General features: G+C 58.3%; 53 protein-coding genes and 2 pseudogenes (2 of these 55 running past the window's edge). 20 read left to right on the top strand and 35 right to left on the bottom strand.

The genetic code is table 11. From position 1 onward, the window contains the following. Together nagK and cobB are read left to right on the top strand one after the other, a co-directional pair. Positions 1 to 687 carry the 3' portion of an N-acetylglucosamine kinase gene (gene nagK, locus DW58_RS06275; RefSeq protein ID WP_024548542.1) on the top strand. The gene continues 225 nt to the left of window position 1, outside the view, so only the last 687 of its 912 coding nucleotides appear in the window; its start codon lies off the left edge, out of view; the stop codon is at positions 685 to 687. 13 nt (positions 688 to 700) lie between these two features. Further along, positions 701 to 1,522 (top strand): Sir2 family NAD+-dependent deacetylase, encoded by an 822-nt coding sequence (gene cobB, locus DW58_RS06270; protein WP_024548541.1) that lies wholly within the window; start codon positions 701 to 703, stop codon positions 1,520 to 1,522. Positions 1,523 to 1,661: 139 nt separating this feature from the next. Here cobB and DW58_RS06265 read toward each other — a convergent pair whose 3' ends face one another. Further along, positions 1,662 to 2,741, bottom strand: a complete 1,080-nt coding sequence (locus tag DW58_RS06265; RefSeq protein ID WP_024548540.1) for a mechanosensitive ion channel family protein — start codon at positions 2,739 to 2,741, stop codon at positions 1,662 to 1,664. A 105-nt stretch (positions 2,742 to 2,846) separates the two neighbouring features. Then, positions 2,847 to 3,227, bottom strand: a complete 381-nt coding sequence (locus DW58_RS06260; protein WP_024548539.1) for a winged helix-turn-helix transcriptional regulator — start codon at positions 3,225 to 3,227, stop codon at positions 2,847 to 2,849. Positions 3,228 to 3,326: 99 nt separating this feature from the next. Between DW58_RS06260 and DW58_RS06255 the strand changes: the two genes are divergently transcribed. Then, positions 3,327 to 4,058, top strand: a complete 732-nt coding sequence (locus tag DW58_RS06255) for an SDR family NAD(P)-dependent oxidoreductase (protein ID WP_024548538.1) — start codon at positions 3,327 to 3,329, stop codon at positions 4,056 to 4,058. 95 nt (positions 4,059 to 4,153) lie between these two features. On the opposite strand, the gene DW58_RS06250 is transcribed toward DW58_RS06255, so the two are convergent. The 6 genes from DW58_RS06250 to potA form a co-directional block, all read right to left on the bottom strand. Next, the gene (locus tag DW58_RS06250; protein WP_024548537.1) at positions 4,154 to 4,510 is read right to left on the bottom strand and encodes an MmcQ/YjbR family DNA-binding protein; all 357 of its coding nucleotides are present in this window, start codon (positions 4,508 to 4,510) and stop codon (positions 4,154 to 4,156) included. A gap of 186 nt (positions 4,511 to 4,696) precedes the next feature. Further along, on the bottom strand, positions 4,697 to 5,179 hold the full coding sequence (locus DW58_RS06245; protein WP_024548536.1) for a glutathione peroxidase: 483 nt from the start codon (positions 5,177 to 5,179) through the stop codon (positions 4,697 to 4,699). Positions 5,180 to 5,580: 401 nt separating this feature from the next. Continuing rightward, entirely contained in the window at positions 5,581 to 6,627 is a 1,047-nt protein-coding gene (potD, locus tag DW58_RS06240) for a spermidine/putrescine ABC transporter substrate-binding protein PotD (protein ID WP_024548535.1), read from the bottom strand. Next, the gene (potC, locus tag DW58_RS06235) at positions 6,624 to 7,415 is read right to left on the bottom strand and encodes a spermidine/putrescine ABC transporter permease PotC (protein WP_024548534.1); all 792 of its coding nucleotides are present in this window, start codon (positions 7,413 to 7,415) and stop codon (positions 6,624 to 6,626) included. The genes potD and potC overlap by 4 nt, the downstream gene beginning before the upstream one ends. Continuing rightward, entirely contained in the window at positions 7,412 to 8,269 is an 858-nt protein-coding gene (gene potB, locus DW58_RS06230) for a spermidine/putrescine ABC transporter permease PotB (RefSeq protein WP_024548533.1), read from the bottom strand. The genes potC and potB overlap by 4 nt, the downstream gene beginning before the upstream one ends. Next, on the bottom strand, positions 8,253 to 9,401 hold the full coding sequence (potA, locus tag DW58_RS06225; protein WP_029696415.1) for a spermidine/putrescine ABC transporter ATP-binding protein PotA: 1,149 nt from the start codon (positions 9,399 to 9,401) through the stop codon (positions 8,253 to 8,255). Before potA ends, potB begins: the two co-directional genes overlap by 17 nt. Positions 9,402 to 9,679: 278 nt before the next feature. Here potA and pepT point away from each other — a divergent pair, with 278 nt between their 5' ends. Continuing rightward, entirely contained in the window at positions 9,680 to 10,903 is a 1,224-nt protein-coding gene (gene pepT, locus DW58_RS06220; RefSeq protein ID WP_024548531.1) for a peptidase T, read from the top strand. A 53-nt stretch (positions 10,904 to 10,956) separates the two neighbouring features. On the opposite strand, the gene DW58_RS06215 is transcribed toward pepT, so the two are convergent. Continuing rightward, a complete protein-coding gene (locus DW58_RS06215; RefSeq protein WP_024548530.1) occupies positions 10,957 to 12,084 on the bottom strand; it encodes a ribosomal protein uL16 3-hydroxylase in 1,128 nt (375 codons plus the stop codon). A gap of 235 nt (positions 12,085 to 12,319) precedes the next feature. On the opposite strand from DW58_RS06215, the gene DW58_RS06210 reads away from it, so the two are divergent. After that, positions 12,320 to 13,699 carry a hypothetical protein gene (locus tag DW58_RS06210; RefSeq protein ID WP_024548529.1) on the top strand — a complete coding sequence of 460 codons (1,380 nt, stop codon included), beginning with the start codon at positions 12,320 to 12,322 and terminating at the stop codon, positions 13,697 to 13,699. A gap of 39 nt (positions 13,700 to 13,738) precedes the next feature. Here the strand turns inward: DW58_RS06210 and phoQ are convergent, their stop codons facing one another. The 8 genes from phoQ to rluE form a co-directional block, all read right to left on the bottom strand. Continuing rightward, positions 13,739 to 15,187, bottom strand: a complete 1,449-nt coding sequence (phoQ, locus tag DW58_RS06205; RefSeq protein ID WP_024562434.1) for a two-component system sensor histidine kinase PhoQ — start codon at positions 15,185 to 15,187, stop codon at positions 13,739 to 13,741. Further along, a complete protein-coding gene (gene phoP / locus DW58_RS06200) occupies positions 15,184 to 15,858 on the bottom strand; it encodes a two-component system response regulator PhoP (RefSeq protein WP_024550562.1) in 675 nt (224 codons plus the stop codon). Before phoP ends, phoQ begins: the two co-directional genes overlap by 4 nt. 141 nt (positions 15,859 to 15,999) lie before the next feature. Further along, positions 16,000 to 17,370, bottom strand: coding sequence for an adenylosuccinate lyase (gene purB / locus DW58_RS06195; RefSeq protein ID WP_024550563.1), 1,371 nt, complete (start codon positions 17,368 to 17,370; stop codon positions 16,000 to 16,002). A 19-nt stretch (positions 17,371 to 17,389) separates the two neighbouring features. Continuing rightward, positions 17,390 to 18,019, bottom strand: coding sequence for a high frequency lysogenization protein HflD (gene hflD, locus DW58_RS06190; RefSeq protein WP_024550564.1), 630 nt, complete (start codon positions 18,017 to 18,019; stop codon positions 17,390 to 17,392). Between the two features lie 80 nt (positions 18,020 to 18,099). Further along, positions 18,100 to 19,242, bottom strand: coding sequence for a tRNA 2-thiouridine(34) synthase MnmA (gene mnmA / locus DW58_RS06185; RefSeq protein WP_268873222.1), 1,143 nt, complete (start codon positions 19,240 to 19,242; stop codon positions 18,100 to 18,102). 158 nt (positions 19,243 to 19,400) lie between these two features. After that, complete coding sequence (locus DW58_RS06180; RefSeq protein ID WP_024550566.1) at positions 19,401 to 21,350, bottom strand: methyl-accepting chemotaxis protein; 1,950 nt, start codon at positions 21,348 to 21,350, stop codon at positions 19,401 to 19,403. 271 nt (positions 21,351 to 21,621) lie between these two features. After that, on the bottom strand, positions 21,622 to 22,077 hold the full coding sequence (locus tag DW58_RS06175) for an NUDIX hydrolase (RefSeq protein ID WP_024549167.1): 456 nt from the start codon (positions 22,075 to 22,077) through the stop codon (positions 21,622 to 21,624). A gap of 2 nt (positions 22,078 to 22,079) precedes the next feature. After that, positions 22,080 to 22,742, bottom strand: a complete 663-nt coding sequence (gene rluE / locus DW58_RS06170; protein ID WP_024549168.1) for a 23S rRNA pseudouridine(2457) synthase RluE — start codon at positions 22,740 to 22,742, stop codon at positions 22,080 to 22,082. 229 nt (positions 22,743 to 22,971) lie between these two features. Here rluE and icd point away from each other — a divergent pair, with 229 nt between their 5' ends. Then, entirely contained in the window at positions 22,972 to 24,222 is a 1,251-nt protein-coding gene (icd, locus tag DW58_RS06165) for an NADP-dependent isocitrate dehydrogenase (RefSeq protein ID WP_024549169.1), read from the top strand. A 673-nt stretch (positions 24,223 to 24,895) separates the two neighbouring features. On the opposite strand, the gene DW58_RS19970 is transcribed toward icd, so the two are convergent. Both DW58_RS19970 and DW58_RS06155 read right to left on the bottom strand, forming a co-directional pair. Beyond that, positions 24,896 to 25,948, bottom strand: coding sequence for an acyltransferase family protein (locus DW58_RS19970; protein WP_071789260.1), 1,053 nt, complete (start codon positions 25,946 to 25,948; stop codon positions 24,896 to 24,898). Between the two features lie 498 nt (positions 25,949 to 26,446). Next, positions 26,447 to 28,411: pseudogene (locus DW58_RS06155) on the bottom strand (methyl-accepting chemotaxis protein). A gap of 296 nt (positions 28,412 to 28,707) precedes the next feature. On the opposite strand from DW58_RS06155, the gene DW58_RS06150 reads away from it, so the two are divergent. Together DW58_RS06150 and DW58_RS06145 are read left to right on the top strand one after the other, a co-directional pair. Further along, positions 28,708 to 30,159: a sugar porter family MFS transporter gene (locus DW58_RS06150; RefSeq protein WP_024549171.1), complete on the top strand. Its 1,452-nt coding sequence runs from the start codon at positions 28,708 to 28,710 to the stop codon at positions 30,157 to 30,159. A gap of 112 nt (positions 30,160 to 30,271) precedes the next feature. Beyond that, a complete protein-coding gene (locus tag DW58_RS06145) occupies positions 30,272 to 30,466 on the top strand; it encodes a hypothetical protein (protein WP_024549172.1) in 195 nt (64 codons plus the stop codon). A 26-nt stretch (positions 30,467 to 30,492) separates the two neighbouring features. Here the strand turns inward: DW58_RS06145 and DW58_RS06140 are convergent, their stop codons facing one another. From DW58_RS06140 to DW58_RS06110, 7 genes are all read right to left on the bottom strand, one after another. Continuing rightward, complete coding sequence (locus tag DW58_RS06140) at positions 30,493 to 30,738, bottom strand: DinI family protein (RefSeq protein WP_024549173.1); 246 nt, start codon at positions 30,736 to 30,738, stop codon at positions 30,493 to 30,495. 86 nt (positions 30,739 to 30,824) lie between these two features. Further along, the gene (locus tag DW58_RS06135) at positions 30,825 to 33,029 is read right to left on the bottom strand and encodes a glycoside hydrolase family 2 protein (RefSeq protein ID WP_024549174.1); all 2,205 of its coding nucleotides are present in this window, start codon (positions 33,027 to 33,029) and stop codon (positions 30,825 to 30,827) included. After that, positions 33,026 to 35,737 carry a hybrid sensor histidine kinase/response regulator gene (locus DW58_RS06130; protein WP_024549175.1) on the bottom strand — a complete coding sequence of 904 codons (2,712 nt, stop codon included), beginning with the start codon at positions 35,735 to 35,737 and terminating at the stop codon, positions 33,026 to 33,028. The genes DW58_RS06135 and DW58_RS06130 overlap by 4 nt, the downstream gene beginning before the upstream one ends. After that, positions 35,737 to 37,146 carry a DUF3131 domain-containing protein gene (locus DW58_RS06125; protein WP_024549176.1) on the bottom strand — a complete coding sequence of 470 codons (1,410 nt, stop codon included), beginning with the start codon at positions 37,144 to 37,146 and terminating at the stop codon, positions 35,737 to 35,739. The genes DW58_RS06130 and DW58_RS06125 overlap by 1 nt, the downstream gene beginning before the upstream one ends. Continuing rightward, positions 37,131 to 38,681, bottom strand: a complete 1,551-nt coding sequence (locus DW58_RS06120; RefSeq protein ID WP_024549177.1) for a DUF3131 domain-containing protein — start codon at positions 38,679 to 38,681, stop codon at positions 37,131 to 37,133. The genes DW58_RS06125 and DW58_RS06120 overlap by 16 nt, the downstream gene beginning before the upstream one ends. Next, the gene (locus DW58_RS06115; RefSeq protein ID WP_024549178.1) at positions 38,678 to 40,045 is read right to left on the bottom strand and encodes a DUF3131 domain-containing protein; all 1,368 of its coding nucleotides are present in this window, start codon (positions 40,043 to 40,045) and stop codon (positions 38,678 to 38,680) included. Before DW58_RS06115 ends, DW58_RS06120 begins: the two co-directional genes overlap by 4 nt. Further along, the gene (locus DW58_RS06110; protein ID WP_024549179.1) at positions 40,042 to 41,865 is read right to left on the bottom strand and encodes a glycosyltransferase family 2 protein; all 1,824 of its coding nucleotides are present in this window, start codon (positions 41,863 to 41,865) and stop codon (positions 40,042 to 40,044) included. The genes DW58_RS06115 and DW58_RS06110 overlap by 4 nt, the downstream gene beginning before the upstream one ends. Before the next feature lie 320 nt (positions 41,866 to 42,185). On the opposite strand from DW58_RS06110, the gene opgC reads away from it, so the two are divergent. The 5 genes and pseudogenes from opgC to DW58_RS06085 all read left to right on the top strand — a co-directional run bounded on the left by opgC (position 42,186) and on the right by DW58_RS06085 (position 46,317). Beyond that, positions 42,186 to 43,406, top strand: a complete 1,221-nt coding sequence (gene opgC, locus DW58_RS06105) for an OpgC domain-containing protein (RefSeq protein WP_024549180.1) — start codon at positions 42,186 to 42,188, stop codon at positions 43,404 to 43,406. Positions 43,407 to 43,488: 82 nt separating this feature from the next. Beyond that, positions 43,489 to 44,313: pseudogene (locus DW58_RS06100) on the top strand (hypothetical protein); the annotation flags it as partial. An 8-nt stretch (positions 44,314 to 44,321) separates the two neighbouring features. Next, complete coding sequence (locus DW58_RS06095; RefSeq protein ID WP_024549182.1) at positions 44,322 to 45,545, top strand: PP2C family protein-serine/threonine phosphatase; 1,224 nt, start codon at positions 44,322 to 44,324, stop codon at positions 45,543 to 45,545. Continuing rightward, complete coding sequence (locus tag DW58_RS06090) at positions 45,535 to 45,879, top strand: STAS domain-containing protein (protein WP_029592605.1); 345 nt, start codon at positions 45,535 to 45,537, stop codon at positions 45,877 to 45,879. Before DW58_RS06095 ends, DW58_RS06090 begins: the two co-directional genes overlap by 11 nt. Positions 45,880 to 45,882: 3 nt before the next feature. Continuing rightward, a complete protein-coding gene (locus DW58_RS06085; RefSeq protein WP_024550070.1) occupies positions 45,883 to 46,317 on the top strand; it encodes an ATP-binding protein in 435 nt (144 codons plus the stop codon). 1 nt (position 46,318) lies between these two features. On the opposite strand, the gene DW58_RS06080 is transcribed toward DW58_RS06085, so the two are convergent. Then, positions 46,319 to 47,485 (bottom strand): esterase, encoded by a 1,167-nt coding sequence (locus DW58_RS06080; protein ID WP_024550069.1) that lies wholly within the window; start codon positions 47,483 to 47,485, stop codon positions 46,319 to 46,321. 212 nt (positions 47,486 to 47,697) lie between these two features. On the opposite strand from DW58_RS06080, the gene DW58_RS06075 reads away from it, so the two are divergent. Continuing rightward, complete coding sequence (locus DW58_RS06075; RefSeq protein WP_024550068.1) at positions 47,698 to 48,024, top strand: FxLYD domain-containing protein; 327 nt, start codon at positions 47,698 to 47,700, stop codon at positions 48,022 to 48,024. Positions 48,025 to 48,029: 5 nt separating this feature from the next. Here the strand turns inward: DW58_RS06075 and DW58_RS06070 are convergent, their stop codons facing one another. Further along, positions 48,030 to 48,422 carry a hypothetical protein gene (locus tag DW58_RS06070; protein WP_029696734.1) on the bottom strand — a complete coding sequence of 131 codons (393 nt, stop codon included), beginning with the start codon at positions 48,420 to 48,422 and terminating at the stop codon, positions 48,030 to 48,032. Positions 48,423 to 48,517: 95 nt separating this feature from the next. Here DW58_RS06070 and DW58_RS20860 point away from each other — a divergent pair, with 95 nt between their 5' ends. Then, positions 48,518 to 48,775, top strand: a complete 258-nt coding sequence (locus tag DW58_RS20860) for a hypothetical protein (RefSeq protein WP_152525678.1) — start codon at positions 48,518 to 48,520, stop codon at positions 48,773 to 48,775. 535 nt (positions 48,776 to 49,310) lie between these two features. On the opposite strand, the gene DW58_RS06065 is transcribed toward DW58_RS20860, so the two are convergent. Further along, positions 49,311 to 49,835, bottom strand: a complete 525-nt coding sequence (locus DW58_RS06065) for a VOC family protein (RefSeq protein ID WP_024550066.1) — start codon at positions 49,833 to 49,835, stop codon at positions 49,311 to 49,313. A gap of 407 nt (positions 49,836 to 50,242) precedes the next feature. Between DW58_RS06065 and DW58_RS06060 the strand changes: the two genes are divergently transcribed. Both DW58_RS06060 and DW58_RS06055 read left to right on the top strand, forming a co-directional pair. Beyond that, complete coding sequence (locus tag DW58_RS06060; RefSeq protein WP_024550065.1) at positions 50,243 to 50,476, top strand: putative hemolysin; 234 nt, start codon at positions 50,243 to 50,245, stop codon at positions 50,474 to 50,476. Between the two features lie 75 nt (positions 50,477 to 50,551). Beyond that, positions 50,552 to 50,857 (top strand): hypothetical protein, encoded by a 306-nt coding sequence (locus DW58_RS06055; protein ID WP_024550064.1) that lies wholly within the window; start codon positions 50,552 to 50,554, stop codon positions 50,855 to 50,857. A gap of 4 nt (positions 50,858 to 50,861) precedes the next feature. On the opposite strand, the gene DW58_RS06050 is transcribed toward DW58_RS06055, so the two are convergent. Both DW58_RS06050 and DW58_RS06045 read right to left on the bottom strand, forming a co-directional pair. Next, complete coding sequence (locus DW58_RS06050; RefSeq protein ID WP_024550063.1) at positions 50,862 to 51,200, bottom strand: DUF488 domain-containing protein; 339 nt, start codon at positions 51,198 to 51,200, stop codon at positions 50,862 to 50,864. Continuing rightward, the gene (locus DW58_RS06045; RefSeq protein ID WP_024550062.1) at positions 51,197 to 51,691 is read right to left on the bottom strand and encodes a 2-thiouracil desulfurase family protein; all 495 of its coding nucleotides are present in this window, start codon (positions 51,689 to 51,691) and stop codon (positions 51,197 to 51,199) included. The genes DW58_RS06050 and DW58_RS06045 overlap by 4 nt, the downstream gene beginning before the upstream one ends. Before the next feature lie 147 nt (positions 51,692 to 51,838). Between DW58_RS06045 and DW58_RS06040 the strand changes: the two genes are divergently transcribed. Further along, a complete protein-coding gene (locus DW58_RS06040) occupies positions 51,839 to 52,546 on the top strand; it encodes a CTP synthase C-terminal region-related (seleno)protein (RefSeq protein WP_024550061.1) in 708 nt (235 codons plus the stop codon). A gap of 9 nt (positions 52,547 to 52,555) precedes the next feature. Here DW58_RS06040 and DW58_RS06035 read toward each other — a convergent pair whose 3' ends face one another. Next, positions 52,556 to 53,737: a CynX/NimT family MFS transporter gene (locus DW58_RS06035; protein ID WP_024550060.1), complete on the bottom strand. Its 1,182-nt coding sequence runs from the start codon at positions 53,735 to 53,737 to the stop codon at positions 52,556 to 52,558. 99 nt (positions 53,738 to 53,836) lie between these two features. Between DW58_RS06035 and DW58_RS06030 the strand changes: the two genes are divergently transcribed. After that, positions 53,837 to 54,637: an AraC family transcriptional regulator gene (locus tag DW58_RS06030; protein ID WP_024550059.1), complete on the top strand. Its 801-nt coding sequence runs from the start codon at positions 53,837 to 53,839 to the stop codon at positions 54,635 to 54,637. On the opposite strand, the gene DW58_RS06025 is transcribed toward DW58_RS06030, so the two are convergent. Next, positions 54,634 to 55,080, bottom strand: a complete 447-nt coding sequence (locus DW58_RS06025; RefSeq protein ID WP_024550058.1) for a DUF441 domain-containing protein — start codon at positions 55,078 to 55,080, stop codon at positions 54,634 to 54,636. The two genes, DW58_RS06030 and DW58_RS06025, sit on opposite strands and share 4 nt — an antisense overlap. 112 nt (positions 55,081 to 55,192) lie before the next feature. Between DW58_RS06025 and yoaI the strand changes: the two genes are divergently transcribed. Further along, on the top strand, positions 55,193 to 55,297 hold the full coding sequence (yoaI, locus tag DW58_RS21535; protein WP_276319741.1) for a small membrane protein YoaI: 105 nt from the start codon (positions 55,193 to 55,195) through the stop codon (positions 55,295 to 55,297). Here yoaI and DW58_RS06020 read toward each other — a convergent pair. After that, positions 55,294 to 55,791: a YbaK/prolyl-tRNA synthetase associated domain-containing protein gene (locus DW58_RS06020; protein ID WP_024550057.1), complete on the bottom strand. Its 498-nt coding sequence runs from the start codon at positions 55,789 to 55,791 to the stop codon at positions 55,294 to 55,296. The genes yoaI and DW58_RS06020 overlap by 4 nt on opposite strands. 165 nt (positions 55,792 to 55,956) lie before the next feature. Further along, on the bottom strand, positions 55,957 to 56,133 hold the final stretch of the coding sequence (locus tag DW58_RS06015) for a YeaH/YhbH family protein (protein ID WP_024550056.1). The gene runs 1,110 nt beyond the window's last position; 177 of the gene's 1,287 nt are visible here — the last part of the coding sequence; its start codon lies beyond the right edge, outside the window; its stop codon occupies positions 55,957 to 55,959.

Genomic DNA, 56,133 nt, shown 5'->3' with positions numbered 1-56,133 from the left:
TACGCCGCCAATCTGCCTGCCGCCAGCGGTAAACCCTTCACCGCCGATCTCAGCGACCTGCTCGGGCGCGAGGTGCGGGTCGATAACGACGCCAACTGCTTTACCCTCTCCGAAGCCTGGGATGACGAGTTCCGCCATCTGCCGGTGGTCATGGGGCTGATCCTCGGCACCGGCGTGGGCGGCGGGCTGGTGGTGAACGGTAAATCCGTCACCGGACGCAGCTATATTACCGGTGAGTTCGGCCACACCCGTTTACCGGTGGATGCGCTTGAGGCGCTGGGCCGCGACACCCCCTTACGCCCGTGCGGCTGCGGGCAGCGTGGCTGCATCGAGGGGTATCTCTCCGGGCCGGGCGTTGCCTGGCTGTGGCAGCATTATTACCAGCAGTCCCTGACGGCGCCGCAGATTATTGCCCTGTGGCAGGCCGGCGAGCCGCGCGCCAGGGCATTCATCGAACGCTGGCTCGACGTGCTGGCGATCTGCCTTGGTAACATCCTGACCCTGCTTGACCCGCACCTGGTGGTGATCGGCGGCGGGCTATCGCATTTTGATTTTCTGTTTGAAGCTTTACCCCAGCGTTTGCCACACTCATTACTGCCGGTGGCGAAAGTTCCGCGTATTGCGCGGGCGCGTCACGGTGATGCCGGAGGAATGCGCGGTGCGGCGTTCCTCCATCTGACCGAATAAGACTGAGGTAGATATGCAATCGCGTCGTTCGCACCGTCTGATCCGTTTCAAAAAGAACAAACGCAGGCTTCACGATCGTCTGCGTCAGCGTATTTTTTTCAGAGACACGGTGGTATCAGAAGTGATGGAAAAACCCAGAGTCGTAGTCCTTACCGGCGCGGGGATCTCCGCGGAGTCCGGTATCAGAACCTTTCGCGCTGCGGATGGCCTGTGGGAAGAGCACCGCGTGGAAGACGTGGCAACCCCGGAAGGCTTTTCGCGTAACCCGCAGCTGGTACAGGCGTTTTATAACGCCCGCCGCCGTCAGCTGCAGCAGGCCGAGATCGTGCCTAACGCCGCGCACTACGCGCTGGCGCAGCTGGAGGCCGAACTGGGCGACCGCTTTTTGCTGGTGACCCAGAACATCGACAACCTGCACGAACGCGCCGGCACCAAAAACATCATCCATATGCACGGTGAGCTGCTGAAAGTCCGCTGCGACTGGAGCGGGCAGGTGATTGAGTGGACCGGCGACATCACGCCGGAAGACAAGTGCCACTGTTGCCAGTTCCCGCAGCCGCTACGCCCGCACGTGGTGTGGTTCGGCGAGATGCCGCTTGGGATGGACGAAATCTACAACGCCATTGCCATGGCCGACGTGTTTATCGCCATCGGTACCTCGGGGCATGTCTATCCCGCCGCCGGGTTTGTCCACGAAGCCAAACTGCAGGGCGCGCACACCGTGGAGCTGAACCTTGAGCCGAGCCAGGTCAACAGCGAATTCGATGAAAAGCACTACGGGCTGGCCAGCAGCGTCGTGCCGGAGTATGTCGACCGGGTGCTGAAAGGGCTGTAACTGGCGCACCTCACCGCGGCATGCGAGAGTGCCGCGCGGTGGGACGTAAACAACAGCGCTTTATAAAAAGGGCTGCCGCGAAATGCCGGCGGCCCTTTTTTTTGCGGCGGGCCGCTCGCTTAGCGACCCGGTATAACAATCACTCCTCCGCCCCGGCGACAACGGGGGCGCTCAGGGTCGCCCGTACCTGAGGAAGGCTCTGCGGATAGTTTTGCTGGATAAATTCGATCATGCGTTCCCGCACGTAGCAGCGAAGATCGAAGGCGGTAGGGGAGTTCTGCGCCGTCATCAGCAGCCTGATGGTCATGGTTTTTTCAGTGGTATCGGTCACCTGCAGCACCTGGGTTTCCTGATCCCAGAGTTTGGTTTCACTGAGCACTTTTTCAAAATGCTCGCGAAGGGGCTGCAAGGGCATGGAGTAATCCACGTAGAGAAAAACGGTACCCAGAATTTGCGCATTGTTTCGGGTCCAGTTCTGGAAGGGATTTTCGGTGAAATAGGTAATCGGCAACACCAGCCGGCGCAGGTCCCAGAGTCGCACCACCACATACGTCAGGTTGATCTCCTCAATCCAGCCCCACTCTTTTTCCACCACCACCGCATCATCGATTTTGATGGGTTGGGTAAAGGCGATCTGAATGCCGGCAAACAGATTGACGAGCGACTTCTGAAGCGCAAAACCAATGATGATCCCTGCCACCCCGGCACCGGCCAGGATAGTGGTACCGAATTTTCGAACCGCAGGGAAACTGAGTAAAATCAGCGACAGGCAGAGCATCACCAGTATGACGATAGCCACTTTCCTGACATACATTATCTGCGTGCGAATTTTGCGGGCGCGAAGATTGTTCGAAATATTAATGTCATAGCGTATGAAAAGCATATCCTGCGCGACGTTAATCAACCGCACCAGCACCGAACAGAATGACAGGATAATAAAGATATTGATCGTGGTGGTAATAAAGGTCAGCGACTGAGGCTGGATGTGGACATAGTTAACCCCGATGCGGATCGACAGCAGGGGGATAAAAAGAAACATCGATCCACGAAGGTGTTTCTCTAGCGACTTGAACAGCTTTCTGTCACGGCTCTGCCAGTAACGGATAAATTGCAGAAGGATAAACCTCGCGAGAAAACCCACCGCGAGCGAGAGGGTGACGAGCAATACAGCAGGCACCCATGCCGGAGCGCCAGATAACTCACCAACTAAAAAAGGCATGCTTTCCCCTTATCTTCTGCCAACAACCGGGCATTGGCGGATCGGTTAAAAAATCAGTCATCCTCTCCTGAATGGCTGACAGACGCGCATAAGTATAAGAAAAATTCAGCAAACGTCTTCCATTTGCCGGGCATCGTACTCCTGCTGGGCCTGGACCACTTGCGGCCCGTGTTTCAGCGCCCAGTCGTAGAGCGCGCTGAACGGCTCCTGTAGCGTCTTCGCCAGCGGCGTCAGACTGTACTCCACGCTCACGGGCGAAGTGGGCAGCACTTTTCGGTTCACCAGCCCGTTGCGTTCAAGGCGCTTGAGCGCGTCTGCCAGGGCTTTATGCGTAATTCCATCCAGCCGGCGGCGGAGTTCATTGAAGCGCGCGGGTTCACTGCACAGCACGGTGAGAATCAAAATTGACCACTTGTTGGTGATGTTTTCCAGCACCGGTCGGGTTTTTCCTACTTCTTTCAGGTCGTTACCATTAATCTGGCACATAGCGATATACTCCGTGATACCTGGTATAAACAAAGTGCGTAATTGTTATTAAGTATAAAAATTATATCATCGGTTTTCCATCCAGAGAGGAGTTAACTGATGAACAGGTTAGAGAATAAAGTGGCCCTGGTACTGGGCGGCGCAAAAGGCATTGGCCTTGCGATTAGCCAGCGTTTTGCCCGTGAAGGCGCAACCACCTGGTTCACCTCGCGCCGAAGCGAAGATTTAGACGCAGCCAGCCAGACTATCACCGGCAACGCCAGGCCGCTACGTGCTGACGTCAGCCAGCTAAGCGAACTGACGCGTATTATTGACGTGATTAACGGTGAGTCCGGTCAGATCGATGTCCTGGTGATTAATGCCGGGATGGCGGAATACGCGACGCTTAACGACGTTACGCCCGCGCACTTTGATTCTATTTTCAACCTGAATGTCCGCTCACCGCTATTTGCGCTTCAGGCAGCGCTTCCGCTAATGAAAGCGGGGACGAGCGTTGTCCTGATCGGATCGATTGCCGATGTGATTGGCACCCGCGGCTACGGCGTCTACGGCGCAAGTAAAGCGGCACTGCGATCTTTTGCCCGCACGTGGACCGGTGAACTCGCCGCCCGGGGAATTCGCATAAACGTGGTGGCGCCAGGCCCCGTCGACACAGAAATGATGCAGGCGGCATCCGAAGAGCTGCGTAACGGCATAATCAGCACCATTCCCTTAGCCAGGATGGCCACAACGGAAGAGGTGGCCAACGTGGCCCTGTTCCTTGCGAGTGACGAAAGCAGCTATATCGCCGGCGCAGAAATCTGTGTGGATGGCGGTCTGACCCAGGTTTAATGACGTCTGGCGCTGTCTGGAGGCGGCCGGAATACCGGCCGTCTGTGATTCACGGGTGGGTTGAGCGGGTGAATCTTCTGCCTGAGACTTACCCATCAGCCCGTCGTCAGCGCATGGCTTTCCGACAGCAGATCGTAAATTTCTTCATCCGATAACGGGCCGGCGAGGATTACGCTTATCCAGTGCTCTTTATTCATATGGTATGCGGGCAGGATGCCCTCTTTTTTCCGCAAAGAACCACTGTGCTCCGGCCTGACCTTGACCGCCAGGACATCAATGACGTCATCGGTGTTAAGGCCAAGCTTAGTTCCGGGTACGTTCATGACGACGGCGAACCACTTTTTTCCGTCGTGATGTCGCAGAACGGCATACTCAGGAAACGTGCTCCACAAATATTCGGGTTCTGCGTTAAAGGTATCGCGGGCATAGTTGAACAAGGTTTCACGCTTCATCCTGTCTCCTGGTCATTTATTCACATAAACATTCATGAAGGCTTATGTGAAGGCTGAGAATCAGCGCAGATATCGGTGAGGGATATCCGCCGGAGAAGGGCGATGAAAGCAGATATTAACTTCGCACGGATATAATGAATTCATCAGCACTTCACTAAAAGCGAATGGTTCGAATGACAGAAATACTCAGATTTCAAGTGCAACAACGATTGCGGCTTCCATTTTCTCCGGGGTGGTGAGCGGTGCAAAACGCTTGAGCGGTTTACCGTCGCGTCCGATCAGAAACTTAGTGAAGTTCCACTTGATGCGCCCACCCAGCATGCCGGGCAACTCATCTTTCAGATAACGAAACACAGGGTGCGTAGCGGCACCGTTGACCTCCACTTTCTCGAATATCGGGAAGCTCACACCGTAATTGATGTGACAGGTCTGCGCAATTTCGTCGGTGCCGCCGGGCTCCTGCTTACCAAACTGATTGCAGGGGAAACCAAGCACGACCAGCCCCAGGGCGGCATACTTTTTGTAAAGCATTTCAAGGCCTGCATATTGTGGTGTGAAACCACAATGGCTTGCCGTATTAACCACCAGAACCAGCTTACCCGCATAATCGGCCATAGAGATTAACTGGCCACCCAGGCTGGTAGCAGTAAGTTGATGAAAAGTGGTCATATCGGAAACCTCAAAGCGGAACCTTGTTTAGGCATTCTGAATTATAGAATCTGGTCTTTAATACGGCTCCCGCGAGTACAACGCAAGCATTCGACTCAGACAATGCGGGCAACGGGTCTGACGCTATCACACGTTTACATAATACTGCGGGTGCTTTGCTGAAGGCCTCGCTTTATCCACGGGCTGGGAAGTGCGTATTAACAACAGACGGTACGGGCAGCCTGGGCCAGATTCGTTGCCCTGTGCTGGCCCATTTCCGGGCGTGGCGCATACAGCCTGCGTTAAATGGGCTGCAACGGTTATTTGTTGCAGATGAGAATGGCACATCAAGTGAGGAGGGTAAGGCAGTGGGTAGCGTTGGGTTTGCCCCACTTCCGTGAGAAGTGGGGTCGATGATCACGTCAGCGTCCCGCTTTCAGCTTCTGATAGTACGACTCGTAAAGGGCGCTGGCGTCGCCGACGTCGTTCTGCCATTCGCCTTTCTCGATGGTTGCCGCATCCGGGTAGAGCGACTTATCGTTGGCGACTTCCGGGCTTAGCAGCTTGCGGGCTTCCAGGTTCGGGGTCGGATAGCCAATGGTTTCCGCGACCTGTTTTGCCACGTCCGGGCGCAGCAGGAAGTTGATTAGCTTCAGCGCACCGTCCACGTTCTTCGCGTTCGCCGGGATCGCCAGGCTGTCCATCCAGAAGATGCCGCCTTCTTTCGGCCACACCACCTCAAGCGGCGTACCGGCCTGGCGCGCGACCCACGCCGAACCGTTCCACACCATCCCCAGGTTCACTTCCCCTTCCATATAGGGGTTAGCCGGGTTGTCGGAGTTGAAGGCCGCCACGTTCGGCATCAGCTCTTGCAGTTCGTGATACGCCGCTTCAATCTCTTTCGCATCGGTGGTGTTACCGGAGTAGCCGAGCTTGCGCAGCGCCATCTGGAACACTTCGCGCGCGTCGTCGGTCAGCAGCAGGCTGCTTTTATAATCCGGCTTCCACAGGTCGGCCCAGCTGGTGATGGTTTTCGGGCCGATCTCTTCGCCGTTCACGCCAATGGCGGTAGCGCCCCAGATATAGGGAATGGAGTAGTCGTTATTGGGATCGAACGGCTTGTTGAGCATCGCCGGATCGAGATTGTGGAAGTTGGTCAGCTTGCTCTTGTCGATCTTCTGAATCATCCCTTCCTTGCGCATCTTATCGACAAAGTAGGTGGACGGCACAACCAGATCGTAGGCGCCTTCTTTATAGGTTTTGAGCTTGGCGTACATGGTTTCGTTCGACTCGTAGGTCGAATAGATCACCTTGATACCGGTCTCTTTGGTGAACTGCTCCAGCAGGCCCGGCGGCACGTACTCGGTCCAGTTGTAGAAGTAGAGCGTTTTGCTGTCGTCAGCATGGGCCGCGCTGACGCCAAGCGCGAGCGCGCCGGCAGCAAGCAGGTGGCGTGACCATTTTTTCATTTTAACGTCCCCTGGATTTTAGTGTTATCACGAAGGATGAGCTGGCTGGCAAGCACCAGGCCCAGCGAGAGAAGCAGCAGGATCGTGGCCAGCGCGTTCACCTCAGGCGACACGCCAACTTTTACCATCGAGTAGATTTTCAGCGGCAAAATTTCATAGCTCGGGCCGGTCACGAAGGAGGAGACCACCACGTCATCCATCGACAGGGTGAAGCTCAGCACCCAGCCCGCGGCCACCGCCGGCATGGCGAGCGGCAGAATAATTTTGCGCAGAATGGTGATTTCGCTGGCGCCCAGATCTTTGGCCGCCTCCAGCATCCGTACGTCAAAGCCCTTCAGCCGTGAATAGACGGTGACTACCACGAACGGCAGGCAGAAGGTGATGTGGGAAAACAGCAGCGACCAGAAGCCTAGCTGAATGCCGAGCAGCATAAACAACACCAGCAGCGAAATGGCCATCACGATATCCGGCGACATCATCACCACAAACAGCATACCGCTGACGAACGGCTTGCCGCGAAAGCGATAGCGGTAGAGCGCCACCGCGGTGAGAGAGCCAATCAGCGTCGCGAAGGTGGCGGAAAACACCGCCATGGTCAGGGAGTGGCGCGCCGCCTGCAGCAGGCTGTCGTTGTTCAACAGCAGGCTGTACCATTTGGTGGTGAACCCCTGCCAGTTGATGCCAAAGCGCGAGCCGTTAAACGAGTTCACGATCAGAATGATGATCGGAATATAGAGATACGCATAGATGGCGGTCATAAAGCCGCCGCGCAGAAGCCGTCCGATCATTCCAGCTCCACCTTTTTGTTGAGTAGCCGCGCCGCGCGCCAGTAAATCAGCAGCATCAGCCCCATCACCAGCGTCAGGGTGATGCTGGTTGCCGAGCCGAACGGCCAGTCGCGAATGTTCAGGAACTGACTCTTAATCACGTTGCCGATCAGCAGGTTCTTCGCCCCGCCCATCAGGTCGGAGACAAAGAACAGCCCCATCGCCGGAAGCATCACCAGCAGACAGCCGGCAACAATCCCCGGCATGGTCAGCGGAATGATGATGCGAATAAAGCGCTGCAGCTTGTTGGCTCCGAGATCCCGCGCCGCCTCCAGCAGCGGTTTCTCCAGCTTTTCAATGCTGGAGTAGAGCGGCATCACCATGAACGGCAGCAGGATGTAGACCAGCCCGACGATCACCGCCGACGGGGTGTACATAATGCGTATCGGCGTGTCGATAACCCCAATCCAGAGCAGGAACTCGTTCAGGTAGCCTTTGGTGCTGAGAAAAATTTTCAGCCCGTAGATGCGGATCAGCGAGTTGGTCCAGAAGGGCACAATCAGCAGAAACAGCAGCAGCGGGCGTATTTTCTGCGGCAGGCGCGCCAGAAACCAGGCGAACGGGTAACCGAGCACCAGGCAGGCGAGGGTGGCGATCAGCGCCATATTCAGGGAGTGCAGCAGCACCTGGAAGTAGAGCGGATCCAGCAGACGCGCGTAGTTATCCAGGGTAAACACCAGGCTGACGAAGTTCGTGTCATCGCGCGTGAGGAAACTGGTGCCGACGATCATCAGGTTCGGCAAAAAGACGAACAGCACCAGCCAGCCCACGATGGTGGCGATCACCAGGTTTTGAAATTTACGCGAGCTCTTCATCGGTGAGTACCACCTCCCAGCTTTCAACCCAGGTCACCGCCATTTTCTGGTCCAGCGAGTGGTCGAAGTCCGGGTCGTCCTCGTTAAAGAACTCGCTGACCATCACCATCTTGCCATTTTCCAGCTCTACCACGGATTCCAGCGTCATGCCTTTATAGTTGCGCTCGCGCACGTAGCCGATAAGCCCCTCGACGTCGCAGACGTCGTTGATCTCCTCGACGCGCAGATCCTCCGGGCGCAGCAGCACTTTCAGGCGCTGTCCGGGCGTTACCGGGAAATTCACGTAGATGTTGCACTCGCGGCCCTCGACGTTGGCGCGCACCCGCGCGTCGTCGATCCGCTCGATGACCGTGGCGTCGAAGATATTGATTTCGCCAATAAAGCTGGCGACGAACAGGTTCGCCGGTTCCTCGTAGATCTCACGCGGCGTGCCGTCCTGCTCAATGCGCCCGTCGCGCATCACCACGATGCGATCGGACATGGTCAGCGCCTCTTCCTGATCGTGGGTGACGAACACAAAGGTGATGCCAAGCTTACGCTGTAGCGCTTTGAGTTCATTCTGCATCTGCTTGCGCAGCTTGTAGTCCAGCGCTGACAGGGATTCATCAAGCAGCAGCAGGCGCGGTTTATTCACCACCGCGCGGGCAATGGCCACGCGCTGCTGCTGGCCGCCGGAGAGCTGGTGCGGTTTGCGCTGGGCGAAGGCGTCGAGCTGGACCATTTTCAGCGCGTCGTTGACACGCGGGGCAATCTCCGCCACCGGGGTTTTCTGCATGCGCAGACCGAAAGCGACGTTTTCAAAGACCGTCATGTGCGGAAACAGGGCGTAGCTCTGGAAAACGGTATTAACGTGACGATGCTCGGCGGAAACGTGGGTGATGTCCTGATTATCCAGATGGATGGTGCCGACATCGACATTCTCAAGCCCGGCAATCAGGCGTAATACCGTGGTTTTGCCGCAGCCGGAAGGGCCAAGGAGAGTGAGGAATTCGCCGTTGTTGATGGTCAGGGATAAATCGGCGATAACCGTTTTACCATCAAAACTTTTACCGATCCCCGCCAGTTGCACCAGCGGTGAAAGCGAACGCGGTTGTGTATTCAATTTTTTTACTCTGTCCCGTAACTGACGCATCGGATGGCTTATCGGATGCGGGGTTTGTGATGAACCACCTTTGGGCCTGGCACATTGATTAAGGGCAGGCATTCTACGGCAAACGACCATTATCGCCAATCCTTGTAACCATTTATTGATGCGCTACGGTTATCAATACGGGCGATCGGGCAATATGTTGTGCACAGTCACCTTTTCGGCGGTTTTATTTCAGGACGCGGCGGACTAAAAGTGACCTGACGCAATATTTTATTTAGATAACGTATTGATAATGTTGTTACATAAAAGAGGGTGACTGTATGGATAAATTACTAGAGCGATTCTTACATTATGTCTCGCTGGATACCCAGTCGAGACCTGGCGTGAAACAGGTGCCGAGCACCGACGGGCAGTGGACGCTGCTGCGCCTGCTGCAATCCCAGCTTATTGAACTCGGGCTGGTGGACGTTACCCTTAGCGAGCATGGCACGGTGATGGGCACGCTGCCTGCAAATATCGCCAAAAAAGTGCCGGCCATCGGTTTTATTTCCCATGTCGATACCTCCCCGGACTTCACCGGGAAAAACGTCAACCCGCAGATTGTCGAGAACTACCGCGGCGGCGACATCGCCCTGGGCGTGGGTGACGAAGTGCTCTCGCCGGTGATGTTCCCGGTGCTGCACCAGCTGACCGGCCACACCATTATCACTACCGACGGCAAAACTCTGCTGGGAGCCGACGACAAAGCGGGCGTCGCGGAGATCATGACCGCGCTGGCGGTCATGAAACAGGAAAACATTCCCCACGGTGATATTCGCGTCGCCTTCACCCCGGATGAAGAGGTGGGAAAAGGCGCGCTGAACTTTGACGTTGAGGCGTTTAACGCCGAGTGGGCCTACACCATCGACGGCGGCGGCGTAGGTGAGCTGGAGTATGAGAACTTCAACGCCGCGTCGGTAACCATCAAAATCGTCGGCAACAACGTGCACCCCGGCAGCGCCAAAGGGGTGATGGTTAACGCCCTGTCGCTGGCGGCGCGCATTCATGCTGAAGTGCCGGCCAACGAGTCACCGGAGTGCACCGACGGGTACGACGGCTTCTACCACCTGCACAGCATGAAGGGCAACGTCGACCGCGCCGAGATGCACTACATCATCCGCGATTTCGATCGCGACAACTTTGAGGCCCGCAAGCGTACTATGATGGATATCGCCAAAAAGGTCGGCAAGGGGCTGCACCCGGACTGCTATATCGAACTGGTGATCGAGGACAGCTACTACAACATGCGTGAGCAGGTGGTGCAGCATCCGCACATCATTGATATTGCCCGTCAGGCGATGATCGACTGCGACATCGAACCGCAGATGAAGCCGATTCGCGGCGGCACCGACGGGGCGCAGCTCTCCTTCAAAGGCTTACCCTGCCCGAATATCTTTACCGGCGGTTACAACTACCACGGTAAGCATGAGTTCGTGACGCTGGAGGGGATGGAGAAAGCGGTGCAGGTGATTGTGCGCATCGCGGAGCTGACCGCCGAGCAGTAAGGCTCAGAAACGAAAAACCGCGCCGGAGCGCGGTTTTTTTATGCCTGCATCAATCAGTCCTGGTCGGCGAAATACCAGTAGCCGCAGTTCACCAGCGCCGCGAGCATGGCGAGGAACGACGGGTCGTCCAGCGCATCGCCGAAGCTCTCGCCGTTCAGCGCCATGCTGCTGGCCAGCGCCTCAAGGGCAGGGCGGTGCGGCGACTCAATCTTCTCACCGTTGGCAAACACCGCATCGCCGATGCGCAGCACGCGCAGGCCGCCGAGACGCAGCAGCGAATCGCCCTGCTTCAGCGCGTCATAGATCTCATCCGGCTGATACGGCGGCTCCGGCGGGGCGACGTCCAGCTCGTGCCGCGACTGGCTGATAAACTCACCGAACCACTGGTTGAAGTGCTCCGGATCGTTGATCAGGCCCAGCATCATACCGCGCAGCTTATCCAGCTCCGACGGCAGAATATCTGCCGGGTGCGCGCGCGACGGCACGTCCGGGTCGGCATAGCGGTGGCTGCCCAGCTCGCGCTGCAGCACATAGTCGGCAAAGCCGCTGATAAGCTCCCGACCGCTCGGCGCGCGGAAGCCCACCGAGTAGTTGAGCGAGTTTTCCAGCGAGTAGCCTTCGTGCGGGAAGCCTGGCGGAATATAGAGAATATCGCCCGGCTCCAGCTCTTCATCGATGATGCCCTCAAACGGCTCAACCTGGAGCAGGTCGGGGTGCGGGCAGTGCTGCTTCATCGCCACCTTCTCGCCCACGCGCCAGCGACGACGGCCGGTACCCTGGATGATAAACACATCATACTGATCGAGGTGCGGGCCAACGCCGCCGCCCGGTACCGAGAAGGAGATCATCAGATCGTCGATGCGCCAGTCCGGCAGGGCACGGAACGGACGCATCAGCGCCGCGGTCGGCTCATGCCAGTGGTCAACGGCCTGCACCAGCAGCGACCAGTTGGTTTCACCGAGGTGATCGTAGCTCTCAAAGGGACCGTGGCCGACCTGCCATTTCCCGTCCTGATGGCTCACCAGGCGGCTGTCCACTTCGCTCTCCATCGCCAGACCCGCCAGTTCGTCCGGGGAGATCGGGTCGATAAAATTCTTAAAGCCGCGCTTCAACACAACCGGGCGTTTTTGCCAGTAGCGTTCGATAAAGTCGGGCCAGTTTAAATCCAGGTGGTAATCCATGAGCATTTCCGGAAAAGGGCGTTTAACGGATTATAACTGAATTACTGTCTTTCACACAGCCGATCTAAGACTGACCTCAATCTATAACTGGTTATTACATGAACAAATCAGCGTCACGCATATGTCTATATGTTAACAGTATCAAGTTTTTCTTTAAAATAACGTATTATATTAATCGGATTTAAATGGATTACCCAGAAACACATCTGTTTTCCCATAAAAAGGTGCGTAATTAATGTCCCAGCTTTCAGATCTCGAAGAAAAAATTCTTCAAGTTAAAAATAAACAGCTCGTCCCTAACTTAAATGAAGCAATTAAATGTTACTATGCATCATCCTATCGTGCTTGTATAATTCTGACATTTAATTCACTGGTTGATGATCTTGTCGAGAAGTTGTATCACCTGAAAGATATCAACAGTGATGCCAAGGTGGTATATAATAACATCAAGAAACTTATAGATTCGCAGCAGGCTTTTGAAAACCCCCTTGTTGAGCAGTTAGTTAAATATCAAATTTTTGATGAGTTAGATGGCGAAATATATAAAATGTTTCAGAAGTTGCGGCACAAGTCGGCTCATCCAAGCGGTTTCAATCCTTCTCCTGAATGCGCGCGATTCGTGTTTACTGAGATAGTTAATAGATTCCTTTCCAAAGCATCCCTAAAAACAAGTGAACGTATTGATAAACTTTTGCTGGATATACCTGAAAAGAATTTCTTTACGGGTACAATTATTGCCGAATCTGTAAGGGTTGTTAAGGCTGAAATCAGTGATATCCACCCACAGGCTTATCCTCAGTTAATCTCAAAGCTCTATGACAAATACATGGAAGATAAGTCTTTTTGCTATATAACATTTCTTTGTGCGCTGTCACTGTTGGAGAATCCGCAGATTGAGGGATTACTACTCAGTAAACTGGTTAAAGGACATGCTCATCGAAACAATAACGAAATATTAATGGTATCTTTGATGTCAACAAACCCTGCTATGTTTAATGAAATCGATGAGGTGCAGGCGAAGCGACTGATTGTAAAAATTAAGAGCAGGATGTCTCAAGTAACTACAACTCTTGAAAAGACAAAATTATCTAACCCTTTTTATGCTATTCTCCGCATTTGTAACAATGCTAGTGGGCATCTAAGTTCTGAAATGCCAAACTTAATGCATTATTTTATAAAAAACCAAGACCGTCTTTGTTATTTTCTTTACAAAATCAGTAAAAATAACGGCAGGGGAGCGGAGGCATATTCTAAGTTGTTTTTGCTTATACTAGATGAGTTAAATAGTGAGGACATTGAGCGTGTTTCTGTAATAATAAGAACGATTACCAAAGATGAATCAAATGGTTTTGCTATGATTAGCGACTTAAAATCTTTTGAAATTATCAAAGCAATTGCTCAGCAGCAAATAAAATGCCCAGAAATTGAAGAGTTATACAATAAAGGGTTCATACCTCTCGGTGCTGTTTTCATTAAGGCGAGGAAATATTTTTGGGATACAAAAAATTCAAAAGCGATGTCTACGCTCGACCAATCATTACGAGATAAATTGAAAATTATAATGCCTGAGCCCGAAACGGTTTCTGAAGAAGATATGGAAAACGACGCGTTATAGCTTAAGTATCAGCGTGCATGAAAATTCATGCACGCCGGATCAGTAGTTTTGACGTTTAAACACGATCTCCATGCGCGCCCCGCCTAGCGGGCTGTCGCCGATGGTGATGCGTCCGCCGTACTGGGCGACGATATCGCGCGCCACCGACAGCCCGACGCCCTGGCCGGGACGCAGCGTATCGGCGCGCTGGCCGCGATCGAACATCAGGTCGCGCTTGCTCTCGGGCACGCCGGGACCATCGTCCTCCACCACCAGAATCAGCGCGTCGTTGTCAGGCCGGGCGGTGACCTCAACGAACTCCAGGCAGTACTTGCAGGCGTTATCCAGCACGTTGCCAAGCACTTCCATAAAGTCGTTCTGCTCGCCGACGAAAATAATCTCCGGGGAGATATCCAGCGTGATATCCACGCCTTTGCGCTGATAGACCTTGTTCAGCGCCGACGTCAGGCTGTCCAGCAGCGGCCCCACGGCGTGCACTTCCCGGCTGATCATCATGCTGCCGCTGCGCATGCTGGCGCGGTTAAGGAAGTAGCCAATCTGCTGGGAGATGCGGCTTATCTGCTCAAGCATGACCGGCTCGGCCTGCTCGACGCTGAGCTTGCTGGTGCGCATGGAGCGCAGGGTGCTTTGCAGCACCGCCAGCGGCGTTTTGAGGCTGTGCGTCAGGTCGGTGAGGGTGGTGCGGTACTTGTCGTAGCGCTCGCGCTCGCTCTTCAGCAGCCGGTTGAGGTTACGCACCAGGCTGGTTAACTCGCGGGTAGTGGCGGGGTTAAGCTGCTCACGGTGGTGCTCCTCCAGCTCGCGCACTTCACCGGCCAGGGCGGCAATCGGACGCAGGCTCCACCATGCCGCGAGCCACAGCAGCGGTACCACCAGCATCAGGTTGGCAATCAGCACATAGATAAACCAGTCCCAGACCCGGTAGGAGCGCTTAAGCTCAACCGGAATAGTGTCCACCACCACCACGGTCAGGGCGGGCATGCGCGGCGTCGCAGGGTAGAGGTTGACCGCCACCGAGTGGGTCATCTCGTTATCACGATCGTCTTCGTGGAAATCACTCAGCTGCGCCTGAACCGGAGAGTTATTCCCTACCAGCTCGCGGCTGGTGTTGTATTTCGCCTCCAGCTCGTGGAAACCGTTGGTGTTGAGCCAGTCGCGCTTTATCTCCTTCACCAGCCACGGGACCTTACGCTGGGACCACATCAGCTGACCCTTTTCATCGTAGATAAGCGTGATGGTCGGGCTTTGCAGGTCGATGTTCTCGGGCAGGTCGACCTTAATGCGCCCGTTTTCCCAGCTCGACAGGGTATACCAGAGGTTGCTCTCGCCGCGCAGCAGGCGGAAGGTGGTTTTGTCGAAGCTGACGCTGTAGCCCACCAGCGCCACCAGCCCATAGGCGAGGGAGAGCACCAGCACCACTGCCGCGGTCGCCAGCAGAAAGCGAACCCGCAGGGAGAGGGGGAAGAAGTGGCGCAGCAGGCGCTTCATTTTGGCAGATCGAACCGGTAGCCCTGACCGCGCACGGTGTTGATCACCTCATCCGGGTAGAGCGCCTGAATTTTCTTGCGCAGGCGGCCCATCAGCACATCGATGGTGTGGCTCTCGCGCAGTTCGGCGTCCGGGTAGAGCTGGAGCATCAGCGAATCTTTGCTCACCACTTTACCGGCGTTGCGGATCAGCGTTTCGATAATGGTGTATTCAAACGCGGTCAGCCGGATAAGCTGCTCGTTCACCGAAAACTCGCGGCGGGAGAGGTCCACCTGGAACGGCGGCAGGGAGATCACCTGCGAGGCCAGACCGCTGTTGCGGCGCATCAGGGCCTGCATCCGGGCCATCACCTCTTCGATATGGAACGGCTTGGTAACGTAGTCATCGGCGCCCGCGCTCAGCACTTCAACCTTATCCTGCCACCCTTCGCGGGCGGTGAGCACCAGCACCGGCAGGCCGACGTCATGGCTACGCCAGCGGCGGATCAGCGACAGGCCATCTTCGTCCGGCAGCCCAAGGTCGACAATCGCGATATCCGGGGTGTGCTCATTCAGGAAGTAGTCGGCCTCTTTGGCATCTTCAGCCGCATCGACCTGGTGGCCCAACTCCTGTAGCTGTACCTTAAGATGGTGGCGCAACAGCGCATTATCCTCAACAACCAGTACGCGCATGACCCTTCCTCGCAGTTAATTTATGGCATGAATAGTGTAACGCTAATTATCAGCGCGAGGAGATAAACATCAGGTAAACCAGGGGGAAAAGCGCGGGGGAGGATAATGAACGCCCCTTGCCGGACGGCAAGGGGCGGGACATTACTTCAGGTCATCAACCATCTGGATGGCGCGACCAATGTAGTTTGCCGGGGTCATCGCTTTGAGGCGGGTTTTTTCCTCCTCCGGCAGCGCCAGACCGTCAATAAACTGCTTCATGCCTTCGGCATCCACGCGCTTGCCGCGGGTCAGCTCTTTCAGCTTCTCGTACGGCTTCTCGATGCCGTAGCGGCGCATCACGGTCTGGATCGGCTCCGCCAGCACTTCCCAGTTATGATCCAGCTCGTCCAGCAGACGATCGCGGTTCACTTCCAGCTTGCTCACCCCTTTCAGGGTCGACTGGTAGGCGATCAGCGCATAGCCGATACCCACGCCGAGGTTACGCAGCACGGTAGAGTCGGTGAGGTCGCGCTGCCAGCGGGAGACCGGCAGTTTGCTCGCCAGATGTTGCAGCATCGCGTTGGACAGGCCGAGGTTGCCTTCTGAGTTCTCGAAGTCGATCGGGTTGACCTTGTGCGGCATCGTCGAGGAGCCGATTTCGCCGGCGATGGTTTTCTGCTTGAAGTGGTTCAGCGCAATGTAGCCCCAGACGTCGCGGTCGAAGTCGATGAGGATGGTGTTAAAGCGCGCGATGCAGTCGAACAGTTCGGCGATGTAGTCGTGCGGCTCAATCTGGGTGGTGTACGGGTTCCACTGGATGCCCAGCGAGGTCACAAATTCTTCGCTGAACTGGTGCCAGTCCACTTCCGGGTAAGCGGCAATGTGGGCGTTGTAGTTTCCGACCGCGCCGTTGATTTTGCCGAGGATCTCCACCTGGCCGAGCTGGCGGTACTGACGCTCCATACGGTACGCCACGTTTGCCATCTCTTTACCCATGGTCGATGGGGTAGCCGGCTGACCGTGAGTGCGCGACAGCAGCGGGATATCGCGGTACTGGTGCGCCAGATCCTTCACGCCGTCGATAAGCTTGCGCCAGTAGGGCAGCACCACGTCCTCGCGCGCGGTTTTCAGCATCAGCGCATGGGAGAGGTTATTGATATCTTCGGAGGTACAGGCGAAGTGGATAAACTCGGTGACCGCGTGCAGCGCAGGGATCGACGCCACTTTTTCCTTCAGAAAATACTCAACCGCTTTCACGTCGTGGTTGGTGGTGCGCTCGATGGTTTTAATGCGCGCGGCATCTTCCTCAGTAAACTGCGCCACGATAGCGTCCAGGTAATCGTTTGCTTCTTGAGGCAAAGCAGGAACTTCCTTGATCGCGGCGTGCGCGGCCAGCTTCTGCAGCCAGCGTACTTCAACCTCTACGCGGAATTTCAGCAGGCCGAACTCGCTGAAAATAGCGCGCAGCGCGCTGACTTTATCGCCGTAGCGTCCATCGACAGGGGAAACGGCGGTCAGGGAGGATAATTCCATAGGTCACAACTCCGGGAGGTTAACAGTGAGCGAGAATATTTTTGGCCTGAGTGGTCAGGCGACTACGGGAAAACATAAGCTGTAAACGACCGCCGCCGACCTGATGCCAGAGCACCGCGGCGCGGATGCCGGCCAGCAGCGTGGCGCGGACTTTGGCCTGCACCTGCGGGCTTTGCAGCACCGCCGGCGAGCCGGTAACCTGGATACGCGGGCCGAGTGGGCTAATCACGTCGACATAAATCCCGGCCATGGCGCTCAGCAGGGTGTCGGACTCCAGATCGAAATGGTCGAGCTGGCGGTGCAGCCCGTTGATGCTGTTGCCGAGGGTGTCCATCGCGCCTTTCGCGCCGGCAAGCTTACGCTCCAGCACCATCAGGCTCAGAGTGTAGCGGGTCAGCTCGGCGTTTAAGCCCTGGCGGTTGCCGGCGTTGAGCACGCCGATCAGGGTCTCCAGACCCAGCTTCAGGTTGGCTTCGCGACCGCCGAACACACCGAGGGTGGAGTCGGGGTTCTGGTCAATCACGCTCTGCAGCGAAACGTGCAGCGCATCGGTATCGCAATGGCCCTGATGCGCCAGCTCCTGCACCAGACGGGCCGACTGGCAGATGCCCGCCAGCGCCAGGGTGATGTCGTAATAGTTCTTCGCCACGCAAACTCCTTGTTCTGACCGCGCCCGTTATGCCGCCGCCCTGCGACGGCAAGCCGCGTAAATAAAGTAGAAAACGCTGGTTATACCGGCAGCGGCAGGCGCTGCTCAATGATGCCGCCGCCGAGGCAGACGTCACCGTCATAAAACACCGCGGACTGGCCCGGCGTGACCGCAGAGACCGGCTCGTCGAAGCGCACTTCGATGCGGTCATCACTAAGCGGGATCACGGTGCAGGGGATATCGGCCTGGCGATAGCGGGTTTTCACGGTGCAGCGTCTCTCCGCGGTCCAGCTTTCGCGATCCACCCAGTGCAGCTGCTGGGCGATAAGCCCGACCGACATCAGGCGCGGGTGATCGTGGCCCTGGGCGACAATCAGGATGTTGTTTTCAACGTCTTTGTCCACCACGTACCACGGATCGTCACTGCCCTCTTTAGTGCCGCCAATGCCCAGCCCCTTGCGCTGGCCGAGGGTGTGATACATCAGGCCCTGATGTTCGCCGATGGTTTCACCGTCAACGGTGACAATGCGGCCCGGCTGGGCAGGGAGGTAGCGTCCGAGGAAGTCGCGGAACTTGCGCTCGCCGATAAAGCAGATGCCGGTGGAGTCTTTTTTCTTCGCGGTGACCAGGTCGAGCTGTTCGGCGATGCGGCGCACCTCCGGTTTTTCCAGCTCGCCGACCGGGAACAGGCTCTGGGCGATCTGCTCGTGGCTGAGCGTATAGAGGAAATAGCTCTGATCCTTGTTGTTGTCCACCCCGCGCAGCAGGCGGCTTTTGCCGTCAACGTCGGCGCGGCGCACGTAGTGCCCGGTGGCGATGAAGTCGGCCCCGAGATCTTCGGCGGCGAACTCAAGGAAGGCTTTAAATTTGATCTCTTTGTTGCACAGAATATCCGGGTTCGGCGTGCGGCCAGCCTTGTACTCTTCGAGGAAGTGCTCGAAGACGTTATCCCAGTACTCTGCGGCAAAATTGACGGTGTGCAGTTCAATCCCGAGCTTGTCACAGACCGCCTGCGCATCGGCAAGATCCTCTGCGGAAGTACAATATTCCTCGCCGTCGTCCTCTTCCCAGTTCTTCATGAACAGGCCTTCCACCTTATAGCCCTGCTGTTGCAGCAGGTAAGCGGAAACGGAGGAATCGACACCGCCGGACATGCCGACGATCACTTTTTTTGGGCTTTCAGACATGGAATACTCACGACATTGAACAACAAGGCGGCGTATTCTATCACGCGCTGGCGGCGCAAACACCCCCTGCGCGCGCCGGGTTTGCCCCGAAGCGCCAGGAAATGCCGCGAATGGCAAAAAACAGCGCTGCCCGTCAGCGCATCGCGGCGCGGCGGGCAGGGTGAAGCAGGGCGCGAGTGCGCCCTGTGTGGGGGTTACGCGGCGCGTTCGTCGAGGCTGAACTGCTCGACGGTTTGCGCCAGCTGCTGGGCCTGCTCCTCCAGCGAGGTAGCGGCGGCGGCCATCTGCTGCACCAGCGCGGCGTTCTGCTGGGTGACGCCATCCATCTCGTTAACGGCGATGGTCACCTGGCTGATGCCCTTCGACTGTTCATCCGACGCGCTGACGATTTCGCCGATGATGACCTGCACCGAATTCACCGCCTGCGTCATCTCCTGCATGGTTTTCCCGGCGTCGTTCACCAGCTGAACGCCGTTTTCCACGCGCTGGCTCGACTCTTCAATCAACCCGGCAATCTCTTTCACCGCGTTGGCGCTGCGCTGCGCAAGGCTGCGCACTTCGCTGGCCACCACCGCGAAACCGCGGCCCTGTTCACCGGCACGCGCCGCCTCTACCGCGGCGTTGAGCGCCAGGATATTGGTCTGGAAGGCGATGCTGTTGATCATGGTGGTGATATCCCCGATCTTCTTCGCGCTGTCGTCGATCTGCGCCATGGTCTGCACCACCTGGCCGACCAGCGCCTCGCCGCGGCTGGCAATCTGCGTGGCGTTGGCGGTCAGTTCGGTCGCATGGTGCGCGTTGGCGGCGTTGTGCTTCACGGTGGCGCTGATCTGCTCCATGCTGGCAGCGGTCTGCTCCAGCGCCGCCGCCTGCTGCTCGGTGCGTGACGAGAGGTTGATGTTGCCGCTGACGATCTCCCCGGCGCCCTGGCGCACGGAGTCGCTGGCCTCTTTAATCTGCCCGACAATCCCGCGCAGCTGTGCCTGCATGGTGTGCAGCGCGTAGAACAGGCTGCCGCGATCCCCCGCTTTGACCGGGATACCGTTGTCCAGCTTGCCGTCGGCCACTGCCAGCGCGATGGTTGCCGCTTCCAGCGGTTCACCGCCCAGTGGTTTCAGCACCTTGCGGCTAAAGACCAGCCCCAGCAGCGCGCTCACCAGCAGAATGCTCACTACCATCAGCACAATGGCGTTGATCAGCTGGCGGTTAGCGGCCGCCATGACCTGGCTGACCGGGGCCACGATGCCCAGATACCATTTGTCGGTGCTGTTGCCGATGGTCACCGGCTGCCACGTTACCAGCGCCTCCTCGCCCAAAATGGGATCGCGTTGCTCTACCACAGCGGCGCTGTAGCCGTCGGTCTTGCCGGGGAACGGCTTGCTGGTCAGGGATTTGTCCGGGTATGAGATCACTTTGCCGGTGGTCGAGAGCAGCATGGCGTAGCCGACGCCGTCCCAGGGTTTAATCTGGTTCACTTTCTGCTGCAGCAGGGCCAGCGAGATATCAGACGTCACCACCGCCTGCAGTTTGCCGTCGGTCACAATGGGCGCCGCCACCGAGGTCAGCAGCGTGGGCACGCCGTTATAGCTGTAGCTGTAGGGCTCGATCAGCGTATCTTTCTGGGTTTTCTGCGGGACCAGGTAGTAGTCGCCCTGGCCTGGGGTGGTGTAGGAGAGCAGCGGATGAAGCTGATAGTTGCCCGCCTGATCGCTGTCGACGAAGAAGGCGTAGCGGCCTTTTGGCGCCTGGCCTGGCTGGCCGTCAAACGCCGCATCCTGTCCATCAAAGGCGTTCTCTTCGAAGATAACCGAAACAGAGAGGTAATCCGGATTGTCGCGCAGCGCCCCTTCGAGCACCTTATCGACAACTTTACGGTCGGTCACGCCGGCGCGGGGCAGGGCCGCCAGACTGTGACCAAGGTTATGCGCCACGTCCCGGGCGTAATTTAACTCCTGCTGAATCTTCAGCGCCTCGCTCTGGGCTATCTGCTTCAGATAGCTTTCCGCCAGAGATTTTTGCTCGTTGCTCGACTGCCAGCTCAGCACGCCGATGGTTACCACAAACCCCAGCGTGATGGTTAAGGCGCCGGTCAGCAGCATTTGCGTGCGGGTACTCATCTTTTTAGATACGGATTGTCTGGCCATCACGGCTCCTCAGGATCCACCACAAAAAATCATCACTGTCCCTTCGTATAGAGCCTCCTGGTCAATGCTCTATCGGCGTGGCGGTTTTGTTCTTTAATACCGTGTAGCGCGCCGGGGCTGGCATAAAAACAGGCGCTTTCGCGACCAAACAGCAGGGCGCGCCGGGAAGTGAGGCGGCGGAAGAGGAAGGTGCTTACTGTAGCGGTGAGCGGCAGCATGTTAAGCTGCCGTTAATTATTTCGCGGCGAAACAATTTACTTTCTGAAGGCGGTTACGCCTGGTGCAGCGGCCAGTTGAAGGCGCCAATGACCGAGAGCGGATAGCGGGTTCCCTCCTGCCAGCAGCGGATGCTCTCCGCCACCAGCGGCGAGCGCAGGTGAGTGGCGTTCAGGATCTCATCGGCACTCACCCACAGGCAGCGATCGATGTCGTCGTCATGAGGCGTGGTTTCGCAGGGCGCGTCCAGGTCAAGGGCGAACAGGAAACGCAGAAACGGCGTGCGGTCCGGGGCGATCCACTGGTGCATGCGCACAAAGCTCTGCGGCGCGGCGACAATGCCGGTCTCTTCGTACAGCTCGCGGCTGGCGGCCTCGAGCAGGGTTTCGTCCGCTTCCAGATGGCCCGCGGGCTGGTTCCAGGTCGCTTTACCGTTGACGGTCTCTTCCACCACCAGAAATTTTCCGGCGGCGTGAACCACGCAGGCGACGGTGACATGCGGTTTAAACATCGTTACTCCTTGGTTAGCGGGACGTCGCGCCACTCGCCGCTGGCGAGATTGTCGAGGGTATAGGGTCCCATGGCATAGCGAATCAGACGCAGGGTAGGGAAGCCGACGTGCGCGGTCATACGCCGCACCTGGCGATTGCGCCCTTCATACAGCGTGATTTTCAGCCAGGCGGTGGGAATGGATTTGCGCTCGCGCACCGGCGGCGTGCGCGGCCATAGCCAGTCCGGCTCCTCCACGCGCTCAACCCCGGCGGGCAGGGTTGGCCCGTCGTTTAGCGTCACCCCGGTGCGTAGGGCCGCCATCGCCTCCGGCGTGGGCTCGCCTTCCACCTGCACGAAGTAGATTTTTCCGGTGCGCTTGCCCGGCTGGGTCAGTGCCGCCTGAAGCGCCCCCTCGTTGGTCAACACCAGCAGCCCTTCGCTGTCGCGGTCAAGCCGACCGGCGGCGTAGACCCCGGCCACCGGAATGTAGTCCTTCAGCGTGGCGCGCCCGGCCTCGTCGGTGAACTGCGGCAGCACATCGTAGGGTTTATTAAACAGAACGAGCCGTTTCGGCCCGGTGTCGCGCTGACGACGCGTATCTTGTCGTGAGCTGAATCGCTTAACGCGGTGATTTCTAAAAGAAGTTCCGGACATACTATTTTCAGTCAGTGGGGATTGCCGCATTATAGCTGAATCACGAGTACCTGGCATGGTTGCGAAGTTTAGGGTAGTATCGACAGGCTCATTACAATTCATTAACAAAAATATGCGCTGAACAATTCGCGTTGCAGGACGGCGGCACGAGAGCGATTCCCGGCCGGAATAGCGGGTTACGGGGTAGCCGATGGGGCCAACGCATCTGAGGCGTGAATATGACAGGCAGCATTATCAGAAGCGCTCGAAGGAGAGGTGAATGGAAAGCAAAGTAGTTGTTCCGGCGGAAGGTACTAAGATCACCCTGCAAAACGGCAAGCTCAACGTTCCGAATAATCCGATTATCCCGTTCATTGAAGGCGACGGTATCGGTGTGGACGTCACCCCCGCGATGCTGAAAGTGGTCGATGCCGCCGTTGAGAAAGCCTATAAGGGCGAGCGTAAGATTTCCTGGATGGAAATTTTCACCGGTGAGAAATCCACCCACGTTTACGGCCAGGACGTCTGGCTGCCTGCTGAAACCCTCGATCTGATCCGTGACTACCGCGTTGCCATCAAAGGCCCGCTGACCACCCCGGTCGGTGGCGGTATTCGCTCCCTGAACGTTGCCCTGCGCCAGGAGCTGGACCTTTATGTCTGCCTGCGTCCGGTACGTTACTACCAGGGCACCCCGAGCCCGGTTAAGCACCCGGAACTGACCGACATGGTTATCTTCCGTGAGAACTCCGAAGACATCTACGCCGGTATCGAGTGGAAAGCTGACTCTGCGGAAGCGGAGAAAGTGATCAAATTCCTGCGCGATGAAATGGGCGTGAAGAAAATCCGCTTCCCGGAACATTGCGGCATCGGCATCAAGCCGTGCTCGGAAGAGGGTACCAAACGTCTGGTGCGCGCTGCGATTGAGTATGCGATCACCAACGACCGCGACTCCCTGACCCTGGTGCACAAAGGCAACATCATGAAGTTCACCGAAGGCGCTTTCAAAGACTGGGGCTACCAGCTGGCGAAAGAAGAGTTCGGCGGCGAGCTGATTGACGGCGGCCCGTGGATGAAGATCAAGAACCCGAACACCGGTAAAGAGATCGTGGTGAAAGACGTGATTGCTGACGCCTTCCTGCAGCAGATCCTGCTGCGTCCGGCGGAGTACGACGTTATCGCCTGTATGAACCTCAACGGTGACTACATCTCTGATGCTCTGGCGGCGCAGGTTGGTGGTATCGGTATCGCACCGGGCGCGAACATCGGCGACGAGTGCGCGCTGTTCGAAGCCACCCACGGTACTGCACCGAAATACGCCGGTCAGGACAAAGTTAACCCGGGCTCTATCATCCTCTCTGCCGAGATGATGCTGCGTCACATGGAGTGGTTCGAGGCCGCAGACCTGATCGTTAAAGGTATGGAAGGCGCCATCAACGCGAAAACCGTGACCTATGACTTCGAACGCCTGATGGAAGGCGCTAATCTGCTGAAATGCTCAGAGTTTGGCGACGCGATCATCGCGAACATGTAATCCACTTGCCGGGTTATATGACAACGGGAGCCGAAGGGCTCCCGTTTTTATTATCATTTGAAATGCTCGTGGAAGTTTGATTGGTAAAACTTTTAAAATCTCAGATAAGATATTCAATAGCCTTTTGAACGCACGACTCTCTAAAAAAAGATTCATTATATCTTAGTATTAACTTTTTAAATTAAGCCTGCCTGAAGTAATGTGTAGTGTAGTGCCGTAACTGATACCTGTCGCCAAAATCACTTTTTTTTATGAATTAACTTGCCGCTTCAGTTTTGAACCCTCACGTTTACTGGTTAGAAAAATTCTTACCGGACATCAAATCCTTATGAAAATATTCTCAACGCGAGAGTATTTGTTGAAAAATGTAAAATCAGCATAAAACGGAATACTGTAAAATAAATTTTCCGGGTAAATTTAACATAGCACTTCATATATACTCAGAGAAAAGCATCACCATCAATATCGAGATTATCTTGATTTGAGCCTGTTCCCATTTGTGCTACTTGTAAGGTGTAATCCTACATTGTTTGTAAAATTATCATTTCTTTATTGTATTTAAATCTTTTGCATATTTAGAGTGATGTTTTTTGCGTTAATGCTTATTTTATTCGCAGGTAAAAATTACCAGCGTTTTCAAAAATAAGACGCTGGTTTTGAACAATGCTAAAGGTTACTTTTCGTGAGTGGGACGCATATTCATAAGTGGCGCCTCGACAAGCTTATGTAGTAGAGTAGCGATCACCAGACTTGTAGCTAGTATAAGAGAGAATATCGCAAAATTATGATGACTGTCTTTTATTACAGGGATGTATTTTTCATATGCAAGTTTAACCGGGAAATGCACCAGGTATAACGTATAAGATATATCCCCCAAGAAATTAAATATGCCAAACTGATACCTTGATATTATTGGTTCAAGCATAATGAATCCAATGAAGAGGAATAGAGTATGCCAAAAAAAGCCATGCATACCGAAGCCACAGTCGGGGTTATATATAAAAAGACTTAAGGAGATAATAACGCAAAACATTCCTGTTACCAGAGAGTGTTTGATGTTCATTTGTTTAATGCGCTGATAATTATATGCAATCAGCATTCCCGCTACAAATTCGAATAAGATGGTGGTGCTCATTAATTTAATAAATATTTGCCTTAGATCTTCAACGCGAAGTTTTGCGGAAATATAGGAGTCAAAGTTTATTGTGCCGTTGTATATATATTGAAGTGACAGAACAGCTAAAATGATGAAAAAAGAAGCTATAACTACTCTATACTTATGGCTAATAGCCATCGCTAATGCAAATATACCATAAAATAAAAATTCATAGGTAAGTGTCCATGGCGGTCCTATCATATTCCATCCAAATCCAGGCGCGGAATGCCAGTTATAGTCTTTATGCAGTAAAAAAAGCGATTTTATAATTTGTGTATAAGATTCATTATTATAGATCGTTAAGACTGCAATAAACCATACTATGAAAAAAGATGGATAGATACGGATAAACCTTTTTTTTAAGAATCGAAGGCATGGAGAACTCTTAGTAGTAGTGAGTGTTATAATAAATCCACTGATTATAAAGAATAAGTCTACCCCAAATATGCCATAAAAGAATTTATTATGGATATATGAACCATAATGCATTAGTACAACAAAAAGGCATGCGAATCCCCGCAGGTAATGCACGGAAATGATCTTTTTACTATTTATGTTTTGTGTGCTCATGTTGATTGCTTGGTATTTTTTTTATTAATTTAACATTGTTTTGTACAATTAACAACTATGCACTCAGAAGTTCATATGCAATGAGACATGTTGTTATATTTGGATGGCAGGTTCAGTATAGTCGTTACTCAAATTCGAGTGATGTGACCTGCCGTTCTGAGTTCAACAAGATTTTTACCAACTGAACAGTAAAGTTACGTTCGTTACTCTTAGCGCTAGTATGCCAGATGTAGGTTAAAAAAGTGATCTTGAGAATTGCATGATAAATAAAATCGACTTGCATCATATGGAAAACGATCCCACAAGTTGTCGTTTACGTCATAGGCTTATCATTTATCAGAAAAATATAACTCACCAGTTTGAGCGTCCAGAGAGGGTGCTACGTTGCTATAATATTAAAAAGCTCATTGTGAACGTGTTATTTCTACCTCTGCGCAATACACAAACGGGAACCCGAAGGTTCCCGTTTTTTATTTCACGCTCAGTAAAACCGCAGAACTACCGGCCCGCTGACAGCACCTGCAGCACCTTCAGCTGCGCCACCGCTTCCTGCATGGCGTCCATACCGGCGGTCAGGGTGCGCAGGCTGTCGAGCTGCTTAACGATGTCGGCGCGCTCGTTGCGGGTCTGATTGCTCATCTCCGCTATCGCATCGGCAGAACGGATGCTGCGCTCCGCCATATCCGTGGCGGTGGCGACGGTATCGCTGGCCACGCCGCGAATGCGCGAGATGGTGCTCACCGCATCGTTGATGTTTCCCGCGGTCGCTTCCGCCTGCTCTTTGGACAGATGGGCCAGACGGCGCACTTCACCGGCTACCACGGCAAACCCGCGTCCCGCTTCGCCCGCGCGCGCGGCTTCCACCGCGGCGTTCAGCGCCAGAATATTGGTCTGGAACGCGATGTTGCTGATGCCGTGGGTAATCACGTTGATGCCGTTGGAGATCTTCTCCAGATCGTCCAGCCCCTCACCCAGACGGCCCTGCGCCCGCTGGCTCTCGGTGGCGATATCGCTGATGGCGCGAATGCTGCTTTCGGCCATGCTGAGCGCTTCGCCCTGGCTCTGGGTGGCGGCTTCCAGCGCCGGCAGGGCCTGCACGATAGGCGCCAGCTCCTCCTGATAGGAGACTACGCGATCCAGCACCCGGGTCTGGATGCGGTTCAGCGCCTCCCAGCGGCGCAGCGCGCGCTGGGCGTAGTGCGCCGCATAGCCAGCGTACTCCACCGGGAACTGCGACATCGCCTTCGCGTCATGATTAAAGAACACCAGCGCGGAGAGCGTCTGGTTAATCGGCACGCCAAGGATCTCGCCGAAGCTGGAGAAGCCCGCCGCCGGGATGCCCTTAAAGAAGTGCGCATTATGCAGCTGGTCGGCATTGCCGACGCGGCGCAGAATACAGTCGTTCATCATGATCGCCGCCGGTTTTCCGTAACGGGCGGTAAACCGCTGCCAGTCCTGCTGCGTGGCCTGTTTAAAGTCGGTTTCCTGCATCAGGAACAGCCGGTCGCCAAACTCCAGATCGCAGAAGAAGGTCACGCAGCCGCTGTCGATCTTCGCCACCGAACGAATGAAATACTCCTCCCCGGCCTTCACCGCAAACGTCAGGCCGGTCAGGCCCTTGCTGAGCTGCTGCTCGCTGCAGCCAAGATGCTCCGCCAGCGCCTGGGTAAACCGCTGCTGCTGCCCCTGGGCGTTGAACACGGAGGTAACGGTACGGGTAATGGGATCGGCTTCCGCAATCAGCCAGCTCTTGTTCAGGGCGTTGAAGTTCTGGCTTTTGAAGGGCGCGAAGGATTTGCCGGGCGCCATCTTGCAGAAAACAATCACGGCCTTGCCCTGCAGCACCCGGCCACCCACGCCAATCCATGTGCCGTCAAAGCTTACGCGGCCACCGGCGGAGCCACCGATAGCGAGGCAGGGAAACAGCCCGCTGTTATACCAGGCCTGCATCAGGAAGCCTTCCGACGCCGACAGGCCGTCGCAATAGATCATCGCGAAGGTGCGGTCGGCGGAGAGCGGCATGCGCAGCTTTATCGCTGCCAGCTCGCGCTGGATCGCGGCGACGCGTTCCGTTGCGCTGGTGGTGTCCTGCAGATGCAGATCGATGATGTGGGTTTCATGTTCGGCAATCAGGCTGTCGGGCAGCCACAGCCAGCTTCCCTCCGGACCGTCACCCTTACAGTAGGTGGACTGGCTGCCGCTGGCGCTCAGCGCGCCGTTGGAGGAGAGGGTAATGACGGTAAGATCCGCCGAAGTGAAGCGCTACCATGCCTGGCTGACCTGATAAAAATCGGCCTCGGGCGGGACGAAGGTCAATAAGATGCCGGATGCGCGACGCGGCAGGCCAGCGTCAGTCAGCGACGTCGGCAGTGTGCGACAGTCATAAATGCCATCGGCGGGCTGCGCCTCGCCAGCGAAACGGATACCTGAAAAGCGTTTATTTATTGTCTTAACAAAAGACATATTATTGTTTTCCCTGGGGTTATTTACGTATGGCATGTGCAGGTGATGCATAAAGAGGGCTAAACAGCAGGTCCGTTCGCAGTCAGAACTCGACGTTGAGAATCAGCCTCATCAATGAACCGATCTCCCCAACGCAGAAGCGTTATCGGCCACGCCGACCACAGCTTCAGTAATTAGTGCTATTGGTAAAACTTAATCTGTCTGTGATTAGGATCCCATTTCTGAATTCATGCCTATACTTATACCTTTCTTTACACAGCGATGTGCTGTGTTTGTCGTTAAACATGGATGCCACTATGCAAAACCCTTCTCAGACCCCGTCAGACGACAGCGGGTCGCTGACCTTTACCGTGCAGCAGCGCCTGTTCTTTGTGGTGCTAGTCGCCACCATGGGCGCGCTGGCGTACGGCTACGATACCGGCATCATCTCCGGCGCCCTGCCGTACATGACGCTGCCCGCCTCACAGGGCGGGCTTGGCCTGACGCCGTTCACCGAAGGGCTGGTTACCTCATCCCTGACGTTCGGGTCCGCCATCGGTGCCTTCCTGAGTGGCTATGTCTCTGACCGCTTCGGCCGCCGTATTACCCTGCGCAGCCTGGCGCTGCTGTTTGTCGCCGGTGCGCTCGGCACCACGATTGCCCCCAATATCGAGATCATGGTGGTGATGCGCTTTATTCTCGGCATTGCCGTCGGCGGTGGATCGTCGACCGTGCCGGTGTTTATCGCCGAGATTGCCGGGCCGAAGCGCCGCGCCCCGCTGGTCAGCCGCAACGAGCTGATGATCGTCTCGGGCCAGCTGCTGGCCTATATCGTGAGTGCGTCAATGAGCCTGCTGCTGCACGAACCGCAGATGTGGCGCTATATGCTGGCGCTGGCGATGGTGCCGGGCGTGCTGCTGTTTATCGGCACCTTCTTCGTGCCCGCTTCGCCGCACTGGATGGTGGCAGAAGGGCGCTTCAGCGAGGCGCTGCGCATTCTGCGTAAGCTGCGTGAAAACCCGCGCGAGATTAAAAAAGAGATGGCGGAGATGCGGGAGAACGCCCGCGAAGCGCGGCAGGGCCCGGCGGCGCGTGAACTGCTGAAGGAGAAATGGGTGGTGCGCCTGCTGCTGATGGGCTGCGGTATGGGTATCGTGCTGCAGTTTACCGGGGTGAACGCCTTTATGTACTACACCCCAATCATCCTCAAAAGCACAGGGCTTGGCACCAGCGCCTCCATTGCCGCCACCATCGGTAACGGCGTGGTCTCCGTGCTGGCGACCTTTGCCGGGATCAAAGCCATCAGCCACTTCGGGCGTCGCCCGATGCTGATGACTGGTCTGTCGGTGGTCATCATCATGCAGCTGGCGCTCGGCGCGGTGCTGGTCTTTATGCCGCAGAACCTGACCCAGAGCCTGCTGGCGCTGGCCTGCATTCTGGTCTTCCTGTTCTTTATGCAGATGTGCATCTCACCGGTGTACTGGCTGTTGATGGCCGAACTGTTCCCGATGAAAGTGCGTGGGGTGTTAACCGGCTCGGCGGTGGCGTTCCAGTGGATATGTAACGCGGCGGTCGCGTTTGCCTTCCCGCCGCTGCTGTCGCTGGTGGGCAACAACGCGTTCTTTATCTTTGCCGGCATCAACGTGGCTTCGCTGGTGTTTGTTCTGCTGGTGCTGCCGGAAACCCGCGGCAAATCGCTGGAGCAGATCGAAACCCACATGCGTGAGCGCTTTGGGGAGAAGGGCGAGGACGCTGCGTCCGCGGCATAACGCTCAGGTAGCCGGCCATCCGGCTGCCTTCCTGCGTGACCCACAGGCACACGCCGGGCACGAATGCGAGGCTCGGCTAAACTTACTGGACCACTATCCTGAGGAGGCAGCCATGTTCAACCACGACACAAACGAAGAGCGTAAGAAAGAGGGTGAAGTGCATAAGGGGTTGCCGGAAGCGGCACCGAATCACGGGAATGCCTATGAGGAAGATGACCTGGGCGTAACGGGGAATCCGAATCAGCATGGTGAAGCGCCGGGCCCGGATGACGCGGCCGATGAAAACGCTTCACATCGTAATAAGTAGTGCTTCAGGCGCGGGGCCGCGCCTGTTTACTCTTCCGCCACCAGCCACATATCGGCTTCTTCAAACATCTCCTGAATCGCCTGGCTGATAATCGACTTTTCATTTTTCGTTGCATCGGTATTGATAGCCGGATTGGTCATCATCGGCTTAACCCGTACCTCGGCGTCGGGGAAAATGCGGTGAATACGCTTGGTGAGTTCGGTAAGGATAAGCTCGCGCGCGCCGGGTAAGCCTGCCACGTTGCGCTTATCGTAAATGAGTTCGACGAACATAAGAGTGCCTTTACTGTTTTTTTGTACAGCATTCTTGCCTGCTTTACCCGGCAATGTCAAGGGTGGGGCGGCGTTGCACCGCCCCGTCACTCGTCGGCCGCCACCGGAATGCGCAGCCGGTTGGTCGCCAGGTTTTTCCCTCGGGCGTCGAGGATCCGGCTCTCAACCCGCAGCGGGGCGCTACCCTGCGGTGTCACCTTCAGGGTGACGATCTGCTGCCCGCTGTCGGCCAGAATAGAGACCGGCTGTTCGCCCTGGGCCAGCGGGTTTCCGCCCTGCGTCACGCGCCACGCCAGACGCGCATCGGCGGTCGCCGTGTGACGGTCGTTGACGATCCACAGGTGGATCTCGCCCGGCTGGTTGGCTTTCCACTGCACGTTCACCGGATCGATAGAGGGCAGCAGCGGCTGGTAGGCGCGCTTCAGTGCGTAATAGCCCGCTTTGGGCTGGCGCAGATAGTCCACCACCCCCCAGTTTATCGACGGCCAGGTTTCGACAAACATAAACTGGAACAGGGCGGTAACCGGCTGAAAGCGCTGACGGCGGTAGCTCTCCGCGGCCAGCGCCACCAGATCCGCCTGGTACTGCTGGGTGTTGCGGATAAAGCTCGCCATCGTGTCGCCGCGCGGCACTTTCGCATTCTGGAAAGTCTGGATCGGCTGGAAGTTATGGTACTTCCAGCGCGTCCATTTCGGGTCGCCCGGATCGGTGCTGGCGGGCCACCACGCCTCCCGCGGGATGATGGTTTTCAGCGTGTTCAGGTTCGGCAGCGCCTGGGCGCCAAACTCGGTGATGATGGCGGTTTTTGCCGGCTCCAGCAGGTTTTGCAGCGTGCCGAAGTACCAGCCCGCCCAGTAGTGCTCTTCAACGGCGGAGTAGGGATGCACGATGCGGGTGTTATCCTCCGCCAGCGCATCGGCAACCCGCTGCATCAGCACGCGGTTGAGATCCTTATGCCAGTCCGGGAAACGCTTCTCCATCCACGGGGAGTTAAACGGCGGTTCGTTCTGCCCGCCCCACACCACCACCGACGGCGAGTTGCCGAACTGCTCCACCATCTCACGGCTCTGGCGCGCCGCGTTGTCCGCAAACGCCGCGCTGTCGTCATAGCCCCACTGCAGCGGCACGTCCTGCCAGATCATCAGCCCGCGCTCGTCTGCCTGCTGGTAGAGCGAGCGGTTCGCCACGTGACCGTGAACGCGAATGGCATTGGCGTTCATCTCCTCGACCAGCGCGAAATCCCGGGCGTAGCGGCGTGCGGTCATGGTGCTCAGCCAGGGGGAGCCGATGTAGTTGGTGCCGCGGATAAACACCCGCGTGCCGTTGACGGTCCAGCCTTTATTGTCGGGCTGTTCAATCACCTGGCGCAGGCCGGTACGGCTGCGGCGGCGATCCATTATCCCCGCCTCGTCGCGCAGGGTGGCGGTCACCTGATAGAGATGCGGCGCACCGTAACCCACCGGCCACCACAGCTTTGCGTCCGGCATCGGCAGCGTTACCCTGACGCGCTGAGGCGCGTCGCCGGTGGCGCGCAGGTTCACCGGGAACGGCTGCTGGTAGCGCTGTCCGGCGAAGTTATCCGGTGCCGCCGTCAGGGTCAGGGTAGCCTGCACGTCGGCGGGGGCGCGGTAGATAAGCTCGGCGCTGAGCGCTGGCTTGCCGAGCCCCTGGGACCAGTCAGGGCGCAGGATAAGGTGGTCGATCGCCACGGCGCGGCTTAACCGCAGGCGCACCGGCGCCCAGATGCCGCCGGAGTTGGCGTCCTGCCCCTGGGGCGACCAGGCCCCGCCAGGGCGCGAGTCGTGCTGATTGAGAATGCCCTTCATCTGTTTTTTGTGTAGCGGCCAGACGGTTTTTGGATCTTCAAACGGGCTGTCCACCTTCACCGCCAGCCGGTTGCGGTGGCGTAGCGCGTCGGTGACGTCCACCGCAAAACGCTGGAAATAGCCTTCGTGCTGTTTCAGATGCTGCCCGTTGAGCCAGACGTCCGCGAGGTAGTCGACGCCATCAAACTCCAGCGTCGCCAGGGTGTCATCCGGCCGGGCCGGAAGTGAAAATTCGGTGCGATACCAGAGCGCCCCCTGATGATCCCAGCCCGCGCTGTACCAGTTGGCCGGCACCCGCAGGGTGCGCCAGGCAGCGTCGCTCCCGCGCCACCCTTCGAACGCCGGATCGTTGCCGTCATGGGCGCGCCACTGGCCTGCCAGCGACCAGCTCACCGGCAGCGGCTGGGCGGTTGCCCACAGCGGAAAGGCCAGCAGGGCACTCAACAGCAGGGTGAGGCGCGTCATAGGCTCTCCAGAAGTTCGCGCAGGCGGACGGACACCGCCTCGCAGGCCTGTAACAGCTGCCCGCTGAGATGCGCAGCGTCCAGCGGCTCACCGCGCTTCGCCGCCGCCTCGGTCTGGTGCAGCACCGTCACCAGCTGGTCGAAGCCAAAGGTGCCCGCTTCGCCGCGCAGCTTGTGAGAGAGACGGGCGACAGCAGGGCCATCCCCGGCGTGCAGCGCGGCGTCGAGCGCCTCGACGGTATCGGTGAAATGCGCGTCAAACAGGCTGAGCAGCTCCTGAAGCAGCGGGCGATCCACCCCGATGCGCTGGCAGAGCGCGTCCGCATCGGGCGAGTCCGCCGCCGCGGGGGGAGTAGGTTCCGCTCCGGTGCTCAGCCCCATGACCCGCTCAATCTCGCTGTTCAGCATCTCCAGGGTGACCGGCTTCGCCACATAGCCATCGAACCCGTTGGCGAGGCAAAACTCCTTATCCCCCTTCATGGCGTGGGCGGTCATGGCGATAATGCGCTGCCGTTCCCAGGTCGGCCAGGCCTGCTCGCGTTCGCGAATAATCCGCGTGGCGCGCTCGCCGTCCATCTCCGGCATCTGAAGATCCATCAGAACGACGTCCCAGGGGCCGTGGTCGAGCTGCTCCAGCGCCTCCAGACCGTTGCCCACCACCTGAAAATCATGCCCGAGCCGGGTCAGGAAGTGACCGGCCAGCTTCTGGTTTACCAGATTGTCCTCCGCCAGCAGCACCCGCAGCCCGCCGCTGGTCGGGAGCGCCGGTGCCGGGTCCGGCTGCGGGGTGGCCGGTGGCGCGGCGGCGGGCGACGTCGCGCAGGCCAGGGCGGCCAGCAGCGTCTCTTTCAGTTCGGTGCGATCCACCGGCTTGCTCAGGAAATACTGGATGCCGAGCCGCTTGAGCTGCCCGGCGTCCATGTAGCGGCTCATGGAGCTGAGCATCACGATTTTGCTGCCCGTCAGGCGGGTATCGGCACTGATCTCCCGCGCCAGCGTCATGCCGTCTTTCTCAGGCATCTGGGCATCAAGCAGGATCAGGGCGTAGCGGGACGACTGGCTCAGCAGGGCCAGCGCGTCATCGGCGCTGGCGGCGGTGTCGGCGATCATGCCCATGTTGTGCAGCATGTCGCTCATCAGTCGCCGGTTGGTGGCATTGTCGTCCACCACCAGCACCTTAACCCCCTGCAGTGAGGTTGGCACCACGTCCGGGCTGACCGCCGGCGTCGCCGGCAGCAGCAGGGTAAAGTAAAACAGGCTGCCGCGCCCCGGTTCGCTCTCCACCTTCAGCTCGCCGCCCATCATCTCCACCAGCCTTGCGGAGATAGTCAGCCCGAGGCCGGTACCGCCATAGCGGCGAGTAGTGGAGGTGTCCGCCTGGCTGAAGGATTCAAAGATCAGGCTCTGCTTGTCGGCCGGGATACCGATCCCGGTATCGCGCACCTGAAAGCGCAGGCAGGCGTCGTCCGCCGGGCGTGACACCGTCAGCTCCACCTCGCCACGCGGGGTGAACTTCAGGGCGTTGCTCACCAGATTGGTCAGCACCTGACGCAGGCGGACGTTATCGGCGGTCAGGGTCTCCGGCACCTCGGGGGCGATGTTGAGCAGCAGTTCGATCTCCTTGTCCGAGGCGATGGGCATTAGCGCCCGCATCATCGACTGCAAAAAGGGGCGCAGCGCAAAATGCTCTTCATCCAGCTCAATCTTGCCGGCTTCTATCTTCGAGTAGTCGAGAATGTCGTTGATGATGCGCAGCAGCGACCGTGCAGAGTGCTGCACCAGCGTCATGTATTCGCGCTGTTCGTCGTTCAGTGGCGTCTCCAGGCACAGCTGGGTCATGCCCAGAATGCCGTTCATCGGGGTGCGAATTTCATGACTCATGTTGGCGAGAAACGCGCTTTTGGCCTCGTTAGCCGCCCGCGCCGCGGCGACCGCCTGGAGCGACACCTGCTCGGCCTCTTTGCGTTTGGTGATGTCCTGTAAGGTGCCGATGACGCGCAGCGTTTCCCCCGCAATGCTCAGGCTGATCACCTGACCGGAGAGCAGCATCCAGCGGTAGCTGCCGTTGCGGTGCAACAGGCGAATTTCGCGTTCAAACACCGGCTGTTGCTGATTGCTGGCGCTGACCAGCAGTTCCTTAAGCGCCAGGCGATCATCAGGGTGAATGATGGTATCGAACAGCGAGCCGCCGTAGTGCCAGGTTTCGCGCGGGTAGCCCAGCAGCGTCAGCAGCGCGTCGTTCACCTGCAGCAGATCGCTCTGCTTGTTCCAGTCCCAGATGCCGATCAGGGTCGATTCCGCAGCGAGCAGGAAATCCTGATGAAGCTGCTCGCGTGAGCGGGTGATGAGATCCAGCCCCGACAGGTCGGTGTGCAGGCTGATAATGCCGCCGTCCGACGTGCGGGTGTGCTGAACGAAGAGCGTGCGGCCCGCCATCTCGCGCAGCTCGCTATGGTTATCGAGGCGGCAGCGCGCCAGCAGGCTGTTCATCATCGACTGCTTATTCTGGCTGTCGTCAGACATGTACGCCGAGGCGATAAACCCGGCCGCCAGTTCGCTGAGCGTCATGCCGATGGCAATGCGGTTCGCCATGCCGGGATAGAAGATTTCGACGCGGGCGTTGAAGGCGATCAGCCGCTCCTCGGCGTCGTACACCAGCAGCGCGGCGCGCAGCGCATCGAATTCCTGGGGCATTTTACCTTGCGACATCACTTCTCCTTACGCCGTTCGGCGGACGTCAGCCGGGGTTCCGGCAGGCAGCGTTGCAGCGCGGGCGAGAACGGGTCCGCGATCTGGCGTGAAAAGTAGCCCGGCTGACGCGGGGTTTTCGCCCCCAGCAGCGGGCCATAGTTAACCTTGTAGAACAGCGCCTCCAGCACCATGGCGTTGGTGGAAAGCGTGATCGCCCGGTTGTAATCCCCGGTGCTCTCTACCCGGCCTTCATACCAGCCGCGCTCGCTGTCCTGCTGCAGCCGCGTCATTTTCATCAGCGCATCGGTAAACGGGGTATCCCACAGCACCCACAGACCAAACACCGCACGGGTCGAGACCTGGGCGAGGCGCGGATAGTATTTTCCGTCATCTCCGAGGGTGTTCCAGGCGTAGCCGTTGGCGAAAATGGTGTCATTAACGTGCCACGGGGCTTCGGCAAGGTTGAAGTCGCTGCGCGCGGTCAGCACCTTATCCTGCTGCCAGCGCCGCTCCTGCACCCGGTAAACATCACTGGCCCGGTGGCGCAGGGTGCGAACGGTATCCCGGCTGGCACCGGGCAGCTCCCAGCCGTACTCCATACCGCTCAGCACATAGGGCAGGGTGGTGATGGTGGAGGGGGTCCAGGTGGTGCGCGGATCGCGGGCGTCCACGTCCAGCGAGAGATCGTAGATGATGACCGGCTGCGCCGGCGGAGCCAGCGACAGCTGGTTAGCGAAGCCCCACTCGCCGAATCCGGCCGCGCTGTATTCGCTGTCCCCGAGGCGGCCTTCCGGGCGGGTGATCGTCTGCTGGTTCTGCTGCATCTCGCCGGCAAAGAGCTGCCCCTGTTTATCGACGATGCGACAGAAGTTCCAGCGCAGCAGAATGCGCTCCAGATACTCGGCATACTCCGGATGCCAGGCGGCCACCAGCCGCAGGCCCACCATCAGACGGGCGATCTCTCGTGACGACCAGCCCAGCACCCGCGGCTGGTTGCTGTAGTCGATCATCGCCCCGCTCTGGGTGTTGTAGAGCAGGTTGGGCAGGCTGTCGCCGGTGAGCATCAGGCGGTTCAGCGTGCCGAGCAGCCGGGTAATGCGCTGATCGAAGGTGACGTCATCCACCAGGCCCAGCTGTCTGGCGGCGGTTAAGGCGATGAGCGTATCGCCGAGCTGCCAGACGCTGACCACCGGCCGCTTGTCGCTGCCGTTGACCAGCCCGGTCTGAGGCTGAGTGTTGTTGTCAAAATAGCGCCAGGCGACGCTGGCCCAGCGCTGCTCCTCGGGGCTGAGCGCACCGACGCGGGCCGTGGTGTGCCAGCCACCGTTGACCAGCCAGCGCCATCCCGCGCCGTCCTGGCGCAGCAGGAACCACGCGCCGAAAACCAGTATCGCGACCAGCAGTAGCCGGATTACTGTTTTAAGCATGTCGCGGCTACCGGAGGCAGTTTCACAGGCGCATTGCTGTCGCAGCGCGTGCATTTGCAGGCGCCGCATGCCGGGGCGCTACGCAGGGCGGTGCCGGTCTGCTCGCACCAGTTTTTGATCCCGGGGGTTGGCTCCAGGAACGGGCGGTTGCGGCGGCCATTGTTCTCTTCAAAGGTATCCACCAGCCGCTTCTCCCACATGGAGGGGGCGTAGCTTTTCTTGCGCGGGTCGTTACTGCCGAACTGCAGCAGCTTGCCCTGTTTCTTGAACAGCAGGGCTTCGAGCATGATCCCGTTGTTGTTGGCGGTGAACTCTTTGATCGGCCCGTCGCCGTTCTCATACAGCCCTTCGTAGTAGCCCTTGCCCTGCTCGTCGGCGTTTTCAATGGCATCAAACAGGCGGTCGGTGTAGGGCGACTCCCACAGCGCCCACATGCCGAGCGCCGCTTTAAGGGAGACGGCGGCGACGTTAGGCACGTACTGGCCTTTATCGGTAATGGTGTTCCAGTTAAAGCCGTCGCTGAAAATAGTGTCGTAGACGAAGTAGGGGGCTTTATCGAGCTGGTGCTCGGAGCGCGCGGTCAACATGCCGGTAATGGTGTAGCGGTTCTCCTGGGCCTGATACACCCGGTCGGCAAAGTTTTTCATCCACGGATGGCTGTAGTCTTTCACGCCATCGTCGCGGTCGTCGGCGTTATCCCAGCCCATCTCCAGGCCGTGCAGCAGATACGATTCGGTCACCACATAGTTGTGCTGCTGGGTCAGACGCGGGTCGCGCGAATCATACGGCACCAGTACGCAGTAGATCTCCGCCAGCGCGTAAGGCTCCGGGCGGCTGGCCTGGCAGGTGGTAAAGCCCCACAGCTGGTAGCCCGCGGCGGCGTACTCCTCATAACCGAGGCGCCCCTCCTGCACGTACTGCACCTTCTTCTGGCCGTCCACATAAGCGCCGGTCAGGGTGCCGCAGTCGTCCACCACGTGGGTGAAGTCCCAGCCCAGCACCACGTTATCAATGCTGTTGCTGTATTCCGGGTAGCGCTCTTTGAGAATTTTCAGCCACAGCATCATGCGGCCAATATCAATGGCGGAAAACCCGATCTCGCCGGGTTTGTTCAGGTAGTCCACCTTCTGCCCGGTAATGGTGTTGTAGGCCTTATTCGGCACCTGATTCTGGAACAGCGTCAGCTTGTTGAGCGTCGCCAGAAACTGCAGCAGGCGGCGGTCAAACTCGGCTTTATCGATGATCTTCAGTTCACGCGCGGCGGTAAGCGCCGCCAGATACGAGGCGCTGTCCCACATGGTGGTGGAGGGATATTTATTGACCGCGTTAACGAGGCCGGTAGTGGGCTGGGTGTTGGCCACGAAATACTGCCAGGCGTTTTTCGCCACCGCCATTTCTCGCGGCGTCAGCTCGCCCTGGCGGACCGGGTAGTCGGACGCCGGGAGCGTGGTGGCCGCCCGCGCGCCGGGAAGGGTGAACAGCAGCGAGAAAAGCAGGGCGCTCAGCAGCCCATATGGTCGCAGTAAGCCTCTCATTCTGGTGTTACTCCTTCTGGTTCAGCATCGGCGGCTGCCGCGGCGGGCCGGGAAAGGCAGCCCAGGCAGAGCAGCTGTCCGCTGGCAATGTAGTTCAGGCTTTCGAGAATAACGGCGTTGGTATCCGCTTCGATTTTTGGGTTAACGCTGCCGTCGATGTTGTACCCGGACTTCCAGCCCTGGCCCGGCGTCAGCATCGGCAGCATGTGGTGGCGCATGGCGTCGCTCCAGTCGTTGCGGAACAGCGCGTACCAGCCAAAGGCACCGCGGGTGGAGAGCAGCGCTCTGGCGGCCGGGTTATTGTCCGGGGCGACCGGGCTGTTTGACGCGTTACGGGTCAGCGGCTGGCGATCAGGCTTTCTGGCGGCATAGTCCGGGGCCTGCTCGGCATAATCGGTGTTGATGGTGTCGCTCTGGTCCTCATACTGGCTGCGCTTTTGCAGGATCTGCATGATGCGCCAGGCGATCTCGCCGCTGCGCGCATCAAAGCCCTGCTCCAGCCCGGTAAGCACGTAAGGCAGCGTGACCAGCGACGGCTGTTTACCCCAGGGCGTACGCAGCCCTTCATCCGGCACCATGATGTTGTCGATCTCGATCAGCTTGAGGCCGTCCGGCGGCTGGGTAACGGCGAGGCCCGAGGCGGTATTGATGGCGCGGAGCATGTTGCTGGCGTAGAGCCGGTAGCCGTAGCTGCTTCGGCCATCGTCGGCGCGCAGCACCCAGCGCGTCACCGGCAGGTTAGTGTTCTGCGCAGCGCTGGCGGCGATCAGGTCGTCAAGGTGCCATTTGCTCAGCAGCTGGCGCACCGCCACCGCATGCTCCGGATAGCGCCAGAGCAGGATTTGCAGCGGGATCAACAGCCGCCCCATGTCGATAGCCGAGCCGGTGTTCTCGCCGTTGAGCGCCACCGGGGTCAGGGTTTCCGCATGGTAATAGGTGGCGGGATGACCGCCCTTGAGCAGCGGCAGCGCCCCCAGCGTCTCCAGCGCGCTGAGGATGCGATCGTCAAACTCGCTGCGCGGAATGATATGCAACTGATAGGCCGAGAGGGTGGCCAGCAGGTAGCTGCCAGTGCTCCACAGGCTGAACCACGGCTGTGAGGCCTCGGCGTTCACCAGGCCGTTGGGCTGGGTATTGTTGACGAAATACTGCCACGCCACCCGCGCCCACAGCGCCTCATCCAGCGTCAGGGCGCGCGTCGCCGGGAGCGGCGGGAAATCTTTGCTCAGTACGATGCCTTCGGCGGTCTCAATCCGCTTCGGCATCTGGTGCTCCACCCACAGCACAATAGCAAAGCCAATCATAAAGCCGATTAAAATCGTCAGGTAGCTGCGTGCGCTGCGGATCCCGTGCCGGATACTCATGGGTGTTCCGCCTCCTGCGTCTCAGGCGGCGTCCACATCGCGGCCATGATCATGGGTAGCATGGCGGCAATGTTCACCCCGCCCCAGAAGATGTTGATCACGTAGCCCGACGGGTCGTCCACCTGACCGCGCGCTATCTGAATGCCGCCCCAGATAAGGCCCAGCAGGGTGAGCACCACAATGGCGATCTGCGGCTTAACGAGATAGAGGAAACGCCCGGTCTGCCGCTCTTTGGGCGTAACGTCAAACTTGATCTTCTCGCCGCGCAGCACGGTATTCAGCGCCCGCAGGTTTACCGAGAAGAACGACAGGTAGGAGGCGCGCCCGTCCCAGGCCGAAATACCCCAGGTGCCGAACATAAACGCCAGCTCGGTGACGATAAAGAACGGCAGAAAGTGGAGATAAAACGGCGTGGAGTAGGCCGACACCGGCGGAATACCGGTAAACAGGTAGATCAGCGGTGAAATCAGGAACACCGCGTTCCAGATGCAGGCCAGATAGGACCAGAAGGTGGTGGCGTACATCAGGGTCTGACCGGGGCTGAGGCTGAAGCGACGGCGGCTGAATATCTTGTCGTGAAACAGAATGTCCAGCGAGCCGGCGGCATACTTGAAGCGCTGAATCATCCAGGTCAGCAGATCCTGCGGAGAGAGCATCTTCGATTCTATGGTCGGGTGCATCACCGAGCGCCAGCGGCGTTCGCTGTCGCCGTGTAGCACGATGGAGGTGTAGATATCCTCCGACACGTGAAACTTATAGGGGGTCAGCTCGGTGTCGCTGATGACATGGGGCAGCATGGCGTGGCTCAGGGCTGCGCGGGTTTCCGGATCGCGAATGGTGGCGGTATAGCGGTCGATCTCCTCCTCTACGGTGAAGACATAGCTGCGCAGCGCCGCCTGCATGACCGCCTCGCGACGATGAACGCTCGCCGCGCCGCAGCAGAAGGCCGCGTTGGCCCAGTTGCGGCGGCGCAGGATGACGTCGTAAAACATGCGGGGATCGTTGAAAAACGGGTCGCTGCCGATGGTCAGCCGACCGAAAATGCCTTCGGTGGCGCGCCCAAACAGGTATCCCGGCAGCCCGGCTTTGCGCTTCAGCCAGGCGTGAAGCCGCTCCCCCTCGGGGAGATCGAAAAACCACTGCGGGGTCTGCACCCAGGCGACGTCGGGATCGCGGAAATAGCCCAGCGTATGGGTCAGCAGGGTCGGGAATACGCGGGTATCCGCATCACAGATGATCAGAAAATCGCCGTCGGTGTGCTCCATGCCGTTACGGATATTGCCCGCTTTATAGCCGATGTTGTTATCGCGGGTGATGTAGTTCACGCCTTCTTCCTCGCACACGGCGCGCATTTCCGGGCGCCGCCCGTCGTCGAGCACGTGAACGCGGTAGACGATCTCCGCCGGGTAGGTCATCTTCAGCGCGTCCTGAATCGAGAGCCGCACCAGCTCCACGTCTTCCGAATAGGTGGCAATAAACAGATCGACTTTGGGCGGACGCGAGTCGCCGCGATCCTGAGGGAGCAGACACTGGTTGATGTCGTCCGGCGGCGGCGGGCACTCGGGGTCCTTAACCTGCCAGATGTTGATGGTGAACAGCAGCGTCCCGATCCAGGCGAGGGTCTCCGCCAGCGCCAGCGGGACGGCGTACCACAGCGCGTCCATGTTCAGCGACTCCATCCACCGCCAGCGAATGTAGTTGGCGCCGAGCACCAGACCGGCCACCGCCAGCACCTGCCAGAGGCGCATCATCCACGGCGGAGTATGCAGGGGTTCAGGCGGCGTTCGCTGTTCAAATCGCGAGAAATAATACTTAGGCATCCAGCATCCGCCTTACAAAAAAGGTTAAACAGAGCGCCCGGGTCACCAGAATATATTCTGTATTCAAAAAGGCAGGTGACTGAAAACGTTATTATTGAAAATGATAGATGCAAGCATTGTGTTTGCAAGAAAGCGGGTGCGTATGTCAGTCATTAATTTATTAACTTGTTGATAGCGGTTTGAAAAAACGTTTTACATTACCGGATATATTGCCGCTTTACACCGCGCTCATCTACACTACATTACTATTAACAAACCTGATAAATAAGCGAAGCGCGACACAGACCCTCTGCCAGCGCTCTATTTCTGGAATACGGATTATGGTGGATACGGTTTCGGTGTCGCATCGCCCGTCGATGCGTGAACAGGTGCGCAGCTGGCATTATGCCGTGCCCGGCCGGCGCGATCTCCGTATTGATATGCTGCGCGGCATCGCGCTGGTGATGATGGTGGTGGCGCATACCGAGGTCATGTCGGTATTTAATATATTCACCTGGGAACGCTTTGGATTAACCACAGGCGCTGAAGGGTTTGTTATTTTATCCGGGTTTATGCTTGGCTTTCTTAATCGTCAGCGGTTGGCTAAAGACCTGTTGCTTACCCTTTCGTGGAATCTCTGGCGGCGCGCCTTTAAAATATATCAGGTTAATATCGTTATTATTCTCATTATTCTGTTGCTGTCTCATTTGCCCTGGGTCAACACCTTTGAGGTTACCCACTTTGTCGACCGCTATTCCGGAAATGCCTGGTCGCTTTTTCCCACCACCCCGCAAATAAAAGAGACCTGGTTTAATATCATTCTGTTTTTGGAAATTGGCCCGCACCAGACGCAAATCCTTGGCCTCTATATCTGCTTGCTGCTGGCCAGCCCGCTGTTTCTCTGGTTCCTCTACGCCGGGCGCGTGGCCTGGCTGATTGCCCTGTCGCTGGCATGGTATGTCAGCTATCAGCTGTGGCCTGTTCGGGTGACGGCGGCGGAGTTTGAATTCGCCTTTCCCGTTATGGCCTGGCAGTTCATCTACGTACTCGGGATGTGCTGCGGCTGGTACAAAGAGGAGCTGCTGTCGCTGGCCCGCACCGTACCGGGCAACATTGCGGTCGGAATGCTGGTGGCGTTTGCCCTCGGCATGCTGTTTGTGGCCCAGAATCACACCAATCCCTTTATGCCGCCGACGCTGCTGATGCACGTTATTCCGGCTGCAGATTTTAACTGGTTCTATCACACCCTGGCGGCGAAAAATGGCCTCGGCCCCTTCCGGGTCATCAACGACTTCTCGCTTATCGTCAGCGTCTATCTGCTACTGACGGTGTGCTGGCGACCCATCGAGCGGCTCTGCGGCTGGTTCCTGATCCCGCTGGGCCAGCACTCGCTCTACACCTTTATTATCCATGTCTTCGTCGTGCTGGCGGTCAGCCAGGTGGTGCATTTCGACCTGTGGCAACAGTCATGGATCCGCAACACCCTGGTTCACGCGTTCGCGCTGGGGGTGCTGTGGTGGATGGCCAAAAAAGAGATTGGCGGGCGTTTTATACCCAATTAAGAGGAGCAAGACATGCCGCAGGGCGGGTGCGCAACCAGATTTTCACCTCTGCTACTGATTGGGCTGGGGATGCTCCCCGGCGCAGAGCAACAAGGCGGCAGAGCAGGACGTACCCGTGCAGGTTGGGGTGTTTACCAACCGCTGGGGGCGCCTGTTCGCCGGTAATGACGATAAATTTTCCGGCGCCCTCAGCTTCACCAGCGGGCTGAAAGAGCAGCATCTGACGATCCCTAACGGGTCGGAATCGGCGCGGGAAAAGAAGAAGGTTAACCAGCTGCTCAACCTCAGCCTGCAGTATTCGCCCTACAGCTACTGGTTTGCCAACATCACCAACCGAGTGCCGATCGCCGATGCCAGCCGCTACACCGCCGATTTTCGCTATAGCTTCGGGTATGACGACTGGCACGCCAACACCTTCAGCGCGGTTTACAGCAACTACGGCGACAACCACTTTTTCCCGTCGGGCAACAGCCGCCGCACCTATTTTGAGCAGGGCGCGTTTACCTTCGCCTGGAAATTTTCCCTGCCGAAAGCGGTGGAGTCGCCGCTGCTGATTAACAAAGGGGATTCGATTATCTGTCAGGTCGGCTACAGCTGGGTGCCGCGCTACTACTCGCTGAAGGAGAACGATATCCGTTCGAACAAAAACGTGGTGCTGGGCGGGTGCGGTTACACCCTGAAGCAGCACTTCTTCCTGCGCGCCACCGCGTTCTGGTTCCCGGACAGCAGCCAGCAGCAGCCGTGGAACGGGGATTACAGCTACAGCTTCGGTTACGCCGGGTACACCCCCGGCTCGTTCTCGGTGCAGTACAGCAACTACAGCGGCACCCGGTTTCCCGGCCACCGCGGCGGCAACGCCCGTTTCCGGGAAGGCACCGTCAGTCTGATCTGGTTCTTACCGCTGTAGGAGGATGGATGGATAACGAACAGACCGTACTGGTGGTGGACGATGCGCCCGTCTGGCGACGGCTGCTGGCGGGGCTTCTGACCCAGTGGGGCTACTGCGTCTACGAGGCGCAGGATGGGGAAGCGGCGCTGAGCCTGCTGGCCGCGCACCCGATCAACCTCGTGCTCAGCGACTGGGAGATGCCGGTGATGGATGGCGTAACCCTGTGCCGGGCGATCCGCGAGCAGTTCCACGACCGTTATATCTATCTGATCCTGCTGACCGCCCGGGACAGCGTCGACGATCTGCGGGTCGGATTTGCCGCCGGCGCGGACGACTTTCTGCGCAAGCCGATGAACCAGATTGAGCTGCAGGCCAGGATGCATGCCGGGGGGCGCGTGCTTCAACTGGAGATGACGCTGGCGGCGCGCAATGCCCGCCTGAGCGACGCCCTGAAACAAATTGAGTCGGATCTCCAGGCCGCCGCGCGGTTGCAGAACAGCATGCTGCCGCCGCACGCGCTGCGCCATCGCTGCTGGGAGGCGGACTGGCTGTTTCTGCCTTCGGCCTGGGTTTCCGGCGACGTGTTTAACTTCTTCGCCCTGGACGATCACACCGTCGCGTTTTACAGCGTCGATGTCTCCGGCCACGGGGTCAGCGCGGCCATGATGTCGGTGGCGGTGGCGCGGCAGTTTATGCATGGACGCACCGTGGAGCGTTTCCTGTTTGACGGCGACGCTGCGCGCGCGCCGGGGGACGTAGTGCACATTCTCAACCAGCGTTTCTGCGCAGAGAGCGACGACGTGCTGAGCTACTTCACGCTGGTGTATGGCGTCATCGACTGCGCCTCCGGGGCGGGGCGGCTGTGCCAGGCCGGGCACCCTACGCCCTTTATCGTCAACCGGGAGGGAGCGCTGCGGGAAGTAGGCCTCGGCGGGCCACCGGTCGGGCTGTTCAGCGACTTAAGCTGGGAGGACACCGCCTTTGAACTGTATCAGGGCGAGCGGCTGTTCCTCTACAGCGACGGGATCTCCGAGTGCGAGAGCGCCAGCGGTGAGATGTTTGGCGCGGAGCGCCTCAAACAGTATATGGCCGCTCAGACCGGGCAGGCGTTGCCAGCGCTGTTCGCCGCCTTTGCGCAGCGGCTGGAGGCCTGGCAGGCCAGTGAGGAGATGGACAGGGTAGTAGCGGATGACATTTCGCTGCTGGTGATTCAGCGGGTACGGGACAATGAGGATAACGATGAAAATTGAAACCGACGACTTCGACGGCATTACGGTGGTGACGCCGCTGGCACGGCGGCTTGACGCCTCGGTGGCGCTGGCGTTCAAAAACGAGGTGCTGGCAATTATTCAGCGCGGTGATCCGCGCCTGGTACTCGATTTTTCAAAGGTGGATTTTATCGACAGCAGCTGCCTGGGCGCGCTGATTTCCCTGCTGAAAGCCACCAGCGGCAAGGGGGATCTGGTGTTAAGCGATCTCAACAGCAATATCCGCACCATGTTCACCCTGACGCGAATGGATCGGGTATTTACCCTGTTCCCTGCGCGTCAGGACGCGATTGCCTCACTGCGGGCGAAGGGGTAATCGATGAGCGACACCCTGCATCCTCACCGCATGACGCTGCCGTCCGATCTGAACAGTCTGTCACCGCTCGGCATGGCGCTGCGCGACTATGTAGCGCCGCTCGGCGTGGCGGAGAGCTGGATCTATCCGCTGGATCTGGCGCTGTGCGAAGCGGCAGCCAACGTGATTCTGCACGGCTATCCCACGCGCCGCGACGCCAGCTTTGAGGTGGTGTTCAGCCAGCAGCACAACGCCGTGTCGGTGACCCTGGTGGACAATGGCATTCCGATCCCGGCGGACAAAATCCCGCCCGCCGAGCCTGAGGAGACGCTGCCCCTTGATGCGGTAATGATCGACGGGCGCGGGCTGTATCTCATCTACCGCTGCGTGGACGAGGTGCGTTACTGGCAGAGCGAGCAGGGGAACCACCTGATGCTGACCCGGCGGCTCCCGCCGTGAGTTACCGGAACAGCTTCTGCACAAAATCTATATAGGCAGGGCGCCAGACGTCCATCTCATGGCCGAGGCCGGGGTAGCTCTGCCAGTCGTGGCGGATGCCTTTCCGATCGAGCTGCGCTTTCAGGCCCACCATATCGCGACCGGTGACGATGTCCTTCTCGCCGGCCACCAGCGTAAAGTTGTGCAGCTGGTTGTTGATGCCTTCAGGCTTATCCAGCCGCGCGGTGACGCGAAAATCGGGCACCGATTCGGTGGTCACTCCGCTGAAAATGCCGAGCCAGGCAAAGCTATCAAGGTGGCGCATTCCGCTGACCAGCGTCTGGTAACCGCCCTGGGAGAGGCCCGCCAGCGCTCTGCTGTCGGCATCGTTTTTCACCGCATAGCGCGAGGCGATAAGCGGGATGATGTCCTGGGTCAGTTCCTTATCGGCGGCCAGCGCGTTGCGCGGGTAGAACGCTTTACGCCGCTCCGCCGGCGGCACGTCTTCCGGGATAATGCCTTCAGCATCGGTTTCGGTGTCAGGGATCACCACCAGCATCGGGACAATCTTTTTCTCCGCCAGCAGGTTATCCATGATCTGCGGAACGCGTCCCTGGGTCAGGGCCGACCAGGCGGTGTCGCCAAAGCCGTGATAGAAGTAGAGCACCGGCAACGGGGCGCTGCGTTTTTCCGCTCCCGGCGGCACCCAGACATGGAGCTGGCGTTCGCGTTTCAGGGCCTCGGAGTAGTAGCTCAGGGTATGGATCTCACCGTGGGGCACGTTGCGCACGTCAAGCAGGCTGCCCGGCACCAGGATTAGACTGGTGTTGACCTGGCGCTGGGGTTTCGGCATCCCGCTTCCGGTGTCAATGGTGCGAAAGCCATCCACGTTAAAAAAGTATTCGTACAGGTTCGGCTTCATCACCTCGCTGGTGAAGGACCAGACCCCGTTGGCGTCTTTGGTCATCGGGTGAGAGACGTAGCTTTCAGGCGTGCCGCCGGTGACCACCTCTACCGCTTTCGCCGCCGGCGCCCACAGGCGCCAGGTGATGGTGTTATCGTCGTTGACCTGGGAAACAACGTTGCGCAACGCCATGCTTTCGGGCGGTTTTGCGGGCAGAGGAAGGGCGAAGACGCCAGTGGCATACAGGCCGAGGATAAGCGCGAGGCTGGATAACGTGCCGGACATAATAACTCCTTACCAGACGGGGTGTAAAAAGTGTGGCACAACCCGCCCGATACGCCTTTTTCCCGTGCGATTTTCTTTACGCCTGCGCGTGCCCCGGCGCGTCGCTGGCATATTCCGTAACGTTTTTATACAGATCGTCAGCATGGCTGCGCCAGGCGAGAGGGTAGAATGCCCGCCTTTAGTTCAGACGGAGAGCACAGCAGGTGAGTAAAATGGCAGTTATCGCCGTCCTGGTCGCGGCGAGCATCGGACCGGCGTGCGCCGCATCGTCAGACGTGAGCCTCTCTGAGATGCACTTTGGCCGCTCTGAGGCGGGCCTGCGTGAGATTCAGGGCGTGGTCAAAAACATCTCCCATCACACCCTCAGGCAGGTTTATATCGCCGTTAACCTGCTGAAGAACGGCATGGTGGTGGGGTATACCACCGACATCATCTTTAACCTTAAGCCGCATGAAGAGTGGCACATCGCCGCGCCGTGTCGGACACGTGTTTTTAAACCCACCCATTTCGCTGTCGACGAGCTTTCCGTCGTGGAGTGAGTCACTCAGGAGAGGGCATCCTGAGGCGCTTTCTCATAGCGCGGCAGGTTAACCACCGGCAGCGTCCAGGACTCTTTTACCGAGCAGTTATCCGCCTTGTCTTTCCCGGCATAGAACAGGTAGTAGCGCGCCTCATCCGGGAAATAGACCAGATCGTCACCATTGCGAAAATGCGTCACCTCGTAGCGTTTCCCCTCCCGGGTTTCGTGCCGGCTGGTGCCGGACGCGATCTGAAAGCGGTCGCCCCATTTCATGGTGGTCAGTTTGTACTTGAACGAGGATATCTGCACTTCACCGCGGGTGGCGCACTGTAGCTCTACGGTGCTGGCGGCGTGGGCGCAGGAGGTTGTAAGGAGAAGGCCGAGGCTGACGGCGAGCAGAGAGGGTGATACGCGCATAGGCTGAAAGGTATCCCGTTGATGGCGTGAAGCAAAACGTAGCGGCAAAGTATAAGTTCCACGGCGCGGGGCTGCACGCCCTCAAGGTTTAACGCATGTTTCAGCGCCCGGTCAGCGCCAGCCGCCGGGGTAAGGCTGGTAAAAATGAATTTAACTTAGGGCGATATAATTATCTGAAACATCCCGTTGATAGTTCGCCGCTTTATTTTTATTTATCTAAAAAAGGAATAGTGGATAAAAGGTCTGGCAACCGAAAAACCGTTACCCTGCTAAGCGCAGCGCGCCTTATTTTTAGCATCAGGCTAAAGGCTTGTGAATCCCAGGCTTATTCATCCGAGTCAGCGTTTGCATAATTAGTTAATTATTTCTGACGGCGCGCAGGAATTAATGTTGGCTTAAGGAAATTCCTGTAAGCATGAGCAAGCCCGACGGCTGAATATTATTCCGGTGGGTACAGCGTGGCCTGGGCAGGATGGCGAGGGAGGAACGCGGACGGAGTGCCCGGAAACGACCCTGCATCGCGCCAGGCCTGGTCTGACCTGAGGTTGCAGAAAACGCGCTGATCTATCCACCCGGTCGTGAAATCGATTACAACAAAAATAATATCGACACCAAATAGTACCAATTGTCACTAATTTTCCTGATAACCTGGGCTGGTTAAATAAACATGGGTCAGGGGCGAGAAGAGAGGAAGATATTATTTCAGCGACATGAAAATTTTTCAGGATCGTAAAATAAAGCAGGCAAAAATAAACGAAGCAGTCTATATATAATATATCTGCACCGGGGAGCGCAGTGAAATATTAATAAAGGTAGTCTCTATTGACGGGGCCTGTGATGTCGCAGGCGCCCGGTTTTTTTATCTGTGGATTATTATTTCCCCGTGCTTCAGGGTTTCCAGCGGCGCAGCGAAGTATGCTGCGTATAGGGAAGCGGGGAGGGCGTGGAAATCAGTTCAATCACGCTGCCCCAGGGCGTGCGCCCATAGCAGAAGCAGTTGCCTTCGCCTTTCTCGGGCGCAAACGTCAGGGGCTGCGGTTCAGTAAACATCTTCCCCCCGGCCCGTTCAAAGCGGGTTATCGCCTCCGGCATATCCTCAACGTACACCGCGAAGTGCTGCAGTCCATAGTCGCTCGGGCGAACCGGTTCGCGCTGCGTCGGCCCCTGCATCTGAAACAGCTCGATTCCCGGCCCGTGACGCAGCCACAGCATTCTCACCGCTTTCACCACGGTGCCTGGGGCAAGGTTCAGCACCTGCTCGTTATGGGTACCTTCGTTATCCTCACCCGCCAGCGGCAGGGAGTCGTAAAGCACCTTCGCACCCAGCGCGTCGATGAAAAACTGCGTCGCCGCCTCGATATTCGCAACGGTTATCCCGATATGATCCATACCGCGCACCGGATTGTCGCTCATGAGGCCTCCTTATCTCTTAATCAGTTAGCCTCAGTAAGCCTGGAAGAGAATGCGCGGGATGTAAAACGGGCGGGCTGTTGGATCCTCACCGGAGCGCGACGACGAGGGGGCATGAGGGCGCGGGTTAACATTTAGCCACAAGCCGCCCCGTCATCAAAGGCACGCGTTGCCCAGCATGCAGAACGGCACGGCACGTATCATTCCACCCGGACGATGCCGCTACCCGAAGAGGGCGTTCAGCGGGCAAAAAAAAGCCCCGACGTTAAGGGGGCGGGGCAAAACAGTACGCATTGATTATGGAATGTGTTCTCCAGGTCAGAAGAGAACGCCACTACTGTAGCGACCAATTATGATGAAAAAAGGGAGAAATCATGGAGCAGCGGCGTCGCAGACAAAGAGAAGGGACGATGAGCGTGGCGGCAGGTATCCTCATCGGCGGCGTGCTGCTGAGTACGGGTCACGCATGGAGCGCCAGCGCGCCGGTACAGCGTGCGAATCCGGCGGCGGTGTGGTGCCTTGAGCAGGGCGGAGTGCGCCTGACGGTGAACACCCCCGCAGGCAGCAGCACCCGTTGCCGGTTGCCGGATGGCACCGTGGAGGATGAGTGGGTGCTGTTTCGCCGCGCTAAGGGCGCAGGATAATCGCTCGCGTATATTTACTTTTTGCTCTAAGAATGTTCTGATTTAGCTCTTGCGTTAATCAGTACGAGTTGAATCATGTATCAGTTAAAACCGGGCGGCCTCGCGATGATTATCGGCGCCCGTACCGCCGCCGGGCGGGTGAATATTGGTAAATCAGTCGAGTTATTTGGTCTGTGTCAGCCGGGTGAGCGTTTTATCAATCCGGTAAACGGCGTTGAAACGCAGCTGCCGCCCGGCAGCCAGCGCGCGCTGTGGCTGGTCACCGGTGACGTGGTGGCGTTCGATCGGCAGCCGGGGTTTGCCTTTGTGCGTGCCGAATACCTGCTGCCGCTCACCGGGCAGCGCGACAAGGTCGCCGACGACGCGCTCTGCGCTTCGTAAGACGCTACTCCCTGAGCACGTCTGCCAGCACCCGGGCGTGGTGCTGCTCACCCTTTGCGGCATACAGCAGGGTGAGCGTCTTGTCCCGGGCGATGGCTTTCAGCCTGGCGATCTCGTCGGGCTGCTGCGTAAGCTCCTGACGATAAGCCTCGCAGAACGCGGCGTAGTCTATGGTTTCGCTGTGGAACGCTTTACGCAGTTCCGTTGACGGGGCAAGCGCCTTGCACCACTCATCATAGACCAGCGCGCTTTTTGCCACGCCGCGTGGCCAGAGCCGGTCCACCAACACCCGATAACCATCGTCACGGGCGGCTTCCTCATAGACGCGTTTACAGCGAATCATTGTTCCTCCTCGTTAAGTCTGGCCTGCAGTAGGTCAATCTGCGCCTCGCTAAAGACCTCAATACCGTGCCGCCGCAGCAGAGCGCTTGCCACGCCGCTGCCCGGTTTGCGTTGCCCGATAAACTGACCGTTATAAATGGTCTCACTGCCGCAGGTTGGACTCCCGTCGGTGAGTAGCGCGAACCGGCATCCCGCCGAGCGGGCCGCGTCCAGCGCAAGCCACGCCGCCAGCTGGTAGTGCGGCGTCACGTCGCGACCGTCGCTCTCAACGATCGCGGCGTTCCCGTCCAGTACCGCATCGCCGTCACGCCCGACGATTTCGGCAGGCAGGCGTGGGGTGGTGAGCCCGGCGGCAAGTTCAGGACAGTGGACAACCAGACGACCCTCATCGCGCCAGCGCACCAGGCTGTCACTCAGCAGCGTTTTGCTGCTGGCGTTGTAGCGCACGGCATGGCCCATCAGGCAGGCGCTTACCAGAATTTTCGTGTTCATGGCACCTCATTTTGCGGATAATAAAATCGGGTCTGAGCGCAAATTAGCTATATAAACCAGTGATTTTTGGCAATTGTGAATCCGCACCGGACTCTCTATACTGACATTCCTTATGTTGTACTCATTTTGCTGGCATAAGGAACCTCTATGGATCTCACCGACGCATCCACCCCGATACGCATTGCTCTGGTTGGCGATTATAACGCCGATGTTCTGGCACATCAGGCTATTCCGCTGGCGATTGACGACGCCGCGGCGGTACTCGACCTCGACGTCGATTACGACTGGCTGCACACCACTGAGATTCAGAGCGATGAGGATCTGGTGGGCTATGACGCTTTCTGGGTGGTACCGGCCAGTCCGTATCAGCACACTGACGGGGCGCTGCGTGCCATTCGCTATGCCCGGGAAACCAGCTCGCCGTTTCTGGGCACCTGCGGCGGCTTTCAGCATGCAATCCTCGAATACGCCCGCGACGTGATGGGCTGGGACGATGCCGGTCATGCCGAAGTCGACACCGACGGCCGCATGGTGATTGCACCGCTCACCTGCTCGCTGGTGGAAAAAACCGACGGCATCGAGCTGCGCCCGAATACCCTGATTGGCCGTGCCTATGGGCAGGATACGATCGTTGAAGGCTACCACTGCAACTATGGCGTGGCCCCGGCGTTTGCCGCGGCGCTGGAAAACGAGCCGCTGAAAGTGACCGGCTGGGATGAGCAGGGCGATATCCGCGCCGTGGAGCTCATCACCCATCCTTTCTTCGTGGCCACCCTGTTCCAGCATGAGCGCGCAGCGCTGGAGGGACGCCCGTCCCCGCTGGTGCAGGCGTTTCTGAACGCCGCGCGCCGCTAACCACGGGCCTCAGTCGGGCGTGATGGACCGATCGCGCCCGGCAAACCCACCAAATACCGCCATCACCCCGGCCAGCAGGGCGCAGCCGATAAGCGACAGCGTCCAGGCGCCGGTCAGATCGTGGAGCTTGCCCATCAGCGGCGGGCCGAACGCCGCCAGCAGATAGCCCACCGACTGCGCCATGCCGGACAGCGCCGCCGCCTGATGCGCGCTCCCGGCCCGCAGACCGATGAACGTCAGACCGAGGATCATGGTCGCCCCGCTGCCAAAACCGAACAGCACCACCCACAGGCTGGCAAACGCCGGATATCCCCACAGGCCCAGGGCACTCACCGCGCAGCACAGGGCGACAATAATCGCGATGGCACGCTGATCGCGCAGCCGGTGCAGGATCAGGGGAACCGCAATCCCGGGGGCGGCGGTGGCAAGCTGAAGCAGGCCGTGCAGCGACCCGGCGGCGCTTTCGCTGTAGCCGTGGCTAATCAGTATCGACGGCAGCCAGCCGATCACCACGTAATAGATAAGCGAGTTAAGGCCGAGAAACAGGGTCACCTGCCACGCCAGCGCCGAGCGCCAGATACCCCGGTTATGCAGCGCCCCGGCACCGCTCAGCGCCGCGGCCGCAGGACGCTTCCATTGGGGCAGCCACACCAGCAGTGCCAGCAGCGGGAAGATCATCAGCGACAGCAGCGTACCCTGCCAGCGCAGTCCGCTTTCTGCCACCGGCACCACCAGCGCCGAGCCTACGGCAGCGGCCACCCCCATGGTGAGCGAGTAGGCGCCGGTCAGCTTCGCCACCTGGCCGGGAAAGTCGCGCTTGATCAGGCCCGGCAGCAGCACGTTACCCAGGGCAATCCCGCCGCCAATAATCGCCGTGCCGGTGAACAGCAGCACGCTGGAGGCCAGCGAGCGCAGGGCGATGCCGAGGCATATCAGGCCGAGCGCCAGAAACAGGGCGCGCTCCATGCCGAGGCGGCGAGCAAGACCGGGGGCAAGAGGGGAAATCAGCGCAAAGGCCAGCAGCGGCAACGTGGTGAGCACGCCGGTCTGGGCAGTGGTCAGCCCCAGATCGGCACGGATCATATCCAGCAGCGGGGCGACGCCGGTAAAGGTAACGCGCAGGGTGGTAGCAATCATCAGCAGGCCAGCCAGCAGCAGCAGCGTCTGGCGGCGGGTCATCGGGTTAGTCATGAGCGGCTCATTATCGAAACGGTAGCGGGAGGATACGTCTTTCCGGGAATGATTGAATCAAGATAAAATGCCATATAATCGCTAAATTCGGACAAGGTTATGGAACACGGACTCTGGCTTGAGGGCTACGATGCCGACCGCTCGCACGCGGCGGCGGAAGCCTTTCGTATTCGCGTGTCGCAGCCTCTGGCACACATTCCGTTTCATCAGCACCGCAAAGGGCAGCTGATCCTCGCCCTGCACGGCGGGGTGACGTGCGAAGTGGAGCACGCCATGTGGATGGTGCCGCCGCAGTACGCGGTGTGGATCCCAGGCGATATGCCACACAGCAACCGGGCCACGGCCAGCGCCGAGCTGTGCTTTTTGTTTATCGAGCCCGGCGTGGTGTCGATGCCGGATCGCTGCTGCACGCTGAAGATCGAGCCGCTGGTGCGGGAGCTGATTCTGGCGCTCGCCAGCCGTCGGCGCGCCGGCGGCAACGCGGCGAACGCTGAGCGGCTGGTGGGGCTGCTGTTTGACGAGCTGCCGCGTCAGCCTGAGGAGCAGCTCCAGCTTCCGGTGTCCGGTCATCCAAAGCTGCGCGAGATGGTGCACTACATGGAGCACCATGCCGATGCGCCGCGCACCCTGGCGCAGTGGGGAACCATTCTGGCGATGAGCGAACGCAATCTGGCGCGCCTTATCGTGCGGGAAACCGGGATGAGCTACCGACGCTGGCGCCAGCAGCTCCAGCTTATTCAGGCGCTGCACCTGATGCTGGGCGGGCAGAACGTGCAGCAGGCGGCGCAGGCGCTGGGCTACGACTCCACCACCGCGTTTATCACCATGTTCAAAAAAGCCCTCGGTCAGACGCCGGCACGCTATCTGGATGCGTTGCAGCACGACGCACCGCGGCGCTAGCTTTTCGCCAGAAACAGCGACACCAGCCCGGCGGCGATAAGCGGGCCGACGGGCACCCCGCGGAACAGGGCGACGCCGAGCACGGTGCCCACCAGCAGGCCGGCGACAATGCCGGGCTGGCTGCTCATCAGCGTTACGCCGCGCCCGCCAAGCCAGGAAACAAACACCCCGACCGCAATGGCCAGCAGCGATTTCCAGCTCAGGAACGACTGAAACAGGGCAGAGGGCGGTAGCGTGCCGCTGGCGATGGGGGCCATCACGCCGATGGTCAGAATAATAATCCCCACCATCAGCCCCTGTTTTTCAATCCACGGGAAGAAGTGGTTCAGCGGCGTGACGCGCACAACGATCAGCACCAGAATCGATACCGCCACGGCGGTGTTATGGCTCACAAATCCCAGTGCCGCCAGGGCCAGCAGCACCAGTAACGTCATATCAAACATGTCTATTCCCTGCCAACGCCCCGCCATCACGGGCGAGGTTAATAATTGTGCAATAAAGGTGCGCTATAACCAGGTTAACGCAACCTCACCCTCAACGCACCGCGGAGCACCTATGCACGACCCGATGACGGTGGAAGTGATCTGGATGAGCAGCCTGTTTTTTGCCATCGTGCTCACCCTGGTGGGCTCGGTACTGCTGCTGGAAAAGCACGGCTAGTCCGCGTGGAAACTGACCAGCTCAGGTCTGGCGATGCGCAAATAGTCTGCGGTATTGAGAATAATCGAGCGGTCGAGACGCCCGGCGTTAAACGCGATCTCATCGAAGCGTTCAAACAGCAGCGGGTCGGCGACCAGGGTTAACGCCGGATGAAAGCTGAACGGCGGGATAGCACCAAACACGCACCCGGTCAGCGCTTCCACTTCCGCCGGACTGGCCAGCGACGCTTTGCTACCCTGCATGGCGGCGGCCAGCGCGGCGAGACTGGCCTGACGATCCGCACTCAGCACCGCCAGCACGTGGCGCTTCACGCCGTTGCCTTTGATTTTACACAGCAGCGCTTTCGCGCCCTGGCCCAGCGCGGTGCCGCGCAGAGCCGACACCGCCTCACACTTGCCGACCGGCTCGTGCTCAATCACCCGATAACGCGCCTGATGCTGCTCCAGCAGATCCACCAGCCGCTGATGAATGTCGCTACCCCATAAGCTTGTCACTCTTCCCCCTACGCTTTGCCTGCTAATGAATGTCATCATAGCGCGTAGCGTAAAAAATACCTGAGGGAATTGATGCGGATAGAGGCGGGAAGCGTATTTGTCGACCGCAGAGAATAAAAAAGGCGGCGGGGTAACCCCGGCCGCCTGGAGAGAACCTTCGCATCGTCAGCCGTGGGCCTGCGCCCCCTGCTGCTTGTGGAACAGCTCCCGGAAGACCGGGTAGATATCGTCCTGATCGCGAATGTGCTGCATGGCGAAGTTGTCGAACATCGCCTGCAGGTGCTCATACTCACGCCACAGCGTCTGGTGGGCACGGCGGGTGATTTCGATGTAGCTGTAGTA

The sequence above is a fragment of the Siccibacter turicensis LMG 23730 genome (assembly GCF_000463155.2).
Classification (GTDB): Bacteria; Pseudomonadota; Gammaproteobacteria; order Enterobacterales; family Enterobacteriaceae; genus Siccibacter; species Siccibacter turicensis.
The sequence above is the reverse complement of the archived record's forward strand: the minus strand, read 5'-3'. Positions and strand labels throughout refer to the sequence as shown.

Excerpts from the sequence above, each read along its gene's own strand:
- cobB (WP_024548541.1), top strand. The coding sequence starts at position 701 with ATGCAATCGCGTCGTTCGCACCGTCTGATCCGTTTCAAAAAGAACAAA.
- DW58_RS06265 (WP_024548540.1), bottom strand. The coding sequence starts at position 2,741 with ATGCCTTTTTTAGTTGGTGAGTTATCTGGCGCTCCGGCATGGGTGCCT.
- DW58_RS06260 (WP_024548539.1), bottom strand. The coding sequence starts at position 3,227 with ATGTGCCAGATTAATGGTAACGACCTGAAAGAAGTAGGAAAAACCCGA.
- DW58_RS06255 (WP_024548538.1), top strand. The coding sequence starts at position 3,327 with ATGAACAGGTTAGAGAATAAAGTGGCCCTGGTACTGGGCGGCGCAAAA.
- DW58_RS06250 (WP_024548537.1), bottom strand. The coding sequence starts at position 4,510 with ATGAAGCGTGAAACCTTGTTCAACTATGCCCGCGATACCTTTAACGCA.
- DW58_RS06245 (WP_024548536.1), bottom strand. The coding sequence starts at position 5,179 with ATGACCACTTTTCATCAACTTACTGCTACCAGCCTGGGTGGCCAGTTA.
- potD (WP_024548535.1), bottom strand. The coding sequence starts at position 6,627 with ATGAAAAAATGGTCACGCCACCTGCTTGCTGCCGGCGCGCTCGCGCTT.
- potC (WP_024548534.1), bottom strand. The coding sequence starts at position 7,415 with ATGATCGGACGGCTTCTGCGCGGCGGCTTTATGACCGCCATCTATGCG.
- potB (WP_024548533.1), bottom strand. The coding sequence starts at position 8,269 with ATGAAGAGCTCGCGTAAATTTCAAAACCTGGTGATCGCCACCATCGTG.
- potA (WP_029696415.1), bottom strand. The coding sequence starts at position 9,401 with ATGCGTCAGTTACGGGACAGAGTAAAAAAATTGAATACACAACCGCGT.
- pepT (WP_024548531.1), top strand. The coding sequence starts at position 9,680 with ATGGATAAATTACTAGAGCGATTCTTACATTATGTCTCGCTGGATACC.
- DW58_RS06215 (WP_024548530.1), bottom strand. The coding sequence starts at position 12,084 with ATGGATTACCACCTGGATTTAAACTGGCCCGACTTTATCGAACGCTAC.
- DW58_RS06210 (WP_024548529.1), top strand. The coding sequence starts at position 12,320 with ATGTCCCAGCTTTCAGATCTCGAAGAAAAAATTCTTCAAGTTAAAAAT.
- phoQ (WP_024562434.1), bottom strand. The coding sequence starts at position 15,187 with ATGAAGCGCCTGCTGCGCCACTTCTTCCCCCTCTCCCTGCGGGTTCGC.
- phoP (WP_024550562.1), bottom strand. The coding sequence starts at position 15,858 with ATGCGCGTACTGGTTGTTGAGGATAATGCGCTGTTGCGCCACCATCTT.
- purB (WP_024550563.1), bottom strand. The coding sequence starts at position 17,370 with ATGGAATTATCCTCCCTGACCGCCGTTTCCCCTGTCGATGGACGCTAC.
- DW58_RS06180 (WP_024550566.1), bottom strand. The coding sequence starts at position 21,350 with ATGGCCAGACAATCCGTATCTAAAAAGATGAGTACCCGCACGCAAATG.
- DW58_RS06175 (WP_024549167.1), bottom strand. The coding sequence starts at position 22,077 with ATGTTTAAACCGCATGTCACCGTCGCCTGCGTGGTTCACGCCGCCGGA.
- rluE (WP_024549168.1), bottom strand. The coding sequence starts at position 22,742 with ATGCGGCAATCCCCACTGACTGAAAATAGTATGTCCGGAACTTCTTTT.
- icd (WP_024549169.1), top strand. The coding sequence starts at position 22,972 with ATGGAAAGCAAAGTAGTTGTTCCGGCGGAAGGTACTAAGATCACCCTG.
- DW58_RS19970 (WP_071789260.1), bottom strand. The coding sequence starts at position 25,948 with ATGAGCACACAAAACATAAATAGTAAAAAGATCATTTCCGTGCATTAC.
- DW58_RS06150 (WP_024549171.1), top strand. The coding sequence starts at position 28,708 with ATGCAAAACCCTTCTCAGACCCCGTCAGACGACAGCGGGTCGCTGACC.
- DW58_RS06145 (WP_024549172.1), top strand. The coding sequence starts at position 30,272 with ATGTTCAACCACGACACAAACGAAGAGCGTAAGAAAGAGGGTGAAGTG.
- DW58_RS06140 (WP_024549173.1), bottom strand. The coding sequence starts at position 30,738 with ATGTTCGTCGAACTCATTTACGATAAGCGCAACGTGGCAGGCTTACCC.
- DW58_RS06135 (WP_024549174.1), bottom strand. The coding sequence starts at position 33,029 with ATGACGCGCCTCACCCTGCTGTTGAGTGCCCTGCTGGCCTTTCCGCTG.
- DW58_RS06130 (WP_024549175.1), bottom strand. The coding sequence starts at position 35,737 with ATGTCGCAAGGTAAAATGCCCCAGGAATTCGATGCGCTGCGCGCCGCG.
- DW58_RS06125 (WP_024549176.1), bottom strand. The coding sequence starts at position 37,146 with ATGCTTAAAACAGTAATCCGGCTACTGCTGGTCGCGATACTGGTTTTC.
- DW58_RS06120 (WP_024549177.1), bottom strand. The coding sequence starts at position 38,681 with ATGAGAGGCTTACTGCGACCATATGGGCTGCTGAGCGCCCTGCTTTTC.
- DW58_RS06115 (WP_024549178.1), bottom strand. The coding sequence starts at position 40,045 with ATGAGTATCCGGCACGGGATCCGCAGCGCACGCAGCTACCTGACGATT.
- DW58_RS06110 (WP_024549179.1), bottom strand. The coding sequence starts at position 41,865 with ATGCCTAAGTATTATTTCTCGCGATTTGAACAGCGAACGCCGCCTGAA.
- opgC (WP_024549180.1), top strand. The coding sequence starts at position 42,186 with ATGGTGGATACGGTTTCGGTGTCGCATCGCCCGTCGATGCGTGAACAG.
- DW58_RS06095 (WP_024549182.1), top strand. The coding sequence starts at position 44,322 with ATGGATAACGAACAGACCGTACTGGTGGTGGACGATGCGCCCGTCTGG.
- DW58_RS06090 (WP_029592605.1), top strand. The coding sequence starts at position 45,535 with ATGAAAATTGAAACCGACGACTTCGACGGCATTACGGTGGTGACGCCG.
- DW58_RS06085 (WP_024550070.1), top strand. The coding sequence starts at position 45,883 with ATGAGCGACACCCTGCATCCTCACCGCATGACGCTGCCGTCCGATCTG.
- DW58_RS06080 (WP_024550069.1), bottom strand. The coding sequence starts at position 47,485 with ATGTCCGGCACGTTATCCAGCCTCGCGCTTATCCTCGGCCTGTATGCC.
- DW58_RS06075 (WP_024550068.1), top strand. The coding sequence starts at position 47,698 with ATGGCAGTTATCGCCGTCCTGGTCGCGGCGAGCATCGGACCGGCGTGC.
- DW58_RS06070 (WP_029696734.1), bottom strand. The coding sequence starts at position 48,422 with ATGCGCGTATCACCCTCTCTGCTCGCCGTCAGCCTCGGCCTTCTCCTT.
- DW58_RS20860 (WP_152525678.1), top strand. The coding sequence starts at position 48,518 with ATGTTTCAGCGCCCGGTCAGCGCCAGCCGCCGGGGTAAGGCTGGTAAA.
- DW58_RS06065 (WP_024550066.1), bottom strand. The coding sequence starts at position 49,835 with ATGAGCGACAATCCGGTGCGCGGTATGGATCATATCGGGATAACCGTT.
- DW58_RS06060 (WP_024550065.1), top strand. The coding sequence starts at position 50,243 with ATGAGCGTGGCGGCAGGTATCCTCATCGGCGGCGTGCTGCTGAGTACG.
- DW58_RS06055 (WP_024550064.1), top strand. The coding sequence starts at position 50,552 with ATGTATCAGTTAAAACCGGGCGGCCTCGCGATGATTATCGGCGCCCGT.
- DW58_RS06050 (WP_024550063.1), bottom strand. The coding sequence starts at position 51,200 with ATGATTCGCTGTAAACGCGTCTATGAGGAAGCCGCCCGTGACGATGGT.
- DW58_RS06045 (WP_024550062.1), bottom strand. The coding sequence starts at position 51,691 with ATGAACACGAAAATTCTGGTAAGCGCCTGCCTGATGGGCCATGCCGTG.
- DW58_RS06040 (WP_024550061.1), top strand. The coding sequence starts at position 51,839 with ATGGATCTCACCGACGCATCCACCCCGATACGCATTGCTCTGGTTGGC.
- DW58_RS06035 (WP_024550060.1), bottom strand. The coding sequence starts at position 53,737 with ATGACTAACCCGATGACCCGCCGCCAGACGCTGCTGCTGCTGGCTGGC.
- DW58_RS06030 (WP_024550059.1), top strand. The coding sequence starts at position 53,837 with ATGGAACACGGACTCTGGCTTGAGGGCTACGATGCCGACCGCTCGCAC.
- DW58_RS06025 (WP_024550058.1), bottom strand. The coding sequence starts at position 55,080 with ATGTTTGATATGACGTTACTGGTGCTGCTGGCCCTGGCGGCACTGGGA.
- yoaI (WP_276319741.1), top strand. The coding sequence starts at position 55,193 with ATGCACGACCCGATGACGGTGGAAGTGATCTGGATGAGCAGCCTGTTT.